General features: G+C 47.0%; 46 protein-coding genes (2 of these 46 only partly in view). 27 read left to right on the plus strand and 19 right to left on the minus strand.

Annotation, left to right across the window (positions count from 1 at the left end; genetic code table 11):
• Positions 1 to 4,119 carry the 3' portion of a LamG domain-containing protein gene (locus BGP75_RS07505; RefSeq protein ID WP_076717204.1) on the plus strand. The gene continues 489 nt to the left of window position 1, outside the view, so only the last 4,119 of its 4,608 coding nucleotides appear in the window; its start codon lies beyond the left edge, outside the window; it ends in the stop codon at positions 4,117 to 4,119.
• A 27-nt stretch (positions 4,120 to 4,146) separates the two neighbouring features.
• Here BGP75_RS07505 and BGP75_RS07510 read toward each other — a convergent pair whose 3' ends face one another.
• Positions 4,147 to 4,551 carry a PA2817 family protein gene (locus tag BGP75_RS07510; protein WP_076717205.1) on the minus strand — a complete coding sequence of 135 codons (405 nt, stop codon included), beginning with the start codon at positions 4,549 to 4,551 and terminating at the stop codon, positions 4,147 to 4,149.
• Between the two features lie 247 nt (positions 4,552 to 4,798).
• On the opposite strand from BGP75_RS07510, the gene BGP75_RS07515 reads away from it, so the two are divergent.
• The 5 genes from BGP75_RS07515 (at position 4,799) to BGP75_RS07535 (ending at position 8,544) form a co-directional block, all read left to right on the plus strand.
• Positions 4,799 to 5,734 carry an ABC transporter ATP-binding protein gene (locus BGP75_RS07515; RefSeq protein WP_076717206.1) on the plus strand — a complete coding sequence of 312 codons (936 nt, stop codon included), beginning with the start codon at positions 4,799 to 4,801 and terminating at the stop codon, positions 5,732 to 5,734.
• A gap of 88 nt (positions 5,735 to 5,822) precedes the next feature.
• Entirely contained in the window at positions 5,823 to 6,596 is a 774-nt protein-coding gene (locus BGP75_RS07520; protein ID WP_076717657.1) for an ABC transporter permease, read from the plus strand.
• 14 nt (positions 6,597 to 6,610) lie between these two features.
• The gene (gene queF / locus BGP75_RS07525) at positions 6,611 to 7,450 is read left to right on the plus strand and encodes an NADPH-dependent 7-cyano-7-deazaguanine reductase QueF (RefSeq protein ID WP_076717209.1); all 840 of its coding nucleotides are present in this window, start codon (positions 6,611 to 6,613) and stop codon (positions 7,448 to 7,450) included.
• Between the two features lie 15 nt (positions 7,451 to 7,465).
• Complete coding sequence (locus tag BGP75_RS07530; RefSeq protein WP_076717212.1) at positions 7,466 to 8,032, plus strand: nitroreductase family protein; 567 nt, start codon at positions 7,466 to 7,468, stop codon at positions 8,030 to 8,032.
• Positions 8,029 to 8,544 carry a YiiD C-terminal domain-containing protein gene (locus BGP75_RS07535; protein WP_233152870.1) on the plus strand — a complete coding sequence of 172 codons (516 nt, stop codon included), beginning with the start codon at positions 8,029 to 8,031 and terminating at the stop codon, positions 8,542 to 8,544. Before BGP75_RS07530 ends, BGP75_RS07535 begins: the two co-directional genes overlap by 4 nt.
• A 148-nt stretch (positions 8,545 to 8,692) precedes the next feature.
• On the opposite strand, the gene BGP75_RS07540 is transcribed toward BGP75_RS07535, so the two are convergent.
• The 4 genes from BGP75_RS07540 to BGP75_RS07555 form a co-directional block, all read right to left on the minus strand.
• Positions 8,693 to 10,822: a bifunctional diguanylate cyclase/phosphodiesterase gene (locus tag BGP75_RS07540; RefSeq protein ID WP_076717214.1), complete on the minus strand. Its 2,130-nt coding sequence runs from the start codon at positions 10,820 to 10,822 to the stop codon at positions 8,693 to 8,695.
• A gap of 236 nt (positions 10,823 to 11,058) precedes the next feature.
• Positions 11,059 to 11,901 (minus strand): mechanosensitive ion channel family protein, encoded by an 843-nt coding sequence (locus tag BGP75_RS07545; RefSeq protein ID WP_083704680.1) that lies wholly within the window; start codon positions 11,899 to 11,901, stop codon positions 11,059 to 11,061.
• 102 nt (positions 11,902 to 12,003) lie between these two features.
• On the minus strand, positions 12,004 to 12,768 hold the full coding sequence (locus tag BGP75_RS07550; RefSeq protein WP_076717216.1) for a DUF4197 domain-containing protein: 765 nt from the start codon (positions 12,766 to 12,768) through the stop codon (positions 12,004 to 12,006).
• Between the two features lie 220 nt (positions 12,769 to 12,988).
• A complete protein-coding gene (locus BGP75_RS07555; protein ID WP_076717218.1) occupies positions 12,989 to 14,692 on the minus strand; it encodes a hypothetical protein in 1,704 nt (567 codons plus the stop codon).
• Positions 14,693 to 15,150: 458 nt separating this feature from the next.
• Here BGP75_RS07555 and BGP75_RS07560 point away from each other — a divergent pair, with 458 nt between their 5' ends.
• Together BGP75_RS07560 and BGP75_RS07565 are read left to right on the plus strand one after the other, a co-directional pair.
• The gene (locus BGP75_RS07560) at positions 15,151 to 16,209 is read left to right on the plus strand and encodes an ethylbenzene dehydrogenase-related protein (protein WP_076717220.1); all 1,059 of its coding nucleotides are present in this window, start codon (positions 15,151 to 15,153) and stop codon (positions 16,207 to 16,209) included.
• Between the two features lie 48 nt (positions 16,210 to 16,257).
• Entirely contained in the window at positions 16,258 to 17,961 is a 1,704-nt protein-coding gene (locus tag BGP75_RS07565; protein ID WP_158070072.1) for an NADPH oxidase family protein, read from the plus strand.
• A 188-nt stretch (positions 17,962 to 18,149) separates the two neighbouring features.
• Here BGP75_RS07565 and gcvP read toward each other — a convergent pair whose 3' ends face one another.
• The 5 genes from gcvP to BGP75_RS07595 all read right to left on the minus strand — a co-directional run bounded on the left by gcvP (position 18,150) and on the right by BGP75_RS07595 (position 25,825).
• Positions 18,150 to 21,038 carry an aminomethyl-transferring glycine dehydrogenase gene (gene gcvP, locus BGP75_RS07570; protein WP_076717224.1) on the minus strand — a complete coding sequence of 963 codons (2,889 nt, stop codon included), beginning with the start codon at positions 21,036 to 21,038 and terminating at the stop codon, positions 18,150 to 18,152.
• 490 nt (positions 21,039 to 21,528) lie between these two features.
• Positions 21,529 to 22,059 (minus strand): disulfide bond formation protein B, encoded by a 531-nt coding sequence (locus tag BGP75_RS07580; protein ID WP_076717229.1) that lies wholly within the window; start codon positions 22,057 to 22,059, stop codon positions 21,529 to 21,531.
• A 233-nt stretch (positions 22,060 to 22,292) separates the two neighbouring features.
• Complete coding sequence (locus BGP75_RS07585; protein WP_233152871.1) at positions 22,293 to 22,670, minus strand: YdbL family protein; 378 nt, start codon at positions 22,668 to 22,670, stop codon at positions 22,293 to 22,295.
• A gap of 14 nt (positions 22,671 to 22,684) precedes the next feature.
• Positions 22,685 to 22,876: a YnbE family lipoprotein gene (locus BGP75_RS07590; RefSeq protein WP_076717666.1), complete on the minus strand. Its 192-nt coding sequence runs from the start codon at positions 22,874 to 22,876 to the stop codon at positions 22,685 to 22,687.
• Positions 22,877 to 22,891: 15 nt separating this feature from the next.
• On the minus strand, positions 22,892 to 25,825 hold the full coding sequence (locus tag BGP75_RS07595) for a YdbH domain-containing protein (protein ID WP_076717232.1): 2,934 nt from the start codon (positions 25,823 to 25,825) through the stop codon (positions 22,892 to 22,894).
• Between the two features lie 281 nt (positions 25,826 to 26,106).
• On the opposite strand from BGP75_RS07595, the gene BGP75_RS07600 reads away from it, so the two are divergent.
• Both BGP75_RS07600 and rmuC read left to right on the plus strand, forming a co-directional pair.
• Positions 26,107 to 26,415 (plus strand): hypothetical protein, encoded by a 309-nt coding sequence (locus BGP75_RS07600; protein ID WP_076717234.1) that lies wholly within the window; start codon positions 26,107 to 26,109, stop codon positions 26,413 to 26,415.
• A gap of 42 nt (positions 26,416 to 26,457) precedes the next feature.
• Positions 26,458 to 27,942 carry a DNA recombination protein RmuC gene (rmuC, locus tag BGP75_RS07605; protein ID WP_076717237.1) on the plus strand — a complete coding sequence of 495 codons (1,485 nt, stop codon included), beginning with the start codon at positions 26,458 to 26,460 and terminating at the stop codon, positions 27,940 to 27,942.
• A 123-nt stretch (positions 27,943 to 28,065) separates the two neighbouring features.
• Here the strand turns inward: rmuC and BGP75_RS07610 are convergent, their stop codons facing one another.
• A complete protein-coding gene (locus BGP75_RS07610; protein WP_076717239.1) occupies positions 28,066 to 28,953 on the minus strand; it encodes a LysR family transcriptional regulator in 888 nt (295 codons plus the stop codon).
• Positions 28,954 to 29,085: 132 nt separating this feature from the next.
• Here BGP75_RS07610 and BGP75_RS07615 point away from each other — a divergent pair, with 132 nt between their 5' ends.
• The 7 genes from BGP75_RS07615 (at position 29,086) to ftsZ (ending at position 35,745) form a co-directional block, all read left to right on the plus strand.
• Complete coding sequence (locus BGP75_RS07615; RefSeq protein ID WP_076717241.1) at positions 29,086 to 29,670, plus strand: YceI family protein; 585 nt, start codon at positions 29,086 to 29,088, stop codon at positions 29,668 to 29,670.
• Between the two features lie 78 nt (positions 29,671 to 29,748).
• Entirely contained in the window at positions 29,749 to 30,630 is an 882-nt protein-coding gene (locus BGP75_RS07620; RefSeq protein ID WP_076717243.1) for a hypothetical protein, read from the plus strand.
• A gap of 41 nt (positions 30,631 to 30,671) precedes the next feature.
• The gene (locus BGP75_RS07625; RefSeq protein WP_076717245.1) at positions 30,672 to 31,436 is read left to right on the plus strand and encodes a class III extradiol ring-cleavage dioxygenase; all 765 of its coding nucleotides are present in this window, start codon (positions 30,672 to 30,674) and stop codon (positions 31,434 to 31,436) included.
• Positions 31,437 to 31,635: 199 nt separating this feature from the next.
• Positions 31,636 to 31,854 (plus strand): DUF3820 family protein, encoded by a 219-nt coding sequence (locus BGP75_RS07630; protein ID WP_076717247.1) that lies wholly within the window; start codon positions 31,636 to 31,638, stop codon positions 31,852 to 31,854.
• Positions 31,855 to 32,208: 354 nt separating this feature from the next.
• On the plus strand, positions 32,209 to 32,751 hold the full coding sequence (locus tag BGP75_RS07635) for a cupin domain-containing protein (protein WP_076717668.1): 543 nt from the start codon (positions 32,209 to 32,211) through the stop codon (positions 32,749 to 32,751).
• Between the two features lie 315 nt (positions 32,752 to 33,066).
• A complete protein-coding gene (gene ftsA, locus BGP75_RS07640) occupies positions 33,067 to 34,284 on the plus strand; it encodes a cell division protein FtsA (protein ID WP_076717670.1) in 1,218 nt (405 codons plus the stop codon).
• Between the two features lie 231 nt (positions 34,285 to 34,515).
• Positions 34,516 to 35,745, plus strand: a complete 1,230-nt coding sequence (gene ftsZ, locus BGP75_RS07645; protein WP_076717250.1) for a cell division protein FtsZ — start codon at positions 34,516 to 34,518, stop codon at positions 35,743 to 35,745.
• A 187-nt stretch (positions 35,746 to 35,932) separates the two neighbouring features.
• On the opposite strand, the gene BGP75_RS07650 is transcribed toward ftsZ, so the two are convergent.
• Positions 35,933 to 36,223, minus strand: a complete 291-nt coding sequence (locus tag BGP75_RS07650) for a hypothetical protein (protein WP_076717252.1) — start codon at positions 36,221 to 36,223, stop codon at positions 35,933 to 35,935.
• 576 nt (positions 36,224 to 36,799) lie between these two features.
• Between BGP75_RS07650 and sbcB the strand changes: the two genes are divergently transcribed.
• On the plus strand, positions 36,800 to 38,272 hold the full coding sequence (sbcB, locus tag BGP75_RS07655; protein WP_076717254.1) for an exodeoxyribonuclease I: 1,473 nt from the start codon (positions 36,800 to 36,802) through the stop codon (positions 38,270 to 38,272).
• A gap of 121 nt (positions 38,273 to 38,393) precedes the next feature.
• Positions 38,394 to 39,062, plus strand: a complete 669-nt coding sequence (locus BGP75_RS07660; protein ID WP_076717256.1) for a hypothetical protein — start codon at positions 38,394 to 38,396, stop codon at positions 39,060 to 39,062.
• A 15-nt stretch (positions 39,063 to 39,077) separates the two neighbouring features.
• Here BGP75_RS07660 and BGP75_RS07665 read toward each other — a convergent pair whose 3' ends face one another.
• Positions 39,078 to 41,915, minus strand: a complete 2,838-nt coding sequence (locus BGP75_RS07665) for an insulinase family protein (RefSeq protein WP_083704682.1) — start codon at positions 41,913 to 41,915, stop codon at positions 39,078 to 39,080.
• Between the two features lie 246 nt (positions 41,916 to 42,161).
• Entirely contained in the window at positions 42,162 to 42,509 is a 348-nt protein-coding gene (locus BGP75_RS07670) for a hypothetical protein (protein WP_083704683.1), read from the minus strand.
• Positions 42,510 to 42,755: 246 nt separating this feature from the next.
• On the opposite strand from BGP75_RS07670, the gene BGP75_RS07675 reads away from it, so the two are divergent.
• Genes BGP75_RS07675 through BGP75_RS07685 form a run of 3 tightly spaced genes read left to right on the plus strand, consistent with a single transcriptional unit; the run spans position 42,756 to position 45,549 of the window.
• Positions 42,756 to 43,139 carry a DUF6394 family protein gene (locus BGP75_RS07675; protein WP_076717259.1) on the plus strand — a complete coding sequence of 128 codons (384 nt, stop codon included), beginning with the start codon at positions 42,756 to 42,758 and terminating at the stop codon, positions 43,137 to 43,139.
• Between the two features lie 13 nt (positions 43,140 to 43,152).
• The gene (locus tag BGP75_RS07680; RefSeq protein WP_076717261.1) at positions 43,153 to 44,898 is read left to right on the plus strand and encodes a TrkA family potassium uptake protein; all 1,746 of its coding nucleotides are present in this window, start codon (positions 43,153 to 43,155) and stop codon (positions 44,896 to 44,898) included.
• Between the two features lie 48 nt (positions 44,899 to 44,946).
• Positions 44,947 to 45,549: a class I SAM-dependent methyltransferase gene (locus tag BGP75_RS07685; protein WP_076717263.1), complete on the plus strand. Its 603-nt coding sequence runs from the start codon at positions 44,947 to 44,949 to the stop codon at positions 45,547 to 45,549.
• 21 nt (positions 45,550 to 45,570) lie between these two features.
• Here BGP75_RS07685 and BGP75_RS07690 read toward each other — a convergent pair whose 3' ends face one another.
• The 4 genes from BGP75_RS07690 to senB form a co-directional block, all read right to left on the minus strand.
• Positions 45,571 to 47,076 (minus strand): ABC transporter permease, encoded by a 1,506-nt coding sequence (locus tag BGP75_RS07690; protein WP_076717676.1) that lies wholly within the window; start codon positions 47,074 to 47,076, stop codon positions 45,571 to 45,573.
• 7 nt (positions 47,077 to 47,083) lie between these two features.
• Complete coding sequence (locus BGP75_RS07695) at positions 47,084 to 47,734, minus strand: ATP-binding cassette domain-containing protein (RefSeq protein WP_076717265.1); 651 nt, start codon at positions 47,732 to 47,734, stop codon at positions 47,084 to 47,086.
• A 20-nt stretch (positions 47,735 to 47,754) separates the two neighbouring features.
• A complete protein-coding gene (locus tag BGP75_RS07700; protein WP_076717267.1) occupies positions 47,755 to 48,636 on the minus strand; it encodes a putative selenate ABC transporter substrate-binding protein in 882 nt (293 codons plus the stop codon).
• 130 nt (positions 48,637 to 48,766) lie between these two features.
• Positions 48,767 to 49,714: a selenoneine biosynthesis selenosugar synthase SenB gene (gene senB / locus BGP75_RS07705; protein WP_076717269.1), complete on the minus strand. Its 948-nt coding sequence runs from the start codon at positions 49,712 to 49,714 to the stop codon at positions 48,767 to 48,769.
• Positions 49,715 to 49,964: 250 nt separating this feature from the next.
• Here senB and senA point away from each other — a divergent pair, with 250 nt between their 5' ends.
• The 5 genes from senA (at position 49,965) to BGP75_RS07730 (ending at position 56,827) form a co-directional block, all read left to right on the plus strand.
• Entirely contained in the window at positions 49,965 to 51,275 is a 1,311-nt protein-coding gene (gene senA / locus BGP75_RS07710) for a selenoneine synthase SenA (protein WP_076717271.1), read from the plus strand.
• A gap of 161 nt (positions 51,276 to 51,436) precedes the next feature.
• Positions 51,437 to 52,423, plus strand: a complete 987-nt coding sequence (egtD, locus tag BGP75_RS07715; protein ID WP_076717678.1) for an L-histidine N(alpha)-methyltransferase — start codon at positions 51,437 to 51,439, stop codon at positions 52,421 to 52,423.
• 165 nt (positions 52,424 to 52,588) lie between these two features.
• Positions 52,589 to 54,850: a selenide, water dikinase SelD gene (gene selD, locus BGP75_RS07720; RefSeq protein WP_076717273.1), complete on the plus strand. Its 2,262-nt coding sequence runs from the start codon at positions 52,589 to 52,591 to the stop codon at positions 54,848 to 54,850.
• 187 nt (positions 54,851 to 55,037) lie between these two features.
• Positions 55,038 to 55,946 carry a DMT family transporter gene (locus BGP75_RS07725; RefSeq protein ID WP_076717275.1) on the plus strand — a complete coding sequence of 303 codons (909 nt, stop codon included), beginning with the start codon at positions 55,038 to 55,040 and terminating at the stop codon, positions 55,944 to 55,946.
• On the plus strand, positions 55,943 to 56,827 hold the full coding sequence (locus tag BGP75_RS07730; protein WP_076717278.1) for a Tim44 domain-containing protein: 885 nt from the start codon (positions 55,943 to 55,945) through the stop codon (positions 56,825 to 56,827). Before BGP75_RS07725 ends, BGP75_RS07730 begins: the two co-directional genes overlap by 4 nt.
• Before the next feature lie 184 nt (positions 56,828 to 57,011).
• Here BGP75_RS07730 and yaaA read toward each other — a convergent pair whose 3' ends face one another.
• Positions 57,012 to 57,671 carry the 3' portion of a peroxide stress protein YaaA gene (yaaA, locus tag BGP75_RS07735; RefSeq protein WP_076717280.1) on the minus strand. 117 nt of this gene lie beyond the right edge of the window, so 660 of the gene's 777 nt are visible here — the last part of the coding sequence; the start codon falls outside the window, past its right edge — the gene reads right to left on this strand; it ends in the stop codon at positions 57,012 to 57,014.

The following is a 57,671-nucleotide window of genomic DNA, read 5'->3' on the forward strand; positions in this document are numbered from 1 at the left end:
AGCTGGAACGGTACAGCCGATGAAGTGGTTGATTCAGCAGGAGTGTTTCATGGCACTGCGTTAGCAACCTCGCCAACTGACGGGCAGGTCTGTAACGCTGCAGACTTATCGGCGCCCGGTACTTCAGATTATCTCTCCCTGAATCGAGGGGCATTGAATGGCGTTACTGATTTTACAATTTCTGTTTGGGCTAAGACTTCTAATACTGGCAGTCAGGCGCTGTTCTCCGGTTCCAGTGGTTCGCAGCATAATGAGCTGATTATGTGGTTTCCCAATGCTACTACGTTCACCCCTTATCTGAAGGGTCAGGGCAACGGAAGTATTTCTATTAGCAGTATTGCCGATAATCAATGGCACCATCTTGTCTGGACACGCAACGGCACCCAGAACTGTATCTACATCGACAATAACCTGCAGGGATGCTCAACTAAAGATGATTCTGCGTTAAGTATTGCCACCGGTGGGCTTCTTATTGGTCAGGAACAGGACAGTCTGGGGGGTAACTTTGATGCCGGTCAGGATTGGGAAGGGCTGGTCGATGAGCCGATCATTTTTCACAGTGCATTGAGTGCTTCTGCTATTGGTGACATTTACAGTAATCAGTCAGCTGGTAATGGTTGGGATGGTACCGCGAGATCCTGTGATATGTTGTTGGCGGAGTGGCGCATGGACGAAGCCTCTTGGACAGGCTCCAGTGATGAAGTGACTGATAACAGTGGTCATGGCTATCACGGAACCGCCGTTAATGGTGCTGACACCGCCGGAATATCTCCAGTTGTCAGTGGTAACCCCGGTACCTGTCGATATGGAAGTTTCGACGATGCTGGTGGCAATAATGCAGATTACCTGGTAGTTCCAGGCTTTCCTGATGTTACCCAGAATTTCAGTATAACTGGTTGGATTCGCTCAGAGGATATTAGCCGAAGAGGCCAAAGAGTCTTCGCGGATGATCAATCAAATAGCGGAGGCTATGCGCTTAGTCTGGGTGATGGCGGTAGTGGGCGATTACGTTTCTATTCCCGCGCAGGCAGCCCGGTCAGCTTGGACTCTAATGCGGTTATCACCAATAACAGCTGGTATTTTGTTGCTGGTGTGGCGGACATTACTAATAACACAAAAACAATCTATATCTATAGCAGGGCAGGGGTGCTGTTAGATACGGTATCTTCTTCCTACAGCGGGAGTTGGGGGACCGACTCAGGTCCTGTCTCGATCGGTGGTGAAACCAACAATGGTGAGCAGGCTAACCGATTTTTCGGTAATTTGGATGAGGTGAGATTTTACAACGGTTTACTTTCACCAGCTAAATTGACCAGCATTCTTAATGAAACTCATCCTTGTCCTGGGCAGCCTGTGAGTCATTGGCGATTGGATGAAATCAGTTGGAGTGGAGCGGCTAATGAAGTAGTCGATAGTATTGGCAGTAACCACGGACAGGCAATCAGCACTTCACCAGATGCTGGTTTGTTGTGCAACGCTGCAGATTTCAGTGTCGATAGTACCAGCGACTATATTTCTCTGAATCGGGATGCGCTAAATGGTGCTGGTGACTTCACTATTTCAGTCTGGGCAAAAACCAACAACTCCAACAATCAGGCGCTGTTGTCCGGCTCTAGTGGATCACAGCATAACGAATTGATTATGTGGTTTCCCAGCAACACCACATTTATTCCCTACCTGAAGGGGTCTGGTAGCGGCAGTATTACCATTAATAATATTGCTGACAATCAATGGCATCATCTGGTCTGGACACGCAGTGGCACTCAGAATTGCTTGTATATTGATGCCAGCCTGCAGGGGTGTTCGACAAGAAGCAGTAACACATTAAGCATTGCATCCAATGGTTTGATATTGGGCCAGGAGCAGGATAGCCTGGGCGGTAGCTTCGATATTAACCAGGACTGGCAGGGAACGGCCGATGAACTGTTGATTTTTGCTGAAGCTATCAGTCCAAGCTTTATTTCCAGTATCTATAACAACACGCTGGCGGGTAGAAACTGGGACGGGGCTGATCGCAATTGTATTGCTGGTAGTTGCCGTCTGGGGGGCTTCCAGCTGTCGCCAGCGTCTACGGCGTTGGCCTGCCCTTCGACCCGAGCAGAGATCGGTGTTCGTGCGCTCTGTGCTGATATGAGCACAACAAAAGATGATTATGAGGGCACTATTCAACTTAGCAGCAGCGCCTCCAGTGGCAGTGAGTTTTACGCGACAGCTAGTGGAGGTAGTTCTATTTCCAGCTATACCTTTAGCAGCAACGAAAATGGCGTGGCCAGCGTATATCTCTATCATAATAATGAGGAAGGTGTTGCTGTGACGGTGACTGATCAGGATGAGAGTCCGGTGGTCGGTGAAACCGGCTCACTAACAAACTTTCACGCTTTTGGATTGATTGCCGATACGATTTCAAACATCAATGCATGTGAAACAACACAAGACTACAACTTGAAAGCTTTCGGGCAATTACCTGGTGATACCGATTGCGATGTGATCACGGGTTTTAGTGGTGCTAAAAATGTAACACTCTGGTCGAGCTATGTTTCACCGGCCAGTAATTCCAGTGACACACAATTATTAGTAAACGGTGCACCCGTCAGCGCAAAAGAGCTCAATGCTGGTTCGCAACCTATGGAATTTATTGATGGTGTCGCAAAATTTACGGTTAGCTACCCGGATGCAGGCCAAGTAAAACTACTGTTCAAACATGATGAGACTCCCTATAACAGTAACCCCCTTCAACCGATGCTGGGGGAGACCAATATATTTGCTGTGATTCCTGTTTTATTCGGTATTAGTGCAAGTACAGCTTCAGGATCGCTACATGGCAGTGATCATAATGCTACAGAAAAAGGGGTGTCGGGCTCTCCGTTCAATTTGTCTATCCAGGCGCAATGTGCGGACGGTACACCAACACCTAATTATCAACCTGCAAAAGCTTTTATGACTCTTACTCAACGCTGGCCTGCAAACGGGGCTAGTGGCGCACTTACGCTGAAAAATACCCCCTATGTGCCAGGGACCGTTGCTTCTAATATTTCCGCTCTGTTTTCAGGGGGAGCTGTTTCGGATGCTGCCAGTCGTTACAGTGAAGTAGGAGTTTTTCGGCTGGCTGTCGAGGATACTGGTTATTTTGGCAGAACTATAGGAATTACTAGTGTTGATATAGGGCGCTTCTACCCGGATCACTTTTCTTTGGAGGCCCCGGTGCTAACTAATCGCAGTGATTTAAGTTCCTGTATGGATACTTTCAGTTATATGGGTGAAACTTTTAATGTCAGCTATTTTTTGAAGGCTCAGAACAGCGGTGGTGGCATAACTCAAAATTATACCGGTAGTTTTGCCAGGCTGGATGGTTATAACAGTCTTCAGATGGGAGCGGTAAATGATGTGGCAAATGGCGGTGTAAACCTTACTTCTCGACTCGCTGGTGGCACAACCCTTATCACCTGGCCTGCTGTAGGAGATGCCAGCGCGGGTATCGCCAGTATTTCTGTAGATTTACAACTGAATCGAAGTTCTTCTCCAGAAGAGCCGTTCGAGAGTCTTGATATCGGTACTGCTCCCCTTGATGGGGATTTAGTGACGCTGGATAATTTTGATCTGGATGTTGATGTTAATGGGGTTGAAGAGAGTGCAACGCTGGGGAGGACTCTGGTTTATTACGGTCGTCTGATGGTGAAAAATGCCTTTGGTCCGGAAACTGAAGACCTTCCTGTGGTCGCGCGGACCGAATATTACAAAAATGGCACCTTTGTTATAAATGACCGAGATAACTGCTCGCCAATTGCAGTTGATATTCTTGATCCAATACTAGGTCGTGTTGTTTCTGGGGCGACGGTTAGTGTCGGAGGTGGTAACAGTGCGGTCAGTTACATTGAACCAAGTCTGCTGAGCGGTAATTTGGGCTTGAGGTTTGGTGCGCCGGGTGCGGGTCATGCCGGTAATATTCGCTTCCAATTGTCTGATACGGCTAGTACCGGCATCAGCTCAATCCCATGGTTGCTTTACGACTGGGATGGTGATGGCTCTTATAACGACGACCCAGGCAGTCGAACAGCCACTTTTGGCCGCTACCGCGGCCATGACAAGGTTATATTCTGGAAAGAAGCGTTTAGCGACTGATCTTGTCAGCAGCAATGATTGTCCTGCTCAATGCAGCTTAAACAGCCTTGCTCGGGTTTCTTCCAGATTAAATATTTCGCCCTTTGATTCTGATACATAGCGCAGTTCATCCAGCTGCTGAAACAGTTCAATTTCTTCATCTGGCATATGATGCAGGCAGTCGCCACCAAAGAACCAAAAAAGGTCGCGATCAATCAAAGGGACAAGGTGAGGATATCCTCGAATCAGTCTGGCGATCATTTCCTGACCCACATACAAAGCATCATCTTCACCGTTTTCCAGTGCCTTTACCAGAACAACCAGTTCGGCGAGAAAATCCTGATCGTCCTGCAACATTTCCTTACCGTTAAAAGGGGGTTGCTTTAGTAAACGGTTGAAGCTGGATTTCAGTAGATTAATATGAAATTCAAAGTGGTTTAAATGATCTACCATGGTGGAGATTTCCGTGCGCAATTAATTTAAAGTACAAAAGACCTGAAAGGCCAGGTTAGATCTTGAATTCGATACAATTCAACCCAACATAGCAATGTTACCTCTGAACAATAGCTCGTTTCAGCATCTGCTTTCAAAATTTCGGAACAATTGTATTCTGTTCAGAAACAATTAATCCTTGGGGAAAGATTAAAAAGCCCCAGAGGCCTCTTGTTTGCAGAGGCTTTACTCACCAACAGGTATCTTAATGACAAAGGCAGGCTCAACCAAGGCGTTGTCCATCCAGGGTCTGAAAAAGACCTATGATAATGGTTTTACCGCCCTGAAGGGGATTGACATGAGTGTCGAGCAAGGTGATTTTTTCGCTTTGCTGGGTCCTAATGGCGCTGGCAAATCTACCACGCTGGGCATTGTTTCTTCGCTGGTTAACAAAACAGCAGGAAACGTTGAGATATTTGGTCATGATATCGTGAAAGATCCCGTCAACGCCAAAAAACTGATGGGGGTCGTGCCGCAGGAGTTTAATTTTAACATGTTCGAAAAAGTTCGAGACATCGTTATCACTCAGGCGGGGTACTATGGGATGCGTGCGGCTGATGCGCAAGATCGTTGTGACCACTATCTGCAAGCGTTGGGGCTTTGGGATAAGCGTAATGATGTGTCGCGAATGCTTTCCGGCGGAATGAAGCGTCGTCTGATGATTGCCCGGGCATTAATTCATGAGCCTAAATTATTGATACTTGATGAGCCCACGGCTGGCGTTGACATTGAGTTAAGACGTTCTATGTGGGAATTTCTTACAGAGATAAATGGTCAGGGAACAACCATTATTCTGACAACCCATTATCTGGAAGAAGCGGAAAGCCTCTGTCGCAACATTGCAATTATTGATCGAGGTGAGATCCGTGCCAATACCAGCAAGCGGGAATTGCTGGCCCGATTGAATTCAGAGACCTTTGTTCTGGATGTGGTTCCCCCGTTGTTGGAGGTCCCTGTTATTGAAGGCTATTCTGTCGAGCTTGAGGGGGATCATACGCTCATTGTCGAGGTTGAAAAGGAGCAAGGGCTTAATGGGGTGTTCAGCCAGTTAGAGGCTTTGGGCATAAAAGTGATCAGTATGCGGAACAAGACTAACCGGTTAGAAGAGCTGTTTGTCAGGTTGGTTGAGAACACTCTTAATTAAGCGTGGGGAATGGAAAACGCAAAGTGGTCATGAGGGAATCAGTAGCAGGCCAGTGAGTATCACCGATAGAGATGCGAGTAATCAAAGTATGAGAGTTCAGGAAACCTATATAGCGTTTTCCACCATTGTTCGTCGAGAAATTCACCGGTTCTTGCGTATCTGGTTGCAAACGCTGTTGCCGCCAGCAATTACCATGACATTGTATTTTGTGATCTTTGGTAATCTTATTGGTCCTCGCATCGGCGAAATGGGCGGATTTGGCTACATGGAATTTATTGTTCCCGGTCTGATTATGATGTCGGTGATAACTAATTCATATGGCAATGTGGTTTCTTCTTTCTATGGCACTAAATTTCAGCGTCATATCGAGGAGTTGTTGGTGTCCCCTGTTCCCATCAGCGTTGTATTGATTGGTTATGTGGCCGGTGGCGTTGCTCGGGGTCTGGCGGTGGGGTTGATCGTCACTTGTTTATCATTGTTTTTTACCGATCTGCACATTCACAACATGGGGGTGACGCTTTTAGTGGTTCTGATGACGGCAGTGCTGTTTTCTTTGGGGGGGATCATTAACGCTATCTTTGCCAATAGTTTTGATGACATAAGTATCATTCCAACCTTCGTGTTGACTCCGTTGACCTACTTAGGAGGGGTTTTCTATTCGATCAGCCTGTTACCGGAGTTCTGGCAGACGGTTTCGCAAATAAATCCCATTCTCTATATGGTGAATACATTTAGATATGGCATTCTGGGAGTATCGGATATCGATGTTGGTACAGCCTTTATCATTATCAGCGCTTTTATAGTTGGACTCTATAGCTATGCCTATTATCTGCTTCGTATTGGTAAAGGTATTCGTCACTAATTGAGGGTTTGCTCATGACACATGACACTAACAAAACTGACGAAGATCGGCTGAAGCACACCCCTCTTGGTCAGGAAACAAACTATGTAGTGCACTACGATCCAAAGCAGCTTTGTCCTATTCCCAGGGCTAATAACTGGCATCACCGAGATTACCAGAAGGCACCTTTTTCTGGCTGTGATATCTGGAACGCCTATGAGATTTCCTGGCTTAATCCCAAAGGCCTGCCACAAGTGGCTATAGCGGAGTTTCGTTTTCCCTGTGACTCACCTCATATCGTCGAATCCAAATCCTTTAAGCTCTACTTAAATTCCTTTAACCTTACCCGTTTTGAAACGGCTGATGAGGTGCAATCCCTAATGGCTGGTGATCTCAGCCAGTGTGCGGGAGCGGATGTTAAAGTTGTATTGTTACCCGTAGACATAGGATCAGAGATATCTACACTGCAAGGGCATTGTATTGATCATCAGGATATTGAGATCGAGCACTATCAACCCGTGCCAGAGGTCCTAAGGTCTGTTGCAGGTACTGAGGTTCAGGAGCAGTTGTACAGTCATTTACTTAAGTCCAACTGCCCGGTAACCGGTCAGCCGGATTGGGCAAGTATTCAAATAGAATACCTTGGACCTGCAATTGATCAGGCAACTCTGTTGAAATATCTGGTTTCTTATCGAGAACACGGCGACTTTCATGAACAGTGTGTCGAACAGATTTTTATGGATCTGCTGGAACAGTGCAAACCTAAAGAGTTGAGTGTTTTCGCCCGTTATGTCCGTCGAGGGGGGCTGGATATCAACCCATATCGCAGTACCGAACCCCAACCGACTGTTAACAATCGATTAATCCGTCAGTAGATCTGAGAGAGAACTATGGAAGCACTTGAGCTGCTGTTGAACCGAGTATCAACACCTGTATTGGCTGATCCAGCTCCTAATGATCAGCAACTGGATGTTATTTATCGAGCGGCGTTACGCGCCCCAGACCACGGTGCATTGAGGCCCTGGCGATTTCTAACAGTAAAAGGAGCAGCCAGAGAACAGCTTGGGCAAGTATTTCAGCAGGCAGGGATTAAGGATAATCCTGACCTGGAAGAGGCGAAGTTTAATAAACTGGGGAAAATGGCAATGCGCGCGCCATTGGTGGTGGTTGTTATTGCCCGTCTGAGTGAACACCCTAAGGTGCCGGCGCTTGAACAGCAGGTATCAGCTGGAGCGGCTGCGCAGAACATGATTCTGGCTGCTTTTGCTCAAGGCATCGGTGCCATGTGGCGAACCGGCGATATGGCTTATCATCCCCACGTCCACAACAGGCTAGGGTTGTCGGATAATGAACAGATTATTGGCTATCTTTACCTTGGCGCAATGCCTGAACGTTTGAAAAAAGTACCTGATTTGGACCCCGCGGATTTCGTTTCCGACTGGAGTCTGGTGGAATGAACACCGAAAATATGGAAATCGATAGTATGAATAACGGTGGACCTGACTCAGGAGCACAGCAATTAGAACTGTTCAAAACCCGGGTGCTGGCAGAGATACCGTTAACTTCTCACATGGGATTTCAGCAATTTCGATACGATAAGGAATCTCTTTGTATCGATGCTATCCTCGAACCGAACCATAATGATAAGGGGACTGCATTTGCTGGTTCTCTCAGTGCCACGGCTAATCTGTGTGGCTGGGGGCTGGTCACGTTGTTGTTGGAGGAGTTGGACGACGATTATGATGTGGTCATCCGCGACAGTCGTTTGGAGTACTTTTTGCCAGTCACTCAAGACTTTACAGTACGGGCTGAATTTTCCGATACGAACAGCATCAACCCTTTCATCGAAAAAATACGGACAAAAGGAAAGGGGCGAATGGACGTGGTCGTTAAGGTAGAAGAGAGCGGGGAGCTTTGCTTTCGTCTTACTGGAGCCTATGTAGCCCTTAAGAAAAAGAAGTGGCTGTAATAGCTCGGGATATTCTTGTCACAGCAATTATAGGGCAGTTTTGGGGGCTGCGAAGGGCTGAGTCAGCGGTTTGTAGTATTCAGCAGACTGTTTCATCGTCTGATTGAAGACTGACACAGTAGACTTAATGGGATCTACGCTGATTGATTCAGGTCGTTTGAAGTCGGTCTGTTTTACTGTTGGCTTTGTCTGTTGATTTGTCACTGCTATAGCGAGGTATCAGGTCTTCCAATTCTTGTACTGGTAGCGGTTGGGCTACACTCAATCCCTGGATGTGGTCGCATCCCAGACTTTGCAGATAATTGCGAGCCTTGCTGGAATCAACCCCTGCTGTGGTGACAGGAAGTGATAACTGATGCGCCAGAGTAATCGCCCCTTGTACGATGATAGCATCAGTTCCGTTGCGCGCTTTCGCCGTTTCACTGGTTGTGGGTTTACCTAAGGACTTATCGGTCAGGACACTGTTAATGAGTACGCAGTTACGAATGCTATCCTCTCCGATGCTGAGCTGGTTCAGGGGAAGCTGGCGTAAGTAATTGGGACTAAACTCAGTTGCATCTAAAGATATTCGAACGCCAAGAGCGCTTAATTGTTGCACTACCGGGATCGCTGATTGAGGGTCCTGTATCAGCAGGCACTGAGTAAGCTCAAGCTCCAGCTGATCAGGTGGGAGGCCTGAGCTTATAAGTACTTCGTTTACCTGTTGTTCCAGTTCTTGAAACTGAAACAGGTTCGGTGGCAGATGGATAGTAACAGGACCACTAAGTGTTCGCCTTTTGTTCCAGCGGGCTTTTTGAACACATGCATTTCTAAGCATCCATTGGCCAACCGCCAAAGCAGGGCTGTTTTTTGTATTGGTTGGTAAGAATTTTTCTGCCGGGCACATGCCAAAGCTGGGGTGCATCCAGAATAGTGAAGCTGTTACAGCATTGATCTGATTACTTTTCAGCTCAATCCGAGGCTGATAAAGAAGCCTGAACTCTTGTCGTTGAAGCGCTTTATTCAGGTCACTTTTCAGGTTGGTGGGAGGTGACATCGCTCCCTTGGGTTTAAAGCTGAAAAACTGTATGTTGTTTCGCCCCTGTTCCTTGGCCTGGTACATGGCACTATCGGCGTTTTCAAGTAAGGTTTCAGCATCGTCTCCGTCATCCGGATAGCTGCTGACTCCAATGCTGCAACCTAACTGAACATCTCGGCCTTTTAGCTTCATCGGTGCCGTTATGCTCTCTAATATACGTTTTGCCACTTCCTGGACCTGTTCAGAATAACGACTGTCAAACAGCGGAAGAACCAGAATAAACTCATCACCGCCCAGGCGTGATACGGTGTCTCCCTCTCGGATACAGACTCCCAATCGTCTGGCTATCGCTTTTAGCAGCAGATCACCTATCTGATGACCGAGGCTATCGTTCACTGCTTTAAAACCGTCTAAATCAAGAAACATAATGACAACAGTGCGCCGATGGCGTTTGGCTTGCTCAAGCGCCTGATTCAGCCTGTCATTCAGCAGCGTTCGATTGGGAAGCCCGGTCAGAGGATCATGAGTAGCCTTGCGGGTGGAGGCCGTGTCTTTTGCCTTTTGCTTATCGACTACTCTTTTTCCTGTTCTGATTGTTTGCGCAAAGCAGATGTTTAATAACAGCAGGCTGGCGAATATCAGTGTCGCCAAAATAATCTGGGTTAATAATATGCCGGTAGTCAAACCCGAAACGTCTGAGGTTACCCTCACCACTGCCACGACTTCAGTTCCGGTTTTTGATAGTAATGGCTGATAGCTCACATGTAAGTGCCTGTTATGATCCTTGTCATCAAGGCGGATCAGGTCATCTGGAAAAAATAGCCAATCCAATAACAGCTGGTTGTTCGAAAATACTAACAGAGAAGCGCTTTTACCTTGTTGGGCTTGTTCAAAAGCTCTTTGCCGTCTTGGATCCTTAATTTTAAATGCTGAGCCTAAAGAGAGTAAGTTATTGTCTTCCAGATCAAACACGCTCATCGATACAATTTTCAGCTCTTTAGCACTCTGTTCCAGTTTTTGCGTGTACCCATTCAATACTGCTTGGCCAACCAGTGTTTGAAATCCTGCAGGTGAATCCGGGTCTGCTGGGAGGCGTTTGAAAATCGCATCGGGCAAGCTCTTGCTGATGGCAATATCGGTCTGAAGCCGACTTTCTCGGAGTTCGTTGATAGCGCTATAGCGGTAAACGAAGGACAGGGCCAGAGCAACAATGATACTGAAGATCATCGCCATGGTCAGAAAGCGTGTCGGGCTAATCATTTGGTTTTTAGACTGTCCTTATCATACTTCCTTCTTTCTTAAGCAGAGTGCTGTGGTCAGCAAGAAGGGTAAATACTGAACTGATATTCATTAACGATTACCCATTGACAATCGCCAAGTATCAGCATCATAGCTGATTTTAGTCGCAGTTCCAGCGATTACCAGTCATCGATTGAAAGGTTTTTCGCTGACGAGAGGCTGGATGCTTTCGTCAGCGGTTTTTACGTGCTTGCCAATCAGTCTGATTTTTCCATCTTATGGATGTGGACATCCTGCTGTGGGTAAGGAATAGATATGCCTTCGGCATCAAAAGTCAATTTGACATTTTCCTGCATATCGAAAAATACTCCCCAGTAATCGGCTGAATTGACAAAGGCACGAACGGTAAAGTTTACTGAACTGTCGGCTAACTCTGACAACAGGACCTGATTGTCTTGATCTTTAAGAATGCGCTCATCTGCCTCAATGAGCTTCTGTAGCAAGTTTTTGGCTTTCTTCAGGTCGTCTCCATATCCGATCCCAAATACCATATCTACACGGCGAATAGGGCTTAAAGAGTAATTTACGATACTGCTGTTAGATATTGGGCCATTGGGGATGATAATTGTTTTTCTGTCTCCGGTATGGAGTATGGTGTTAAAAATCTGTATCTGTTTCACACTTCCTGAATAGCCTTGGGTTTCGATAAAGTCTCCAACCTTAAAAGGTTTAAATAATAGTATCAGCACTCCGCCAGCAAAGTTTGACAAGCTCCCTTGTAGTGCCAGACCGACGGCCAGCCCAGCTGCACCAAAGATCGCAATAAAGGACGTTGTCTCGATCCCGACCATTGAAGCAACGCTGATAAAAAGCAGAACTTTGAGGATGGTTGCTGATAACTTTTCGAGAAATATTGCTAAGGTTTCTTCAACTTTTGAGGCTCTTAAGCCCCTATCAAATCCCGCAATGATCCACCGGATAATCCAGAGTCCGATAACTAATGTAAGGAGAGCAAGTATCAATTTACCGCCATAAAGAGCTGCGTATTCTATTACTTGTTGCTGGTACTCCTCCAGCACAGAGAGGTCGAAATTTTCCATAGAAGTTCCTTGTTTTAGTGCGGTTATCAACGGTAAAAGCGGCTCGTTCCAGGGGGCAGAGCCGCTTACCATGCGTTGTGGGGGGAGTGGTTATCGCCGCAGTTAATTACCAAAGACTTGCTTTAACAGGTCAGTAGATCGGGCAACGGGATCTTTACGAATGCGTTTTTCTTCTTCAGCCAGCATTAAAAACAGCCCATCCATTGCTTTGTCGGTCACATGATTTTCCAGATCCAGGTCCATGTCTCCGACCAGCGGATACTGACTGGCTTCATTGACCAGCTGTTTGTAATAGCGGGTAACACCGACTTGTTCCATCGATTGGCGAATAACAGGCTTGAAGGCTTTCTCAATATCGTCTGAGGTTTTGTCTCGAAAATAAAGGGTTGCCGCATCATCACTGCCTTCATAGATTTTTTTTGCATCTTCGATGGTCATTGCTTTTAATGCATTCAAAAAATACTCTGTGGCCTGGGGGGCTGCTTTTTCGGCAGCGCGATTCATGCTTAGCTCGAAGTCATCCACAAGCGACTCCATTCCAAACTTGCGAAGCAGTTGGGTTGCGGTATTCACAGTCTCTGGCATTGGAACTTTTATCTTCGGGTTGCCAAAATATCCATCTGTTTTTGAGACTTCATCGACGGCTCGTTGAGTGCCTACTTCCAGGGCTTGTTTGAGACCTTCTATCAGGGTTTGAGTGTCCAGGTTACCGATAGACATAGCTTCCTTGTTGTCTGAACTATTCAGAACTTCGGGGGCTTTCTCCTCCAGTTTCTTGAGTACATCCCCCCAGTCTGCGAAGGCTGGCGAGCAGAGAAAAAATAGTAAAAACACAGAAGAGGGGAGCAGGTGAGTGGCTCTTTTCATGACGTATCCTAGGATCTATGGGCGGTTATCAGCTGATGGTTTAGCGAAAATATCGGTCGCTAGACTGTATCGGCAGGAATGATTTGATATTTATCAGAAAAGACCGATTTAGTCACTTCTTTACTGACCATAGTCTTCTTACTCTCCAGGCTTACAGGTTGAGTGATGATCCTGTTATGACGCTAGAGTCAAAAAGGTTTGTTTAGAAAGTGTCGAAAGATTACTGGGTTAGCTCAGAAAATATCTGTGCCAAGGTTTTGTCGGTCAGGAGTTTGTCAAAAAGATTCTTGTTCAGTACTTGAAAGTTTCCTGATTCAGTAGATGCATATATCTCGTGGGATGTCTCATCTTCAAAATTAACCACCGGTATCTTCTGGATACATTGCTTTAGGAATCCGATGTTATTCGCTATCGATAACACCGAGGCTTCGGGATAGACCTGCTCGGGAGTTTTGGCTTTGATGTTTATTTTCTGGTAGCGCTCAATATTGATAAAAGCCAGCGGATTTATGATATTTATTTTCTTCTGAGTACCGTAAGCGATGGTTTTTGGGCAGGTCCCTTTGGGGACACTGTTGTCCAGGAACACGTACTTGAATAGCGGTTGGTTATACACTAACCATTTAAACAGTAGCTTCGGAATCCCCACATAAGCTTCAACACTATGACCCAGAAAGTCTTCAACGGTTTTGTAACGCCCGCGCGCCAAGCCTCTTTCCCAGCCTCTCTCTACTGTTGCTTCAGGGGGCGTGATAACAAAATACATCCACATGGTATCAACGTATTTGGCATAGGTATCGTGGAGGATACGAGATATTTTTTCACTGGAAAAACTATCGAAGCGAAATCGGTCAACCAGTAAATGAGGGATTGAACAATGCCGTTTGGCTTTACTGCGAATATAACGATCCAGCTTACTGTCGATAATGTTGACCTCATTGCTGGTTAGACGTCCGGCATATTTGTAGGCGTTGCCCAGCGCCTCATAGTCGAGCAATAAGCGTCGCCAGATGTCCGGACTTATGGTCCCATAACTATCTGGCTCGATCCCTTGTTCCTTCATCATCTGTTTCAGCATTGGTCGTAACGAGCTCTTACCAGCGGCAGAAGCTCCTTTTAAACTGATAAGCATCGGCGTCTTTGTATAAGGAATAAGGGTAAAGCCTTCCTGTCGGATTGCCGATTCAATATAGGGAGTGATGGCTCGGCCAATGACCCGGCTACCGTATCCGTTGCAAACGTATCCTGTTATTAGCTCAGTTAACATATCCAGGTCTGAACCAACGTAACCATGAGTGCTGGCAATAGATCCGAGTACCTGATACAGGCTTTTATAGATAGCAATATCCAACGGTTTTTCGGCTGCTAATCCTTTGTCTTTGTAGGAGGCAATAATCCGGTATTCTCGTTCCTGGATTGATTCCTGGACAGCTGTGGTTTTAGCTTTCTTCTTTTTTTTGAATAAACCGAAAAAACTGAAACCATGGGCAGTTTCATGAACGGGTTGCACGAAAAGAGTGGTGGATAGTTCTTGCTGAACCCTGTTGTAAACTTGGTTATGGAGATTGTCGTAAAGGCTTTGAATTTCAGCCATATGAGGGGAGATATAGCTGGCCAGAATAGTATTAGCTATCTGGCGAAAGTGCAGACCCAAGGCCTCCTCTTCCTCTTCTTCCCTGATGGCGATATCAGCAGTTATTCGGACGATCAGCTCATGCATCGCAAGCCGTTCTGGCCTGAAAACAACAAGCTCTTCGGCGCTTAAGCCTGTACGTTTGGCTAGCTCGTTGATAGCGGCCAGTCGAGTGATGACATTTTCCGAGCGATAGATGGTTTCCAGCTCTCGATACTCAGCTGGAATATCCTGCTCCAACCCAGGATTCCAGGCAGAGAACTCAGTTGGCTTTATCTGCGCGTTGACCATGGCTACCCAGGTTTGTTGTTTGAAGGTATCGGTTTATGCTGTGTCGTTTACCAGGCTGGTGGTTGAATCCCTGGCGCCGGTACTTGACCTTACTTCATTATGAACAGCTTCTTAACCTACTGATTACTTTATGTGGTCTTCGTCAGATATTCTAGGCTTTACACCTAAACTGGCGTATCCAGCAAACTGGGTGTCGTGGCTGTCGGTAGCGATCAAAGAGTAATCAGATCGACACTGTCGCCTGTACAGGAAGTATTGGGCACCGATATATCCCACCATTCCTTTATAGATCATCCGCTTTCTGCTGTTTTTTAATATCAATAGTGGTTGATATTCATAGGCTCCTAAGTGTCTATAAGTTATAAAAAGTAATAAGTATAGATAAATTAGTATTGAAAATGATAAGGATTCGCAATAAGATTCTCAAAAAATTTATCGATGGATGGAAATTGGAAATTATGAAGAAATTCGTGTTGTTAGGAGCTGTTGCTGCAACTGGAATGCTCTCTCCATTAAGTTATGCGGTCAACGGGGTTCTGACTTCTATCCCAATTGACCAGCCGGTTAGTATCGATGGTAAAGCTGACTCGATCTGGGCGAAGGCTTCCCCAGTTATCGTAAAGTTGAATGAACTTCCCTATAAGCCGGACAACGGTTATGAAGGTATGGAAGAAACAGAAGTTGAAATGCGTTCAGTATATGACGATGAGAATGTCTATTTCCTTCTACGCTGGGATGATCCCACTCATAGTCTGGAGCGCTTTCCCTGGGTCAAGCAGAAGGATGGCAGCTGGAAGCGCAGCCTCAATAAAGATCACACCAAGCACGAGAACACCTATTACGAAGATAAGCTTTCCCTGTTCTGGAATATCAGTTCCAAAGGTTTCAAGAAAAAAGGTTGTGATAAGTCCTGCCATATGCCTGAAGATGATGGATTGTTAGAGGGTGTTAAAGATACCTCCGCTGGTCGCCACTACACATCTAATGCGGGAGAGACCGTTGATATGTGGCACTGGAAGGCAGCTCGCACTAACCCCAACAATCAGATGGACGATCAATATGTCGACCACGCCCGCAGTGAAAGTGCTGAGTGGGGGCGTCATAGCGATGATAAGAGCGGCGGCGGTTATTACTACAATCTGGAAGAAGGGCGCGACACGCCTGTTTGGATGAATAAACAAGCAAGTGTTGAAAATACCTACTGGGTTCGCGAATCAGATAAGGTGCCCTTTACCGATGCCGGTTTTAAACCGGGTGATATCATTGGTGGTCATGTCACCGGACCTATCGAGGGAGCTCGTGCAGATATCAGCGCAACCGGTATCTGGCATAAGGATGGCTACTGGACTTTGGAGTTAAAACGCAAGTTAGTTACCAAGCACGACAACAGCAATACGCAGGACGTTCAGTTCGGTGATCTTAGCAAGCCTTACTACTTCGGTGTAGCGGTCTTCGACAACAGCCAGATCAATCATATTCAGCATACCAAGTCCTACAAAATGGTTTTTAAGCAGTAAGTTTTTATGCGGCCCTACAGGGCCGCTGTTGTTTTCCGGGGCAAGGATATGAACAATAGGAGCAACACCCAATCCCGCGACGGTAGCAGTCTGCTGTCGACAACCGGCCTTTGGTTGTCCGGACGTCGACTCTGGTTCAAAAACTTACCATGGCTCCTGTTAATTATGGGGTTGGCGGTCTATCAGTTCTGGGTTGGCTTTAACTATGAATCAAATGATACGACCAATTTCTACCTCCGGTTGTCCCGGGCCGGCTCATATGTGCTTTTACTGATACTGGTCGTGCTCTGGTTACCGGTGATGCGTAACAGTTTGTCAATATTACGTCGCTCCTGGATCGGAGAATGGTTACCCATCGAGAATGCCAACGCTTTGCATCGGTGGCTGGGTCACATCTGTATAGTCTTTACGCTGCTTCATGGTAGCCAGTACCTGCTTTATCTGGGTACACTCAGTGAACCTTTCACCAAGTTATTGTTTGCTGAAGAACCGGACCTGGTGCGATCAATGCGTACAACCATGTACGAATTTGTCAGTGAGGATGAATCCATTGATGTGGTGGCACACTGGATTGCCAACGGCAGGACCGAGCAGGGTTATCAGGATTTGGTCCGTCCTATCCTTAAGGAAGATTGCACCAAATGTCACAGTACTAATTCCACTCAAACCTATGCGATTCCTGAAATGCCGCTGACCAGGTATCAGCATGCGCTATCTCTCAGTGATGAAGGCATTCTGTCTCGGCAGTTCAGGATCAATATCAGTGGTCTTGTTATGGCTGGATTGTTTTTGATAGTCTGGGTCAGTTCTTTAGCCTGGATGCGAAATCGCTTTCACCATCATTTTCAGCAACTGCACTTATTGGGCTATCTGCTGGCTTTATTAGCGCTGCTGCATATACCGAGTATTGAATGGATTGTTGCTCCTGTGGTGGTGCTGTTGGTGGAGTTTTACCTATCCAAACGGAGTCGCACTTATCGGAGCCAACCTGCCAGTTTAAGTGCAATTTCCGACGATCTGATGCGGTTGGATATCAAGCGGCCTCTGCCGATGACTATTCGTGCCGGTCATTTTGTTGATCTACGGATTCCGGGTCTTTTTGCTGCAAAGGAATCTGGCAAAAGCAGCACTGTTCTCTGCCGGGAGTGGCATCCTTTTTCTCTGACGGGGTCTCGTAATAACCCGGATCAGCTTGTATTGAAAATTCGTGCTCAGGGTGATTGGACCAACGCTTTACGGAACAAGCTGAAAGGACGGCAGAAATGCCTGTTGGATATCGACGTTCGTGGCCCCTACGCAAGCCCGATCACCCATGCCACACGACGTAAGGACTGGTTGATGGTCGCAGGGGGGATCGGAATAACACCTTTTTTAAGCCTGCTGCGAGAACTAAAACGACAGCCATCACAACCTTTTCATCTGCACCTGGTCTGGGTTCTGCGCGAACCGGCACTTATGCTATGGATTCGACCCTTATTGGAAAAACTCTGTGAACAGGAAAATTTACGCTGCAGCTGGCATTTCTATTTCACCGGAGAAGAAAAGCTTGCACCTTCAGAGCAAGCAAAATTGCAGGCGATTGGAGATTTGCATTTGCATCAGGGGCGACCGGACTGGCCACAATTGATAACCGCAATCGCTGCCAGCGGGATTCGTCCAAATTGCTATGTTTGTGGGCCGGAAGCTCTGGCAGGACAAGTGAAGAAAGCCTGCCGAAAAGAAGGCTGGATAGTTCACAAAGAAGAGTTTTAAGTACAGGAGGCCAGGTTTGTTAACTTGGCTGTATATAGCCATTAAGTTGAAGCCTAATGGGGTTTGTAAACAGATAATTCTATTCGTCGGGGTCTGACAGTTATTGAATGTAAGACCCCGGTTTAGTGTGCTATTGAGTTGTTATGTAACCCTTATACAGCTGTGCATTTATATAAGGGTAGATTGGTTTATCGATAGCTGTCAGTGGTAGGACAGCTGCAGAACAGATTTCTGTCGCCATAGACGTTATCGATACGGTTGACGGTGGGCCAGAACTTATTCGCCTTCAGCGATTTGACCGGGAAGACAGCCTGTTCACGGCTGTAAGGTCGATCCCAAGGGCCTTCGGTTATATCGTTAAGAGTATGGGGGGCATTCTTTAACGGGTTGTTTTCCGCGTCAATGCTTCCGTTTTCAATTTGCTCTATTTCCTCTCTGATGGTCACCATCGCTTCAATAAAACGGTCCAGTTCCACCTTGGATTCGGATTCGGTTGGTTCGATCATCAGCGTACCGGGTACCGGGAAGGACATGGTTGGTGCATGGAAGCCAAAATCCATTAAGCGCTTGGCGATGTCTTCTTCACTGATACCGCATGATTCCTTGATTGGACGAATATCAACAATACACTCATGAGCAACCCGGTTGTTTCGTCCTCGATAGAGGACAGGGTAGTGGGCTGACAACTTTTCTGTCAGATAATTTGCATTTAATATGGCGAACTGAGTCGATTTCTTTAGTCCTTCTGCCCCAAGCATTGCACAGTAAGCCCAGGAAATTGGCAGAATAGAACCGGAACCAAAGGGGGTGGCAGAAACGGCTCCCATTTCTTCTTTCGGACCCTCAATCGGACTGACTTTGTGGTTAGGGAGAAAGGGGGTCAGGTGACTTTTAACACCGATCGGACCCATGCCCGGACCACCTCCACCATGGGGAATAGCAAAGGTTTTGTGTAAATTAAGGTGTGACACGTCGGAACCGATAAGCCCGGGCTTGGATAGTCCTACCTGGGCATTCATGTTGGCTCCATCCATGTATACCTGACCGCCATTATCATGAATGATTTGGCAGATATCCTTGATACCGTCTTCGAACACACCGTGGGTCGATGGGTAGGTAATCATCAAGCAGGACAGATTGGCTGAATGCTGCTCCGCTTTTGCTTTTAGATCATCAATATTAACGTTACCCCGTTCGTCGCATTCGACCACCACAACCTTGAGTGCGGCCATCGCTGCTGAAGCGGGGTTGGTGCCATGGGCAGAGCTGGGAATCAAGCAAATATCCCTGTGCTGCTGGCCAAGACTTTGTTGATACTTTCGAATGGCCAATAGACCTGCGTATTCACCTTGAGCCCCTGAGTTAGGTTGCATGGATACATTGTCGTAACCCGTGATTTCGACCAGCATCGCTTCCAGTTCATCAATCAGCTGCATATATCCCTGGACCTGATCGCGAGGGGCGAAGGGGTGCACATTAGCAAACTCCGGCCAGGTTACAGGAATCATTTCAGCGGTCGCGTTGAGCTTCATGGTGCAGGAACCCAGGGGAATCATGCCGTGGGTGAGGCTGAAGTCCCGGTTTTCCAGCCGTTTCAGATAGCGCAGCATTTCAGTTTCGGACTGATAGCTGTTAAATACCGGATGTGTTAAGAATTCAGAGGTACGGCGCAGACCTGCAGGAATCCCTTCGTCTTCTGGCAATGAGGACTCAATGGTTTCTATGTCCAGGCCATGATCCGAATTGTTGCTGAATAGCGACCAGAGTTGCAGAAGGTCCTCGCGGCGGGTTGTTTCGTCCAGGCTGATGGCCAGTTGTTGATCACCCTCCAAGCGGAGGTTGACACCCTGGTTCAATGCTCGTTGATAGATAGCCTGTTGTTGGTCGGATACATCAAGCGTTAAAGTATCGAAATAGCTTTGATTGACTGATCGCATCCCCAGTTGATTGAAACCAGCTGCAAGAATTGCCGTCATTTTTTGGACGCGCCGGGCTATCCGTTTAAGCCCTTCTGGACCGTGATAAACCGCATAAAAGGCGGACATATTGGCCAGAAGTGCTTGGGCGGTGCAGATGTTTGATGTGGCTTTCTCACGACGAATATGCTGCTCTCGAGTCTGCATTGCCATGCGCAACGCTTGCTGGCCTCTGGTGTCGATTGAAACACCAATAATGCGCCCGGGGGCTGAACGTTTGTGCTTTTCCTGCGTTGCAAAGAAGGCGGCGTGAGGACCTCCGAACCCCATGGGTACGCCAAAGCGCTGAGCGCTTCCCAGAACCACATCAGCACCCATTTCACCGGGAGGCTTCAGGTGAACGAGACTGAGTAAGTCGGTTGCGACACAGGTCAGTGCTTTTTGTTGTTGTGCTTTCTCGATAACGGTGGCCAGGTTATTGATTTCTCCGCTCAGACCCGGGTATTGCAGCAGTACGCCGAAGCAATCATGTTTTTCCAGTTCAGTGTTCGGGTCGCCAACAACCAGATCAAATCCGAAATATTCGGCTCGGGTTCTAACGACATCCAGGGTTTGTGGGAAGATGTCCTCAGCTACAAAAAACAGGTTACTCTTCTTACGATTGGAGCGCTTGCACAGAGTCATGGCTTCAGCTGCAGCGGTTGCTTCATCCAGCAGGGAGGCATTGGCCATTTCCATCCCGGTCAGATCGATGATCATTTGCTGGAAGTTTAACAGTGCTTCTAATCGACCTTGAGCAATCTCTGGTTGGTAGGGGGTGTATGCGGTATACCAGCCTGGATTCTCCAGTACGTTTCGCAGAATGACATTCGGTGTCAGGGTGTCATAGTAGCCGAGTCCAAGGTAAGATTTGTTGACTTTATTCTGTCGTGCAATTTTTTTTAGCCGAGCCAGTATATCGATTTCGCTGCAGGGTTTATCAACAGTTAACGAGGTTGTCAGCTGTATCGACGCAGGCAGAGTCGAATCTGTAAGTTCATCCAGGGTTGATAAACCGAGACTCTCCAGCATCTCTTCTGCTTGCTGTTGGTTCGGTCCGATATGCCGGTGAATAAAGTCATCGTGTTGTTCAAGCTGGTAGAGAGATGGCGTGGTGCTCATTCCTGACTCCGAATTCTGACTGTGCGAATACTGTCTGTATTGGTATCAACTGCTTATTTAGCGCTGACGATAAACTAATGATCAGGCTGAAAACAGCAGGCTTTTAATGGCCAATGGTTACGAAACCTGCGACTAAGTCTATACAATTTGCTACAGACCCAAGGACTGGTTCGTCAGTTTACTATCAAAAAAGGTCGTCATTTTAGCTTGTTTACAGATAATTCAGTAGCAAATATTTCTGAAATGCTACAAAGGTTTCACAATCGGTTCTTTAGGAAATATAGCGAAGACGGTGCTGAATTCGTAACCTCGGTCTGTTGAATCCATATCTTCTGTCTGAGGTAGTGTAGCAGCTGAAATAGATACACAAAGCCGCTGTCGTTGGTTCATGATGGACAGCACCGGTGGTTTTCGAAAACTCAGTCGATCAAATGATCGATAAACCTGCCAGCTGATGCTGGGCAGAGCATTGAAAAGCACAGGGCTCGTCTCAGGAAAAATAACTACGCGTGGTCTTTTTCCTGAATTGAGTAAATAAGATGACTATCAGCAATGCAAAAAGAACCAGAGATATCTGTGGAATGCTGATCCCCAGTATTTGCCATTGCTCACTGGCGCAATTTCCAGATGTATTGAGTATTTGTTTCACTGCTTCCTGTAGTGGATACGACTCAAGCAATTGTTCCAGTCCGGGGCCGCATTCCTGAGCATTATCTGTCGGTATATACTGCAACCAAATGTGCCGTATGCTGACCAGAACTCCAGCCAGTGTTGTTATAAGTCCCAGTGCGGCGTAGGCCCTTTGACCCAGTTGGTTGGGGTTGTGTAAGAAGGCTAGCAGAAAGAGTGCTGACTGAATAAGGATAATGAAGCGAACAGTAGAGCAAAGCAGGCAAGACTCCAGTCCCAGTTCACGTTGTAAATAGAGAACGGCAAAGGCTACTGATGTGCAACAGATCAAAAAACCGAGGAAATTGAGTGGCCGATAAACTGGCGCAGTACGCTGAGTAGTGTAATTCAATGCAGGACCCCTCCTATTTTGAGGTTGCCGCAAAAAATGGTACTCGTTAGCGAGGACTCAAAGCCGAAATATTCAAGCTCGTTGTTTTGCGAAACCTTCTTATTATGATTTTCCGGTTTGTCTGGCCGGATTTGGGCAGTGCATCCAAGACGTTAACAGGCTGATTGATAAAAATCAGCCATTCCCTGTGTATCTAACCGCAAGCATTTTGGCTGCCCACATAATAACGGAGTTTATTTTTTTTGCCAGTGACCGGAAGGAGTCTTGAAATATTGGCCGGAAGGAGTGCGTTGAATCAGGCGCTGACCAACTCTTTTCTCCATAATATCAAGGGTGACGCCTGCGTCTTTTGCGCTATTGGAGTAGGCAGAGCGGCGTTTTTGATTGATCGAATTGATCAGGTTTGTCAGTTCGGCACTGGGGTTGCTGTGGACACTTCCCAGATATCCATTAGGCAGTTCTCCTGCCAGTCCGGCACTTTTGGCCTCACTCAGAGTTAAGGCTGACGCGGGTAAACTTGTCGTCAGACCCACTAATAACCCAAAGATCATGATCAGTTTACTTATTCTTCGGAACATAGGAGTTCGGTTTTCGGTGTGAAGAATGGTCATTTATTTTTCCTTAATTAGAACAGTTCACTATTTTCGTCGAAGAGTTCATCAATCTCCTTGTCGACTTTTACCAGTATTTCGTGCTCAATTTTTACGTTCAGGTTGATGGTAATCGGTTCCTGGGGAACTGCTACCTCTACTCGTGGTGAGCATCCGGTAATAGCTAACACTAATGGGATCAGCGGTAGGTAAAGGCGAAAAGCCATTTTGTTCATCCTCTTTTATTCCATCCCTTGTTGGATTCGTTTTTCAAGATCTTCACTTAGATTACTTGAGAACTGTATGGCCTTAAGCAACTTTAGAAGATTCTGCTCGATTCGAATATTAAAGTCGATAGGCTGGCCATTCTGCCAACCCGGGTTATGACCTTTTAGAGCGGTATCTAAAATCAAGGTTCCGTCTGGCTGGTAATTCACGGTCAGCCCCAGTGTCTGGTAATGAAAAGCTTCCAGTACTTTCATAGCTATTTTCAGGCCATAATTACCGCTGGCGAGAGCATCAGCCCCCGCGGGTCGGTAGGCAAGCATTCCTCCGGGGGATTGGGCTTCAATATGGCCATCATTGATCGATAGGCCTTTAGGAGTGAGACTAAGTGGTAATGCGCCATTCAAGCGTCCACTGCCACTGATATCGGCCTTTGGCTGGAGGGCCAGTATTTGTGACAGATCCAATCCGCTGAGATGTAAAGTGGTAGAGGCCTGAGGACGCCCTTTCAGGTTGTTCCCGGTTGATCCACTCTGGATGGCTTTTTCCGCAAGTGGGAGTGAGAAGGCGTCGGTGTAGATGGATCCATCAAACAAATTCATTCGTGCCTGATGAATCTGGATAGTTTTATCAGGGGAGGGAGGGAGGCTAAATGCACTGGTAATATTATCAATGGATAAGGCCCCTTCAATACGATCAACTCCGATTACTCCGTTGCCGCTGAGTTCTGTTTTGCTTCCAGCGCTTAATTGAAAAGCTCCTCTTGCGTTAGAGATGTACCAGTTCGGGATCCTCAGGTTTAATCCGGTAATACCGATATCTGCATCCGATTGCCAGTGAAGCGTTTTTTTCACCCTGTTGCTGTTTAGTTTGGCTACGCCACTGATCTGACCTCCTTCTGTTGTCCACTCCGGCATTTGAGAAATAATGGCAGAGGGTAACAGGGTCATGACCTGCGCAATATCCACCGGTGGTAATAACCATTCTGACTTGAGTGCCAGGTTGTCAAGGTCTACCTGGCCTTTGCCGGTAAATCGAAGGTTTTTACCGGGATCCAGATTCTCGACCGACTGGCTGCTGTTACCGGGAAAAGAGCCCGTTAGATTAAATCTCAGTGATGGGTACCTTAACCGATAAGGTAGTGAGATCTCTATCTGGGGAGTGTTCCAGTTTTCCAGGCTCAGATGATGCAGGTCCAGGTCTAACTGTCCCGAGAGTTCCGTACTATTTTGTGGAAGCTTCATCGACAATTGCCCAGACATTGCTTCGCTGGATATCGGTGATTCAGTATCTGAGTTTAAAGCAATGCCCCCGCTGGCAAAATTAAGTTTTATGGGACTTAAAAGCCAACTGGTTTGCCCGAAGTTTGTGCGTAGCTGTAAAGGTGTGTTGGTTACCAGTTTTAGCTGTTCTATAACTGATACCGGTGGAGCAACCTGCTTTTCGGAAGAGGATATCTTTTTTCTGGAGATAGTGCCGGATGAAGAGCTGCTGATCTGTAGTTCTTCAGTGGTAAGGTAGCTGCCGGCGTCCAAATTCATGCTAATCAAGGAGTCAGCAATAGCTAAGGTGCCCTGACCGTGGGCCTCCAGTTGACGGGATGCAACAGAGCCTGTTAGCAATAGCTGTCGATCTAATTTTGTATCGTAATGGGCATAGGCACTTTTTGGCTGCCAACGAAAATGGCTGAAATAAGTCTCTGTTTTGAGTTCTTGTTTTCCTGTCGACTGAACGAGCAGCTTTCCGTTGCTACTGCGCAGGCTGATTTCCGGATCAAATGTAAGCTTGCCGCTTAAATCATTTTCTGGCATCAACTGCCATTGATTAGCTAATGCAGGGTGGGGCAACAGCCCGGGGGTTATACTGATATCGAGTTGAGTTCCTTCCAGTAACTTCCAGTCAATTTTGTCTGGTTGCCAGTTTAACAGGGCTTTGAGGGAGCCACTGACTTTCTGTATCTCTTGATTGTTGAGACTGAGATCTAATTCGGCTTCCAGTTGCTGAGTGACATTAAAGGCTTTCCAGCCAACGTTTAGATCATCACTAAGCGCGATGGAAATTTGCCAATGGTTGCGACTTTCACCCAGCAGTTTAACAGCTGATGACTGGCTCTTATCTGGAATACTCGAAGCGGTTGATGCGGAATTTGGCGGTGGTGGAGCAAATTCTTGAGGATCAGACCGCAAGATTGCGGGCGTGAGGGAGGCTTGATTAAGATAAGATAATGCTGCTGAGAGATTAAGCTTATCCTTAATATCGGCCGTCAAATTTGTGGTAAACCTACCCTTCTTGTCCGCTTCTTCTATCGATAATGCGGCATCCAGATTGTAGATCTCTGTTGTTCGGTCCGATAGCGCTAAATGTATTTGATTTTGTTGATTAGCTTCGACTTCAATTGCTAATGCAGGGTAGTGATCAAGCTCCAGGACAGCTTTTGATTTTAATCGCTGAGGAGTCGCGTCCAAGTGACCTGTAAACTCTATTTGGTGTTCAGAAACAGTTGCTTTGAGTTGTTTTACCTCGACCGCAATTTGATCGACAGGAAGTTGTCTGAAAAGCTCTTCCAAGGCCATTGCAGGCAAGGAGGCTGCGAGCATAGAAGGTGTTGAATCTGGAGAGCTATCTTCTTCAGAGGGCGAAAGAGATATATCTGCCTGAAGAGCTTTTAGTTCCAGTAAATCGAGTTGCTGTTCCAAAAGCAGGCGCTTGGGGCTGAACCCCAAAAACACCTTTGAAACCGAAAGTTGATTGATAGACAGCTCTGGGCAATCCCTGAGTGAAAGCTTTCTGATGATGAGGCTGTTCCAGCGAGGGGACTCAAACAGAGCCTGGCTTTGCTGGCAGCCTAGCTGTTGTAACATGGTACGGGCCTTCCAACTCAAAACTTTGGGGGCTGCAAGGTAGCAAACCACCAACGTCAAAATAATCACCACTACTATTCGAAGCTTCATAAACGGGTCCTTCAAACACTATTGACGATTCTTCCTGTATACAGGCTGAACGACAAGAGCTTTGTTTCAATGATTGAAGCTCTTGAGCTAACGGTATGCGGATTGTTTATCCTGAGCGTGAAAGCCGGATCTTTATCCTGGTCGTTATCTTGAACTAATGGCGGCTTTCTCAGAGTGAATACCTGTAATAAATTCCGTACAATGGCTGCGTCCAACAATCTTCAAGGGGGAATATTTCTTTGGACTCTATTCTAGTGTTCTTAATAACGGGGGCTTTTGCAATGAGTGCCTCCTTGTTTGCCAGTAAATTAGTAAAACAACCTGTTGAGGAGCAGCCTCGCTGGACTCAGGGGCAAAGTGGCAATGCCCGGGTTCTGATTGGGGGAAACGTGCTGGTTCTGGTTCTTATTGCTTCGATGGTATACGGAATCTATCACATGGATTGGTGGATACCAGTGGCTTGTTTGTTTGTATCTTTTCCCGTACTGCACGTTGTAGTTCTTGAACGCATATTTGCACCCGCTAAAGGTTTTTTGTTTAGTGGAGCTATTGCTTTGGGGTCTGCACCACTGATCTGGTTTTTTTGGTAGGCATATTTGGCTGACTCAACTGCTTCTGTCACGGCACCGCTTATGACTGCCCCGTCCATCGAAACCTGGATTTGGTTGTTGACGGGATTGTTGGTCATCACCTTGATCCTGCTGATGATTCAGGGGATAAATCATCGATCGCAAAAGCTGCGCTGGCAAGCTGACGGTGATGATCTGCAGAATCGGCACACTGCTATTGAATTAAAGCTGGAACAGTTACAGCAAGAGAATCTGTCTTTGCAGGTGGAGCTTTCCGGAGCTAAAGAACGGTTGATTAGTATGGACCGTGTTGAAGAAGAACTGTTTCAACGCGAGGATACTCTGGCAGGGTTGCAACGTGAAAACAGCAGCTTACAGGCTGAACTGCGGGAAAGAGACACGCGCTTGGAGCTGCTAAGGGAAGGTCACAATGAAAAGCTGGACGCATTAGAACAGGCGAGGGTGCGGATGCAACAGGAATTCCGGGATCTTGCCCAGCGTATTTTTGATGATAACAGTCATAAATTTGGTGCTCATCAACAGGAAAAGTTGCAGGGACTTTTAGTTCCTTTGCGGGAACAGCTAGGGGATTTCAGGCGTCGCGTTGATGATGTTTATGATCGGGAAGCCAAAGATCGTCGCGGACTTCAAGAACAGATAGAGCATCTTAAACAGCTGAATCTTCAGATGAGTCAGGATGCTCTTAACCTGACCAACGCCTTGAAGTCTGAAACCAAAACTCAGGGTAACTGGGGGGAGTTGATTCTTGAGCGGGTACTGGAAAAATCCGGTCTCCGTTCAGGATACGAATATGAAGTTCAATTCAGTACTCATGATCGTGAAGGGCGACGTTTTCAGCCAGACGTGGTCATTCACCTACCAGATGGCAAAGATATAGTTGCTGACGCCAAAGTTTCACTGGTTGCTTACGAGCGTTACTGTTCGGCTGAGACATTAGAACAGCGTAAACAGGCATTGAGTGAGCACTTGTTATCTGTTCGTCGCCATATCAAGTCGCTAAGTGACAAGAGCTATGAATCCTTACCTGAAATACGAACGCTGGACTTTGTCCTGCTTTTTGTTCCTATTGAAGCTGCTTTTATGGCAGCTGTAGAGGAGGATTCAGAACTTTTTGTCGGCGCATTTGAACGCAACATACTGTTGGTCAGCCCATCAACTCTACTGGTTACATTGCGTACCATTAATAACATATGGCGTTATGAAAAACAGAATCTCAACGCGCTGGAAATTGCTCGAAGAGGTGGGGAGTTGCATGACAAGTTTGTTGGTTTTGTTGAATCGCTGGAAGAGGTTGGTCGCCATCTGCAGTTGGCTCAAAATGCTTATGATACTGCTCACAAGCGTTTGTCGAGTGGTAAGGGTAACCTGATTAATCGAGTCTCTGAGCTGAAAAAACTAGGTGTACGAGGTAAGAAACAAATTCCGGCAGCGTTGGAGGAACGGGCTGAGTTGCACGAGAAGGAAGCTGAAGACCGACCTCAGCAGGTCTCTATACTGGCCGCTAGCAGTGAAGGGGCAGATAACTGATCAATCCGGTTCGATCTTTAACCTGTCGATACCAGGCCATTGAGCTGCAGAGAATCGGGGCAAGGGCCTGGTTTCAGGAAAGGGATTAGCCACAGCGTTAGAAAATGAGTCTGAGTGATGGCGCTAACTTTCTGAAAAATACTCTTTTAGAAAGGCGATGAATGAGCTGATCTTTGCCGGCATAAACTGGCGATGTGGGTAGACTGCATAGACGTTGGAGGCAGAAACCTTATACTCCGGGAACAGTTGTACCAGTTTCTGATTATCCAAATATTCTCTTACCATGAATTCCGGCTTCAGAATAATACCGACTCCGAGAATTGCAGCGGCTACCGAGGCGCGACCATTATTACTGTTTAGCCGGCCACTCACTTTGATCGAATATCTCTCCTTATTATTGTGGAACTGCCATTCGTTATTGGTTGAGGAATAGGCATAAGTCAGGCAGTTGTGCCCTTTAAGCTGATCGGGTGTTTCCAGGGCTGGGTGACTTTGCAGATATGCCGGAGCGGCACAACAAACCACTTCGCTTGGCATTATGCGTTGGGCTATCAAACTTGAGTCTTCCAGTTTTCCGATTCTGATAGCCATATCAAAACCCTCTTCTACAAGGCTGACTTTACGGTCCTGGTAGTCGATATCAATTTTTACTTCAGGGTAGCGATTCAGGTAGATTGCAATCGCCGGGGCCAGGCAGAGAACCCCGAAATCTATCGGGCAACTCAGCTTCAGCAGGCCGCTTGGTTTTGATCCCATTTCATACAGGGACGCTTCTGCTTCTTCCAGGTCGCTTAATAGATTAAGGCAGTGCTGGTGATATCGTTTTCCCGCTTCAGTGGTGCTGACTCGGCGTGTGGTTCGATTGAGTAAGCGAATGCCCAGATCTTTTTCCAGAAAAGAAATATGTTTGGTGATCATCGCGGGAGAAAGACGAAGATCACGCGCTGCCTGGGAGAAGTTCTCGCGAACGACGACTCTGCAAAACACTTTCATGCTGGTCAGCTTATCCATATCACGACACCTGAATGTTGGAATGATTATTTACTATTAGTTAATAAACATTTTGAAATATACCTTATTAACTAATTAACGGTTAATGGTTAATCTGCTTTTAATCTTTGATCAATCACGAGGACAATAACAATGATTTCATTTAAACAGGCTGTGCTGGCTTCTGCTTTTACTCTTTCTTCTGCTGTGATACCTCAAGCCTATGCAGTTGAGGAGAGTTACAGCATCGACCCTGCACACTCGTTTGTTCAGTTTACTATTGGCCATTTGGGCGTGAGTAAAACGGTAGGGCGCTTTAACAAATTTGAAGGAAACTTTCAGTTTGATAAAGATAACAGTGCCAGCAATGGCATTGAGCTGACTATCGAGACGGCGAGTATCGATACTAACCATCAAAAACGTGACGATCATCTCCGCAGTCCAGACTTTCTTGATGTCAAACAGTATCCTGAAATGACTTTTAAAAGCACCGGCTTTGAAGGCTCGCTTTCCAGTGGAACGCTTAAAGGGGAGCTGACAATGCATGGAGTGACCCAGCCCGTTGAATTTAAACTTAATCAGGTAGGTGAAGGAAAAGATCCCTGGGGTGGTTACCGTGCTGGTTTTACTGCTAGTACCACAGTTAAGCGAAGTGACTTTGGTGTGACCTATTTTATTCCCGGCGTGTCGGACCAAACTGAGATAGCAGTATTTATTGAAGGAATTCGTAAGAAGTAGTGCCACGTTCCTGGATTAACGCACATTAAGGGCCGATAGAGGCCCTTTTTCTATAGACACCACCAAAGGTACCTGTCTATGTATGCTGAACCTTCTTCCAGCGCAAACTTAATCATGATAATGCAAAGCCTGGTTCTCCCCCTGGCTGTCGCATTATTCGGGCTTCTTGTCTGGTGGTTGAATCGTCGCAATATACCTCGTGCAACTCTGGTCATCGTGCCTTTTATCGCTATAGGCTTTTGGGCGTCCTTTAGTTGGATTCAAGATCGATTGGGGCTTCCGCCACAACAGGCTATGGATATTCTGATTCCTCTATTGCTGGTGTCGGTTATTTTTGAGCTAGCAAGTCATTGGGTCAATCTGTCTGGCTTATGGAAAGTCGTTCTCTCGCTGGTGGCTTTTATGGGATTTATCATCTGGATGCTATATCCAATCCTGTCCAGAGCCGATGCTGTTGAAATTGTCCTGATCCTGGTTTCTGCCGCCATCCTTTACCTGGTGCTTCAAATAAGTTTTTCGAATCCAGCTAACAGCTCTGTATCTAATGGGGTAGGACTTTATTTGGCGGCGGTTGCTGCTCCACTGTTTGCGCTCGATGGTACCCTGAAACTAGCTCAGATCAGCGGTGCTCTGGCAGCCGGGCTGGGGGTTATATGGTTAGCGGGCTTGTTATTTTCCAGGAAAATTTCTGCTGTTCAGCAGTACACAGAAGGGATGTTTGCTGTTCGGTTTGTAACTCCGATGATGGTGACTGCTCTTTATGTCGCCGCTCATCAGTACGCTGATGTGAATCCCTATGCCCTGTTGCTGGTCTGCCTGGGAATTGTCATTGTGACCCTGATAAGGCGCTGGTGGCCTATTGCTTCCATCTGGGGCGATAATATCCGAGTCATGGTGCTGGGGTTGTTACCCTTTGCGGCTGCTTTATGGTTGATCTGGCCAGAAGAATCACTGTATTAACGATACTCCCCAGGATTTTTTAATTATTGAGGTGGTACGAGATGATTCCTGTTTTATTTCTATCCCATGGGGCACCCTCCATGATAATCGAGGATGAACCTGCTAAAGCTCCATTACTGGAGCTTGCGGCGACATTTCCTACTCCCAAAGCAATACTTTGTATTTCCCCTCATTGGCAAACAGCAGGTCTCTCTTTATCGTCATCTCTGAGGCCGGAAACTATTCATGATTTCTATGGTTTTCCTAAGGCGCTTTACCGATTGCAATATCCTGTTAACGGTGATCCACAGCTGGCTGAAGACGTTGCGGAGCATCTGCTCAGCCAGGGTATCCACGCGAGCCGAGTTGACAGGGGGTTAGATCATGGTGCCTGGACACCCTTGATGTTGCTGTATCCTGAGGCTGAAATCCCTGTTTTGGGGATGAGTTTACCCGCCCATCAGACTGTGGAGCAGCTTTTTAATTTAGGTGAGACGTTGTCCTATTTAAGAAAGCAGGGGGTTCTGATACTGACTTCAGGTTCCGGTACGCATAATCTCAGAGAAATAGTCGCTGAGGGCGCAGGTACTGCGTGTTGGGCACGAGAATTTCAGCATTGGTTAATAAAGAATGTTTGCGACTATGCGATGGACAAGCTGCAAAGTTGGGAAAGTCATGCTCCACAGGCCCGATTTGCACATCCGACAACCGAACACCTGGATCCGTTGTGGATTGCGATGGGGGCTGCTGGCGAGACTACACCAGAAGTAATCTATCAGGGGTTTAGTCATGGTAATCTCGGATTGGTGCATTTTCGTTTTAATTAGAGCTTCCTCAGGTTCTCTTGAAAGTTTCTTTATAGACCTTTGACCCGTCCACACATAATTCCTTTCCGCCGCTGAATGGCCTTGGTTGCACTATTTTTGACGGGAACACTTTAACCCGACATGCTGTCAGTACTGGTAATCGAAATAGTTGGGGTTTATTCTGCCCGGGTTCCTGAATTTTCCATTATTGAGTAGAAGTATGCCCTCACCAGATCCGCAAATACTAATTAAACTGGCTACCATGAAGATGCCGTTTGGAAAATACGGTGGCCGAGTGCTGATGGATTTGCCAGAGCCTTATCTTGTTTGGTTTGCCGGTAAAGGGTTTCCTGAGGGAGAGCTGGGGATACTGTTATCGGTACTGCATGAAATTAAGGTCAATGGCCTTGAACACTTACTTGAACCTCTACGTAAATGAACACACCTTGGTCCTGAGAGGTCAGCTTTTGTCGGGATATTCACTTCCTGATTGGACCGAGGGCTAATGCGCTGATCCCTATAGCCATGTATACTATCTGCCAGAAGATACCGGTTTCTGGTTGATATTAATCAGAAAATTTACCGGTAATACCATGTATCTACTGATGGTTTATCAGTGCATATGCTGTCTCAGCAGTCAGAGGTGGGTGCTGCCTGACAAAGTATGCACTGTAGCAACAATGCCTTGGTTGAAAGAATAGTCAGTCGAAACGACGGCTTTTAGGAAGTATTCATACTGACGCGTATAATAGCCTGCTGAATGCTGGCGTAGTATTTAGGTGGTTTAATGAGTATTGATGTTGGATCCAGGTTGAAAGAAGTTCGCCTGCAAAAAAATCTGTCGCAACGTGAACTGGCGAAGAGGGCTGGCGTCACCAACAGCACGATATCCTTGATAGAACAAAACCGGGTGAGTCCGTCGGTGAGCTCTTTAATCAAAGTTCTGGATGGACTGCCGATGTTACTTCAGGAATTTTTCTCCCTGAATGTTCCCGAAAAGAAGCAGGTGTTTTATCCTGCTGATGAACATCCTGATTTAGGAACTGCTGACGTGAATATTCGCCTTGTCGGCCATAATCATCCTAATCGAACCCTGTCAGTGCTGCATGAAACCTACCCACCGGGTTCTGACTCCGGGCCTGAAATGTTATCTCATGATGGACAGGAAGGAGGGATGGTTATAAAAGGGGAGCTGGAACTTACCGTTGACGGTGAAACAAAAACTCTTTCCCCTGGAGATGGTTATTTCTTTGATAGTTCTTTACCCCATCGATTTCGAAATGTAGGGGAAGAAGAGTGTGAAATAGTCAGTGCCAACAATCCCCCATCTCTTTAAATGTTGATTATTATTTGATCTATATTAAGCAGACTAGGGTCTGCTTTTTTTATTTTCTTGATATTCCTAAAAAAATCATTTATTGCCGTTAAGTGCGGCAACAGTTTGCCGATATAGCTTTTAATGGCTCCTGTCTGATTTTTAGCTGCCAAAAAAAACGGCTAAATCAGTGGGTTAAAATTGATTATATTGTTTTATTAAAGTGGACCGTAATTTGCTATATTCAGCTCCAGAGCTATTAAAAAATTTAGAGCCAGGAGATTTAAAGCGTTGGAAGTGAGTAAACGTTTTAATACGAATGAATCAGATAACAATATGATCGTCGGATTAGATATCGGCACCTCCAAAATAGTCGCTTTGGTCGGTGAAATCGGTCCAGATGGCCGTATCGATGTGATTGGTATTGGTTCTCACCCATCTCGTGGTTTGAAGCGGGGTGTGGTGGTGAACATCGAATCCACAGTGCACTCGATTCAACGAGCGGTGGAAGAGGCCGAGTTGATGTCCGGCTGCAAGATTCATTCGGTGACTGCAGGAATTGCCGGTAGTCATATCAGCTCGATGAACTCCCATGGTATTGTTGCGATTCGTGATCGGGAAGTCATTGATTTTGATCTGGATAGAGTGATTGACGCAGCCCGGGCCGTAGCGATACCAGCCGATCAAAAAATTCTCCATATCCTTCCTCAGGAATATGTCATTGATAGCCTTGAAGGAATCAAAGAGCCTTTGGGAATGTCCGGGGTGCGCCTTGAAGCAAAGGTTCATCTGGTTACAGGGGCACTTAATGCCGCACAGAACATTGAGAAGTGCATTCGCCGCTGTGGTCTGGACGTTGATGGTATTGTTCTTGAACAATTAGCCTCCAGCTATTCCGTGCTGACCGAGGATGAAAAAGAGTTAGGTGTTTGCATGGTTGATATCGGTGGCGGGACCACAGATATCGCCATATTCACTGGTGGTTCCATTCGGCATACGGCGGTTATTCCAATTGCCGGGGATCAAGTGACTAATGATATTGCAATGGCCCTGCGAACCCCTTCATTACACGCTGAAGAGATCAAAATAAAATACGCATGTGCGTTGGCTCAGCTGGCCAGTATTGACGAAATAGTCAAGGTGCCCAGTGTTGGAGACCGGCCTTCACGAAACCTGAGCTGCCAGGCTTTGGCTGAAGTTGTAGAGCCGCGCTATGACGAGTTATTTACCCTGGTACAGTCCGAGTTGCGCCGCAGTGGTTTCGAAGGACTGGTGGCCGCGGGAATCGTGCTGACCGGAGGGACTTCAAAAATGGAAGGGGCGGTTGAACTGGCAGAGGAAATCTTTCACATGCCAGTGCGTTTGGCCAAACCTGTCGGTGTCCAGGGGATTAACGATATTGTTGGGGATCCGGTTTATGCCACGAGTGTTGGCTTATTACTCTATGCCAGGCAACACTGCCAGCATCAACCGCAACAATTGCCAGCAGACGTAATAAATGTGCAGCCGGGTATGCTGAATCGAATGAAACACTGGTTTCAGAACAATTTTTGAGGTCGGAGTGTTTATTTGAGGTCAGGGTATTAAAGAGCTGTTGGTGATTAAACGCTTAATCAAGTGTGGTTAAGAATTCACCTGCAGTTGCGAAAGAAATACTCATTGGTATGTAAGGTAATTAGATCATAGTTCGAAGTAACAGCTTGAAGTGCCGATTTAAAGCAACCAACGAAGTTGCTGAACAAGAATAGAAGCTGCTAAGCAAGATAATTTAAGGGGAGAAGGGTTATGTTTGAACTGGTCGATAACGCACCTCAGAGTGCGGTGATCAAAGTTGTAGGTGTAGGTGGTGGCGGTGGCAACGCTGTTAAGCATATGCTTAGCAGCGATGTCGATGGTGTCGAGTTTATCTGTGCCAACACAGATGCCCAGGCTTTGAAAGGAGATGTTGATTGCAATCTGCTTCAGATCGGTGGAGAGCTCACTAAAGGCTTGGGAGCAGGAGCTAATCCTGACATAGGCCGTCAAGCGGCAGTGGAAGATCGCGAAATCATTGCCGAAATGCTTGGCGGTGCTGATATGGTCTTTATTACTGCCGGCATGGGCGGTGGCACCGGAACAGGGGCTGCGCCGATTGTTGCGGAAGTAGCCAAAGAGCTTGGCATTCTGACAGTTGCTGTTGTAACTAAGCCTTTTCCATTTGAGGGGCGCCGTCGAGGCAAAATCGCTGATGAGGGTATTAAAGAACTGTCTCAGAATGTCGATTCATTAATCACTATTCCTAACGAGAAGCTGCTGTCGGTACTAGGAAAAAATACCTCTCTGATAGACGCATTTAAAGAAGCGAACAACGTGTTGCAGGGGGCCGTACAGGGAATCGCTGATCTGATCGTGCGCCCTGGCATGATCAATGTTGACTTTGCTGACGTCAAAACAGTTATGTCTGAAATGGGAATGGCAATGATGGGAACAGGTGTTGCCAGCGGAGAAGACCGTGCCCGTTTGGCGGCAGAAGCTGCTGTTCGCTGTCCGCTTCTGGAAGATATTGATCTGCAAGGTGCACGCGGAATTCTGGTCAATATAACCGCTGGACTTGACCTTGGATTGGGGGAATTTGCAGAAGTCGGGGATACGATTGAGGAATTTGCCTCAGAAAACGCAACGGTGGTTGTTGGAACAGTTATTGATCCTGAAATGAGTAACGAATTGAAAGTAACCGTGGTTGCTACAGGGTTGGGTAATCGTGAGCAGGCTTCGGTTAAGGTCGTCAGTAATAACTTCGGTCAATCAATGGATCAGAAAAGCGCAGGGCAGCGAAATACCAGCCTTCGAAGAAAAGATGGGGCCCTGGACTTTGATCAGTTGGAATTGCCAACGGTATTACGCCAACAGTGTGAACCTGTTAGTAAACCAAAATCTGCCGAAGAGCCGATGGCGATGCCTCTTGCCAAAACCGGGACCGACGATGACATGGAGTTTTTGGACATTCCTGCTTTCTTAAGGCGTCAGGCAGATTAACAATCTGCTTTGAGCAGCATAAAAAAACCCGAAGACGTTCTTCCCCGTTTTCGGGTTTTTTTATAGTGCATATTTGGAAAGGAAGTGTTTAAAAAGAATGGAGTAATGAATCAAAATACTGCATTCCATATAACCCGGTATCCCAATCATAACCATGTAACAAAAGTCCTGGGCTGATACTTTGGATTCAGGCAACCTCTTTGACCGTGTAATGGCTGTCCTCTGATGAACGGTTACCCATTCTGTGCAGTCGTGCTCTGAGACGGGCCAGGTCCAGACTACGCAGTGGTTGGCCTTTTGCACGCATCAAGGCTACTTTTTCAACAAACTGCTGGTGGCGTTCTTTCTGCTCATCAGTTGAATGTTCACGATATTTTTCAAGCAACTGTTCTCGATCAGCAAGCTGACGATAAGCTGTGATTTCAGACTCAGGCTGAGCACTGTTAAGAAACGGAAACAGCTTGTTAAGCATCTCCATTTTATTCTCCTTACAAAAGCGAGCTATTTATCGATTCCGTGTTCTTTTAATCGATAGTGATTATAGGGGGTCGCGTTGTTCTACATATCAGTGGGCTTGCAAATCAAGTGCCAGACTTTATGAAAATCAGCAGATATGGCTAGCGGGCTGCTTTTTAAGGGAGCTTGGTAGGCTTTTTTAGGGATAAGTTGCTGCGTTTTTGAAGGATAGTATGCCGCCAATGTGTACCAGCTGATGATGGTATTGGGAATATCGTTGCCGTTATGGGGAAAAATGACGCCGCTGTTGCTAAGGAGCCTGGCGATACGCTGTCTGATTGTCTCTAAACCTGAGTGATCTTGAATTTCACTGAAGCTGGTTTTAACAGTGCTAATGGTTGTCGGGCTTTAAATACTGTTTAGTCCAGTGCCTGCCATTTGGGCAGGAGCTTGTTATTATTAGGCTTAAGATGCACATCATGAGCAGTTGCCTGATGAAACCTGCAAGACCGGTCTGTTGTTTGCAGGTCCGAAGAGGTTCGTCCCAGGCCATTAGACATAAAACATAAAACCCGGCACCGATAAGGAAACGCCATCAATGAGCAAACCCCCAAAAACTTTTTACTGGCACGATTATGAGACTTTCGGGGCCAATCCGATGGTCGATCGACCAGTACAGTTTGCCGGTATCCGTACGGATGAAGAATTGAATATTATTGGCGAGCCTTTGGTGGTGTTCTGTAAGCCAGCAGATGATTTTCTGCCTCACCCAGAGGCCTGTCTTATTACGGGTATAACCCCGCAACAAGCATTGAGTGAAGGAGTCCCAGAGGCGCATTTCAGTGCACTGATTCATGAGCAGCTGGCCCAGCCCGGAACCTGTGGTGTGGGATACAACAGCATACGCTTTGATGATGAAATTACTCGATTTACCTTTTATCGAAACTTTATTGATGCCTATGGGCGGGAATGGCAAAACGGCAACTCCCGCTGGGATATTATTGATGTGTTGCGTCTGGCCAGGGCGTTGCGACCTGAGGGTATTAACTGGCCCGTTCATGAAGATGGGCGACCGAGTTTGCGGCTGGAAGATCTGACAGTGGCTAATGGTATTGAACATGGTAACGCTCATGATGCGTTATCCGATGTTTATGCCACCATTGCTGTAGCCAAGCTGTTGAAAACCAAACAACCCAAGCTCTATCACTATGCGCTACAGCTGAGAGACAAGCGTAAGGTCGCTGACATGCTGGACGTTCATGGTCATAAACCAGTATTGCATATATCGTCCAAGTATCCTGCAGAACTTGGAAATGCTGCGGTGGTTGCGCCTTTAGCTACCCATCCGATAAACAAAAACGGTGTTATTGTTTATGATCTTCGGATTGATCCGACTCCTCTGTTGGAGCTGGATGCCGATAGTATCAGGCAACGCCTTTACACGCCTGTATCTGAGTTGGCGGAAGGAGAGGTCCGGATACCGTTAAAAGTCGTTCATGTCAATCGCAGTCCAATTATCGCACCTGCTTCTATGCTTAATGCGGAAGAAGCTGAACGATTACAGATTTCCGGAGCCCAATGTCGTACACATCTGGCAATGTTACGCGGTCATCCGGAACTGAAAGCCAAACTGCAAGCGGTATTTTCCGAGTCTGGATTTGAGCCTTCTTCAGATCCTGATCAGATGCTCTACAGCGGTGGATTTTTTGGTCAAACTGATAAGGCCGCTATGGAGCAGATACGTACTTGTCCGGTAGACGAGCTGGCCAATCTGGATCCTTGTTTCCAGGATGGTCGTCTCGAAGAAATGTTTTTCCGTTATCGGGCTCGAAACTATCTGGAAACACTGAGTGATGAAGAGCAGCTGCGATGGGAAGAGTTTCGCCGGGAACGGTTACTTGGTGTTTGCTCCAGCGATAGTGCAGAAACTTTCAGGAGTGAGAAAACCCTTGGGTTTGAAGACTTTTATAAACGCCTCAATGAACTGGGGCTCTCAGCGGATATTACTGAAGAAAAAATGCATATCCTCCAGGAGCTGGCTACCTATGCTGAGTCCATATACCCGATGTAATTGTGCTCGTTCAGATGGGGCTCATTCAGAGAAGGACTGGTCGGTTCTTTCCACGAAGGGAAGAAGGCGCCGCCGGTGTGCTTTCGGTTGGCTTCAGGTATCTCGATGTACTGGATATTTGGTGAGTATTTCGGTGCTGAGCGCCGGTCTGCTCTCTGGAGTTATCTTGTCGGTACCTGCTTTAGCGCAGACACAAAGTGGAAATCAGGCGACGGAAAATCAACCGGCTACCGGTTCAAGGAAGGTTCCGGTTGTCGACGATCAGGGTGAAGTTGATGACAGCAGTCGGGACCCTGTGGCGGAATTCTGGGATCGTAGGCAGCGTTCGGATGATGCAGACTGGGTTACTGATCAGAGTGGCTATACTGAAATACCTGTGGATCGGATTGATGGGGATATTCCCGAAGACCAATACCCTGAAATCGTGCCTGACCGCTTTAGCGGAGGAACTCAGGATGCCCGTACCGTCTATCGAGATATGGCTGATGGATTTGATTCTGAACCCATGATTGAGACCTTGCCAGGCGATGACCCTGAATTAGCCTTGCCGGAGCCAACCGTTGTTCCTGTGGATCAATACGGAGGAATGGAATCGGTTGTTATTCCGGCAGGAGTCATTGAGAAACCGAAACTGACCCGCGAAGATATCATTTTTGAATACCTGAATAGTGCTGCAGAAGTTTCAGATACTGACGACACTAAAGCGCCAGTAACTGGCTCACGCATCCGTGAGCGAGTCACTGTGCCGATTAACGACAAGGAGTCTGCTGTTGAGGTCATCGTCGAATAAAGAGCATATTCATCACTAAGACTGAGGGGCGGGTAGTTGCTTCAAACCGCTGGAAAGTGACTGCCCGGCAGATCGGACGATCAGTTGCCTGTCACTTAAAGACTGATAGGCGCTGACCAGATCTGTGATAGAGACCTCCCGTATAGCATCGGCCAATTGCTCACGGCTATTAAATTGAAGATAACCCCTGTCAATCTCACGCCAGTACCGGTTGGTGCGATCACTGAGTTTCTGATCTTTTTTAAGCAGTTCTACTAACAAGCTTTGTTTGTAGTCTTCCAGTTGTTGCTCACTGACAGAACTGATAAGTGTCAGACTGTTGTCCATAAAGTCGCCAATATGCTGTTGAAGCTGGTTGGGGGTAGCCGAAGGTGACTGCACTACCAGGGCCAGCCCCGGGTGTTCCAGAATAGGCATTGATGTTGCAAAGACGATATAACCGAGCTGCTTTTCAGTTCGAAGCTGATTGTAGAAAGGAGGCGAAAGGATCTTAGCGAGAAGCGCATACTGGGCTCGGGATTTTAGTGTTTTGTCCGCGGATTGGATGTAAGTACTTATTGCCGAATCGTTATGTTCTATATCAAGGTCTACAACATCAACCCGCTCAGGCAATAAGATGACCTGCCCTTCTTCTACCTTCGCGTTTTCTACCCCTTTCAATAAGTGACTTTCCAGCGTATCAGACAATGCCAGCGCATCTTCCGGGAGTAAGTCTCCATGTGCCAGGGCCTCTACCTCGCCGGCACTTAGCAGCTCAGAGGCAAAGCGCTGAAGCTCTTGCGCGGTTATTGTTTTTAGCTCCTGTAGCTGCTCGTCTGGTGACCATTGTGGTTTTAGTACCTTACGGTAGATTTTATCCAGTGCCAGGGTGTAGGGTTTTTCCTTGCGACTGTTTTCCAACTGTCGAATTAAATCTGTCTGGAATATTGCCAGTCGCTGTGGGTCTACCTGGAGGCTTTTCAAGGTTTCTGCGATCCGTATCAGCAATAGTGACTGCTTATCACGATAGCCAGAAAGGCGTACGCTGAACCCCCGGATATGATCGTAGATATGAGTCTTGAATCCGGCAACATTAGCTGGATATGTGAAGCTGTTCAGGCGGTCATTGACCAAGCGCACAAAAAGACTGGTTAATACGTGATGTCTGGCCGTATCGTTGGCGACGGGAGAACGGAATGAAAAGTAAAAATCCGCTTTTGGCGTTTGAAATTGCTGTTCTTGCTTAAACCAGAGTCGATAGCCGGGGCGTGACTTAAGCACCTCTGGCATTGGGCTGGGAATAGCTTTGCGCAGCTCAAAATCACTGGCAAGGAATGGATTCGGTTCTGGTATTCTGAGACCTGGATCTATTTCGCTGCGTTTCCAGCTTTTGACTAGGTTTTGATCAAGAGACTCAAAACTGTAGGGGGTTTGATACCAGGGATCTGTCTTATTTGTTGGTATACCCTTGGCGGTTAATTCGATCAGAAGATTTTCCGGAGTCAGATAATCCAGATAGCTGTTAATTAACTGAGGGTCATAGGTTTTGTATAGGTAGTCTCCCCGAATGACCTCTTCAAGGGGGTAGCGTTTGAGATTGGAGGCCAGGTGGGTAACATAATAGATCTTTCGACCGTTCTCCTTAAAGCGGAAGGCCGTGTCACTGATTAACTTTTCCTCGTCAAAAATCCAGGACTGTACACCGGATTTTCTTATCAGTCGAAGATACTGAAAAGTCATATCGACGACTTCCTGATAACGTTGGAAACCCTCGGGAGTCAGTCCGATCTGAACTGCCAGGGTCGCGCCATGTTGATTGCTCAAACCGGCTCCGGCGCTCAAGCTTTTTGCCAGGCCTTGCTGTTTTAGTTGTTCAAGGAGGCTTCCGGGTCCTTCATGGCCCAGCAAGGCACTGATATAACGTAGCGGCTTCTTCTCATAATGAGGGCGAATAGCAGGGACCGGAAAGGTCAGGCTCAGTTGGTGTAGCTCTTTAATACTGTCTATCTTGAGGACTGCTGGTAACTTTCCGGGTTCGAACAGAGGGGCCGCTTTTTTCTCTGGCTGGTTTGATTGTCTGGGGATGGCGCTGAATTTGGTTTCTACCAGCTGTTTGAGTTCTTCCGGCGATTGAGAACCGAGTACTACCAGTGACATGTTGTCTGCGGAATAGTGTTGCTTATAAAACTGGATTAATTCATCACGAATATTGGAACCAGGGCGATCCTCAAGGGTTTCCAGGCTGCCAACGGAGAAACCGGCCATAGGGTGCTCAGGATTAATGATTTGCTTGAATGCAGCGAATCCCCGTCTTCCATCTTCTTTTAGTTTTGACTGATATTCTGAATGGACAGCATGTTTTTCCCGCTGGACGTATTCTGGTGTAAATAATGGTTCGATAAAAAACCTGGAAAACCGATCCAGGGTGGGCTCCAGATAAGTGCTGTCTATATCAAAGAAGTAATTGGTACGATCCATTGCAGTAAATGCGTTATGGGTCCCGCTGTGTTCACTGACATAAGATTGGTATTCCCCTGCTTTGGGGTATTTTTGAGTGCCTAAAAAGAGCATGTGTTCCAAAAAGTGGGCAAGGCCCTGGCGACCTTCCGGATCATCGCCGCTACCAACACCAACATCCATACTGGCGGCGGAGCGATCGGTATCAGGGTCTGAAATAACCAGTGCTTTGAGTCCATTCTCCAGTTCAAAAGCAAGATAGGAGCGCTTGTCATTAGGGCTCTTGATGATTTTACTGACAACCGAATCGGAAGCAGCTGCACCGACGCTGACTAACAATGTGGTAACACAGAATAATACCAGTGTTACAGCACGGTTGACTGAGCTTTTAAAAAGAAGAATTCCTGCTGCGGCCATTCAACGTTTCCTCGCCAGGTGTTTGTTTCAAGGGAGTTTCTATATTCCCAGCTTAGACAGGGATTAAGGCATTGGTTCCACTTAAGTCCGTTTTTACCATTATTGAATTCTTGACGGTGGGCTTATAACAGGGCTCTGCAAAAATAACACCTCTATATCCCCATCAAGTTCAACCATGGCTCAAATTCGTGCGGTACATTTTTATAGCAATGACCTCAGATATAGAAATAATCCCGGAACTGTGGGTCAGTGGTGTTTCGGCAAAACACCATTGGCCAGGTTGATCGCTCGGTTAAGGTCGTCCTTGCTTGCGTCCATCTGAGCAATCTCTCTTAAAGCGGCATAGGCAATCGCCAAGTCTTGCTCCTGCTTTTTGTACAGATCGGCAATGGCTTTATCGATAGCCTGATAGACTTCTTGAATCTGTTGGCTGCGATCTGCCGCCGGGTTAACGTTATTAAGAACCTGCAGACAGGCACGCGCTACCTGCATGTAACGTTCATCGAGTTGTTTTTTCATGGTTCTGGCTTCTGTTGATGGGACTTTAGATAATTCAATCATGCTAAGGGCGACGATGATACTGGATACTGACATGACTGGCCACGCTCTCAGCTTAACGAGAGACTTTATACCGGTTGCAACAGCGATTTTAGTCCGTCGCAGAAGGATTCATGATCTACGAATTTGATGAATTCAGGGTAAGATCGGCATCCTCTGCATCAGAGCATGGCTTTTGAAGGGGTCGATCGGATAAAATTCTTTGCAGATATGCAGTGGAGTAACCTATTGTCTATTAATGAACTTTTGTACTGAAAATAAAGATTCTGTAAGGAAATTTCAATGAATCGAGAAAAGGTTGTTTTTGCATTTTTTATTGTTTTGGCGTTAACCATTAACTTCGGTTTCTTTATTGGTGACATTGGAAATCCAGATCATCACAATGTTTACGAACTCTTTGCTGCAATCGTCGTCAGTCTGATTGCCACAGTACTGAAGTTTGGTGATCGAACACATATTGGTGCGGTCCTGCTGGCAACGAGCCTGGTGGCGGATCTGCAGTTGGTAGCAGCGGCTGTGGTCTGGGGGTATGGTGCGCAGATTAGTGCCGTCGGTTTGGATGAGGCGGCTATGGCCAGTGTGGTTTCACTGTCCGCAGGGGCGCTGTTGGCAAACATTACTTCGGTAATCTTGCTGATGGTCGAAACTATAATGATTCGACGTTAGCAATGACTGAGTGATGAACCATATACTTTTTGTTCTTTTAAGGCGTCTGCGTACTCCTCTGATTACGGTGATCATTGTCTATGCCGTATCGGTTCTGGGGTTTGTCATCATTCCCGGCGTTGATGACACCGGTGCTCCCTGGCGAATGAGTTTTTTTCATGCTTTCTATTTTGTCAGCTTTATGGGGTCAACTATTGGTTTTGGCGAAATACCCTACGAGTTTACTGATGGTCAGCGGATGTGGACCCTGGTCACTATCTACGGCACGGTTATTTCCTGGTTATATAGCATCGGTAAGATGTTGGCCGTGTTTCAGGATCAGGCATTTATCCGACTGATGAATCGATTTGCCTTTATTCGTGAAGTTAATCGCATTGGGGAGCCTTTCTATCTGGTCTGTGGTTACGGTATGACGGGAAGTCGAGTGGTCAGTCAGTTAACCCGACGGGGCATACATGTTGTTGTGGTCGATATTGAGCAGGCTCGAATAGACGCCCTGGAAACGGACAGTCTTGAGCATAATGTGCCTGGACTTTGTGCTGACGCCTCTGAACCTGATGTACTCAATGATGCTGGACTTAAAAGTCCATTCTGTGTGGGTGTTTTGCCATTAACGGATCAGGATCCGGCTAATTTGGCTATATCTATCGCCAGTAAACTATTGGTACCGAAGCTGCCGGTAATTTGCCGTACAGAGTCAGATGTGACCACCGCTAATCTGGCTTCCTTCGGTACCGATCACATTATTGACCCCTTTGTCACTTATGCTGACTATCTGGCCTTGGCGATACATTCACCATACAAGCATCTGGTCTATGACTGGCTGACTAATCCTGAGCATCGCTCGGTTGCCAGTGCCTATCAGGAGACCAATGGACACTGGGTTATCTGTGGTTATGGACGGTTTGGAAAGGCATTGCAGCGAAGCTTTAAAGGTAAACCGGTTAATCTGACAATAATTGATATCAAACCGATGGATATCAGCGCGAACGTTTCATTTGTTGAAGGCCCTGGTACCGAAGCAGATACACTGGAAGAAGCCAATATCCGTGAGGCAGTAGGGTTGATTGCGGGCACTGATAATGACGCTAACAACCTATCGATCATAATGACTGCACTGGAGTTAAATCCTAAGTTGCTAACCGTCGTGCGTCAAAATCTGAGCACAAACGATCCGGTCTTTTCTGCTGCCAAAACTGATCTTGTGATGGAGCCGAGTCAAATAATTGCCAACAATATCCTGTCGCTGATCAAAAGTACGTTGATAGGAGAGTTCCTGCACGAAATGATGACTCATCAGGATGATGTATGGGCTCATACATTGGTTAATCGAATGAGTTCAGTTGCTGGCGATGCTGAATTGGACAGTTGGGCCTTTACCGTCAACGCGGCAGAAACACCTGCACTGGAAAAAGCCATGACAGAAGGAAAAACTCTGACCCTTAATCTTTTTCTAAAAGATCCGGGAGGACTTCGACAAAATCTACCGGCATTTCCCCTTATGCTAAAGCGTGCGCAGGTATGTAAGCTATTACCGGGCGAATTGACTGAACTGGAAGAAGGTGACGAAATACTGTTTTGCGGGTTAAGTGATGCTTACTATCAGATGCAATGGATCGTCTCTAACTTTAACGTTTTCCGCCATGTTATTGGTGATGCTGATGCCTTAGGGGGTTGGTTGGGTCGCTGGTATCGAAGTCGAAAAGCTAAAATGCAGGTTGAGAAAACCGTTCCGGAAAGCGACTACTCAGAACTCTAAGAACTGCAAAATGTATAAAACGTGTAAGCGATATAGAAGGAATACTCGATGAGTAATGACTACTTCAAACATAAAGCCGGAAGTTATGAAGAAATTAATCATAGAGTTGAAAATGTTGAAAACATTGCGAATTCGATACTGGCAACTACTCAACTCGAAAAAACTATGAATATTATGGACTTTGGTTCAGGGACGGGACTGTTATTAGAGCGAGTGGCACCATACGTTGGCAAAATTACGGCGGTAGATATATCAACGGCAATGAATGAGCAGCTTGATAAAAAAAGAGCTGATTTAAACTGTGATCTTGAAATATTGGAAATGGACTTATCCAAATCATTTTTGGATAGAAAATTTGATGGGATCATTTCTTCGATGACGTTGCATCACGTTGATGATATTAGATCAATGTTCTCGAGGTTTTATGCAATGCTCAGGGACGGCGGTATTTTGGCTCTGGCTGATTTAGATCTTGAAGATGGAAGTTTTCATACTGAAGATACCGGCGTATTCCATTTCGGATTTGATCGGGAGCTATTGTTGGATATTGCTAAAGAAGCAGGATTCAAGAGTGCTGAAATAACCTCTGCAAGTACAGTTTGCAAGCCCCAAGGGGACTATTCAGTCTTTCTGTTGACTGGACATCGGTGATTTCTGTAGAACTCTTTTTGTTCAGCGCCTGGATTCAGCTGATATTTGTTGCGAGCCGATAGAAAGCCTCAGTTTTGAGCGGATATAGTGTGACAGGGAGTCTATGCAGACGTTTAGGGCAGCAGTAATGGCAATCAATACCATCGCACGATCCAGCCGAATGTCCTGTATGGCGCTGTCGATGTAAAAACCCAGAGTTGTGATACCCAGGATTCCCAGAATTGCTGTTTCCCGTTGGATTATTTCCCAGCGATAAAACAGAAAAGCCAGAAACTGATTGTAGATTCTTGGCACTACCTCGTAGGCATATCGGTTCATGCCTGCTGTCGCATCTACCCGAAGCGACAGGGTGTTGCTGTAACGCCCCATAAGGTGGGCGATAATTGCTCCGTTATGCAATGCGAGTGCAATAACGGCGGGGAGCATTGATGGGCCCCACAGGGTCAGCAGGATAAAGGCGAGAATGTACTCCGGTGTTGAGCGCATGATGACTAAAAAGAGATGGCCAAGCAAACGGCCAAATCGCTCAAAGAATAATCTTGATATCAGTGGAAACCAGATCAGAGCAATTAAGCCGGTCAGTACCAGTGCTATCTGTGTCAGCAGCAGGGTGTTGATTATGCCGGGCAATGCCTCAGTCAGAAACAGTTCTGTAAACCATTGCCATAGTCCACTCAAGCCTTCTGAATTACGCAGCGGTAAAGGCACTATATCCTGAGTAAAGAACCGACTGATATTATCCACAGAGATTTCACTGTCGTTAGCGATAATGAAAGGGGCGATCAGTATATACAGCGGTAACAACTTCGGACGTAGCCAGTAGCGCAGGCTGGCGATTACCAGATAAAAAAGAATGAGCAGCGCCCAGACTTCAGCGTAGGCTCCTTCGAGAAATGCAGTACTTAAATAGTAACCGAGAGTGGGAAGGCCGACAAAACCCAGAACCGCACTTGAGCGTAAACCACACTCCAGACGGTAGCCGGTATAGGTAACAAAGTGCTGCCATAAATCAGGTAGTCGAGCATAGAAGAACGCGGATGTCGGCCCGGCACTCTGGCGAATTGTATCGTAGGCCCGACGATCACCTTCCTCAAGTATCTCAGCATAAACCTTGGCGAAAGTGGCAGCGTAAGGGAGGCCAAGCGCCAGAAGCCCCGTCAGGGGGTGGAGGCCAAATATCTGTAAAAATATCAGCGCCCAAAATAATTCATGGATGGCTCTTACCGAGGCGCAGACGATCCTTACTAACCGCAGATGAAACAGCTGCGCAAGACCGAAACCGATCAGGCTGCCTGAGCTGACGCCCAGTATGGCAAAGGCGAGGGTTTGTAAAAGGGCTTCAAAGGGTTTTTCGATCGCGACCAGTGAAGGCTGTAATAATCCTCCGAACAGTCGGCCTAATTCTGCCCAGGGGTCATAGGTGCTAATGCTCAAATCAGCGAAGGGCAGGCATGCCAAAGCCACAAAGACGAATAACCAGCTGACTTTCCAGCGGGGTGAGCGGCGAAAACGGAGGCCTTTACTCACCGTGAGCTTATTCACCGTAAATATCAAGCAAGTCTTTGCGTACAAGACTGCCTGTCGGTTCGTCGATTGTAATCCGTCCGTTATCCAATCCGACTATGCGATCACAGTACTTGAGTGCGAGATCTATGTCGTGCATGGCTAGCACGAGGGTTTCAAAACGTTGGCAGAGAACCTTCATGACCAGATTGGACTGCTGCTCATCCAGCGAGGATACCGGCTCGTCGGCAAATAATATATCTCCGTTTTGCATTATTGCCCTGGCAATGGCGGCCCGCTGTTGTTGTCCTCCCGATAATTGTCCGATGGGTTCGAATAATTTGTCGCTGAGCTGTACCACGCTGAGAATACTTTGTACTTCTCCAACCGGTTTTTTTAGCGGCTTTATTAAGTTCAGCAGGTTATACCAGAGAGGGTGACGTCCCAGTTGCCCCATATAGACATTATGGAATAGCGATAAACTGGTGACCAGACCATAGTCCTGAGGTACCAGTGCGATATCTGTGGGTCTCTGATCGTAGAGTAATTTCAGTAAGGTTGATTTGCCTGCTCCACTTCGACCAATCAACGCCAGTTTTTGCCCTACAGGTATATGAAGCGTTATGTCTGTAAGAGCAATGCTGTCCTCATAGGAGGCGTTGGCAGAAACGAGGTGGAGCATAGCAACGGGGTTACCTGTAATTAGTCGATAAGCCCGATTTCTTTGGCAGTATCGAGAATAGGTTGATAGTCATCATTACTGGCACTGACAAAAGCACTTCTTGGAAAGGCGTCCAATAATGCTGGATCTTTCATATCCAGCAGCGCTTGCTTGATGCGAGCTTTAAATCCATCCCCCCAGACACTGTCGACATCCCCCCGAACCGTCCACTGATAATCGGGATAGGTAGGAGTTTTCCAGATAACAGATACTTTGTCAGTATCAATCTTTCCAGCCGCCAGTTCCTTTTCCCAAACCTTATAGTTTGTTGCGCCGACCTGGTAGGCACCTGACTGGACTAAGGCAATGGTGCGGGAGTGGTTGCCACTAAAACCCACCAGGTTAAATGCTTCGTCAGGGGCTTTGCCAAGATGTTCACGGATATAGAACTCCGGCATCAGGCGACCTGAAGTGGAACCTTTTGACCCAAATGTGAAGGACTTTCCGGCGATACTCTCTGGGAAGTTATCCGAGGGCTTTAGGCCGGTACTGTGATGCGCTATAAAGTAGGTTTCAAACTGAGTGTCTTCAAAACCCTGAGCAATCGCTTCAGAATCCGGGACCAGCAGGCGTGCTCTTACGCCGGAAAGTCCGCCAAACCATGCCAGCTGCACCTGATTGTTGCGAAATGCTGTAATAGCAGCCGCGTATGAATTTACCGGTACATACTTCACCGGCACTCCCAATGTTTTTGTCAGGTAATCGGCGACCTTGCCAAAACGCTGGACAAGCTGAGATTGATTCTGGTCAGGGATTGCCGAGAAGACCAGGGTTTTTGGCGCGCTGAAAACGCTGGTCGAAACACTGATAAGAGATAGGGATATCAGAAGCGAGATACCCAGACGGCGTAATAAAGTAGTCATCGTTTTTCCTTATAGTCTACAGTTGTAAATATCCAATAAGTGTAGAATTCCAAATAAGCTCAGTAATTCAACAGAATTCAATTCTTAAACAAAATTGAGTGAGCCAATAAAACCGCTCTTACCGATAAGCCTACAGCTGGCATAGAAGATCCTTCCATGCACGAGTTTCGGCTGCTTGTGTAAACAAAGATTGTCTGTTCAGGCAAGCTTGCAGCAGGTTCTGATATAACGAGGGATCAGATTCTACGCGCAGTAGAAGTTTGCTCAAAGCGTTTTCATCGCCTACCGGGTAGTAACCGGGATAATTTTCACCCAGCAGGCCTATTGACCCTTCTATATCTGAGGCTATAACCGGAACACCCGCGATAACTGCCTCAGAAATGACATTGGCCCCACCTTCCATAAGTGAGGGTAGAACAAGTAAATTAGTGCGTTGATAGACTTTCCTGATTTGGTGGTGAGCGACTTCACCATGCCATCTATAGCGCGGATTAGTATTCATTTCAGCCTGTGCTTTCTCGCTCCACTCAGCAGAGCAGGCCTTGCCATATTGATGGATCCTGATACGGCTGCTATCGGGTAAGTATCGGGCGGCAAGTGCCGGACGCATTGGGTCTTTTTCTTCCCTGAGGTGACCTGAAACAGAGACATGGAAATAACGCTTATAAGGATTACGTTTGCCAATCGGCATAGCTGACTGATAAATAACGTGCATTTTACTGCGCTGGTCTTCGGGTAACCTGTTACCGACCAGGTCGTGAAGGCCAACCAAATAGTCTGCCTGGCGAATTGACTGCAGAGTGGTATCGGGGTGGCTGTGAATAAACTGGTAAGCATCGGTGCCGGTAATGGCAAGAATCAGCGGTCGGCTTGGATAGCTTTCGGCAAATCGCTTTATTGCTTCTGCACTGCGCCAGGCATGCAGAGCAATCATCAGATCCGCTTCTTTTCCATCATAATCAGTTGCAATATCCACCCTATGGCCTAAAGACCTGAGAATGAACGCCCAGCGAGTCGCGGTAGTCCTATTACCTGCCAAGGAGTTGGCAGGGGCGGGCGTAATCAGAATGATTTGCATATTTTATTCATTCATTTTCGCTGTTGGTTACAGGGTTTGGAGACGAGCGGGGGTAAGTCTCAATCTCCTTTAATTAACCAGATCGCTCTACCTTAGACATTTTGTTATTTCTGAAATGACATAATAGATTATGCATGGGAGACTATCCTGTAATTGGTCTATCTTCAATTAACCTGATATTTGTCATTTGCTGGTATTGTCGTTGGTTTCGTTATTTATTACCTGCAGCTCTCGCAAACAAGGACATCACATGTGCAAATCTAATCCCGAAGTGATTGCCAGCCAGGCGCAGGATGCACATAACAGAACTGTTGCGCTAATAGAGGGATTGACGGCAGAGCAACTGATAGGGCCTTTGTTGCCCACGGTGAATCCATTACGCTGGGAAGTGGGTCATGCGGCTTACTTTTATGAGTATTGGGTGCTGCGTCAACATCTTAAGCAGGCCCCGATCCGCTCGGGTTCAGATACCCTTTATGACTCTATAACCATTGCTCATGATGATCGCTGGCATTTGCCCCTGCCGACCATGGATGAGACCTGCCGATACATGCAACGGGTGTTGGAAAAAATCAAACAGTGTCTGTCCGAGGGAGATGATCCCTACCGTGATTATCTGGCTCAGTATGCTGTTTTCCATCAGGATATGCATAACGAAGCCTATACCTATACCCGTCAGACGTTAAGCTATCCGACGCCTGTTATGGGTAAGAAAGATTGTCGACAGGAAGATTACCCGGTAACTGATAAGGAGGGGCGTAGCGTTGATGCCAGGATACCTGGTGGCCAATTCATGTTAGGTGCTAGTGATCAGGATGGTTTCGTTTTTGATAATGAAAAGTGGAGCCACCCGGTAACCGTACAACCCTTCAGTATTTCAAAGACCGCTGTCAACAATGAAGAATTTTTGGCATTTGTGGAGGCCGACGGCTATAACAAACAAGAATATTGGGATGAGAAAGGTTGGCGATGGCGGCAGAAAGTAAATCGTGCACATCCTGTCTACTGGCGTCGGGGGAAAACTCAATGGCAGCAGAGGCAATTTGATCAATGGCTGGACTTACCTCTGAATAAGGCGCTTATCCATGTCTGCTGGTATGAAGCTCAAGCTTACTGTCGTTGGGCTGGCAGACGCTTGCCAACGGAAGTGGAATGGGAAGTTGCAGCATCAGCTGAGCCTTCGGCTGATGGTTTGTCCCTGTCTTCCGTTAAGCGTCATTTTCCCTGGGGGAGTACGCCTCCTCGGGGTGATCAGGCAAACCTGGATGGTTTTGCGATGGGGACGATTGACGTTAGCGCCCTTGGGGCGGGGGACAGTGCTTTTGGTTGTCGGCAAATGATCGGTAATGTTTGGGAGTGGACTGAGGATACATTCGGTCCTTACCCTGGGTTTGTTGCGGATATGTATCAGGATTATTCTCAACCCTTATTTGGTAACACCAAAGTGCTTAGGGGTGGGGCATGGACTACCCGTGCACGAATGATTCGTAATACCTGGAGAACCTATTATGGGCCGGATCGTAATGACGTTTTTGCAGGCTTTCGTACCTGCGCTCTGTGAAACAGCATCCCCCGACTCCTTTTCTGAACGTTACAGGCAGCGTTGGAGATGGGGGGGAGTCGAAGGTAGATATGGTTGAAGACAGAGATTGCTGAAAGTCAATGACCATCAGCACCTTGGAGTTTAATCGTTCGTGGATTACGGATCAAAAGGATCACTTGGTGAACACTCAAAAAATTCAATTCTATGATCTACATACCACTCGAAATGAGTTTGAGAGTGACATTTTGAAAGGTCTGGCTCAACGGCCAGCAGCCATTCCACCAAAGTATTTTTATGATTCCAAAGGCTCTGAGTTATTTGATGCAATAACAGAACTGCCTGAATACTATCCTACACGCACTGAAATTGGGATTTTGACTGCTAATGCGGCTGATATTGCAAAGCGTATTGGGACCGGAAGTCTGCTGGTAGAGCCTGGCGGAGGCAGCTGTGCCAAGGTGCATATTCTTTTGGAAGGTTTGAAACCCCAGGCTTATGTGCCGATGGATATATCCAAAGATCATTTACGGCTAGCGGCCGAAGATTTAGCAATTGCTTTTCCCTGGCTGGAAATCCATGCGGCCTGCACTGATTATTCTCGTGAAATGCGTCTTCCTCCGAATGCACCCAAAGGGACACATGTTGCGTTTTTTCCCGGTTCCAGTATTGGTAATTTTAATCCTGAAGATGCCGTGGTTTTTTTAACCTCGATCGCTGAGCTGGTAGGCTCTGAGGGGTATTTGTTGATAGGGGTTGATTTGAAGAAAGATAAATCCATTCTTGAGGCGGCCTATGATGATGCTCAGGGAGTTACCGCCGAGTTTAATTTGAACCTGTTGACCCGTATTAATCGCGAACTGAAGGGAGATTTTGACCTGACTGCCTGGCAGCATAAAGCCCTGTATGATGAGCAGCGGGGCCGTATAGAAATGCATTTGATCAGCAGCGCTGAACAAACAGTCACTCTGAACAGAGGTTCCTTAAATCGAGCATCATTTTGCTTCCGGCAGGGAGAAAGTATTCACACCGAGAACTCCTACAAATACAGCACAGAGGAGTTTATTTCTTTAGCTGCTCAGGCGGGCTTCGAATCTGATGCACTCTGGTGTGACGATGAACAGTTGTTCAGCGTGCATTTATTTCGTCAGTGCCTGTCTGAAACCTAAGGAATCTATGAACAAGTCTATTCGACATCTGACCGTTCCAGTGCCCTCAGAGAACACACTGGACTTGTTCACCGGTTCCCTCATGAGTTTATTGGCAGATTCTCTAAAACCCGCGACTGAAAAAAGTAAGCGATTGAAACCCCACCAACGGTAAAGCCAACTTTGATGAAAAATAACAGTGTACCGGTAGTAAAAGATCTGGTTCTGATTGGTGGTGGGCATGCCCATGTCACCGTATTAAAAAAATTGGGAATGAAGCCTGTCCCGGGCTTAAGAATCACCTTGATCACCCGTGATATCCATACGCCTTATTCCGGTATGCTCCCGGGGTTTGTCGCCGGTCATTATGACTATGATGATTGTCATATAGACTTGGGACCCTTGGCTCGTTTTGCAGGAGCCCGTCTCTATCATTCAGAGGTACAGGGGCTGGACACGGCGAATAATCAGGTTTTTGCCAAAGGGCGGCCGTCGATAGGCTATGATTTGCTTTCCATTAATACTGGTTCAAGGCCCAATAGCATTGATATTCCGGGGGTGGATGAGTTTGCCTTGGCTGCCAAACCTATTGACCAGTTCCTGAACAAATGGGAGGCACTGGTTGAACGGGTTCGAGCCAGTGAAGGGGAGTTCAGAATTGTCGTCGTTGGGGGTGGTGCTGGTGGTGTCGAGTTAGCCTTATCGACCCAACATCGATTGCAGCAGGTACTTCGTCAGTCTGGATTAGACTCCAAGCGGCTGAGGTACCGGTTGCTGACGGAAAGCGATGGCATTATGTATATGCATAACCCTGGTGTGCGTCAACGCTTTGAACGAATACTGACTGAGCGTGATATCAGAGTGGAAACCCGAAGACGGGTCAGTGAAGTCAGATCAGATCAGGTTATATTGGATGATGGGTCAGCTGTGGCGGCGGATGCCACTATTTGGGTGACCACTGCTGCTGCTCCCAGCTGGCTTGCAGAAGCAGGTTTAACGGTCGATGACTCTGGATTCGTGCGGGTGGGGGCTGATTTACAATCCGTATCCCATGAGAATATCTTCGCTGCCGGAGATATCGCTTCGTTGCTGGAGCCGAGGCCTAAATCGGGAGTGTTTGCTGTTCGTCAAGGCCCTGTATTGGCTGATAATCTCCGTGCTGCTGCGATTGGCAAGTCTTTACGGCCCTATCGAGCACAAAAAAACTTTTTGGGGCTAGTCAGCACCGGAAACAAGTACGCAATCGCTTCTCATGGCCGGTGGTCCTATGAATCTGCCTGGTTGTGGCGAGTTAAGGACTGGATTGACGTACGCTTCATGAAGAAGTTTAACGTGCTTCCTGATATGGATGCTAAGGAGGGGCCCGAACTGGCATCAGGTATTGCCGATTCAGCTGCGATTAAAGAGCTTTCTACTTTGGCTATGCGTTGCGGTGGTTGCGGCGCGAAGGTGGGGGCTACGGTTTTATCACGGGTAATGCAACGTCTTCCTGATGAGCGCCGGGATGATGTCTTAATCGGCCGAAATGCTGCGGATGACTGTGCCATGCTGGCGATACCTGATGGTAAGGTGATGGTGCAGAGTGTCGACTATTTCCGGGCCTTCATTGATGACACCTATACCTTTGGGGCCATTGCTGCCAATCACGCGTTAGGTGATCTCTTCGCCATGGGGGCGGAACCACAGTCTGTTTTGGCCATTGCGACCGTGCCTTATGGTCGTGAACGGGTGGTAGAGGAATCACTCTACGATCTACTGACGGGAGCTTTGCATGTCTTGAAACCTACCGGGGCTGTTCTTGCTGGTGGGCATTCAAGTGAAGGGGCTGAGCTGGCTTTTGGGTTAACCGTGAATGGCCTGATAGATCCGGCTAAGGTTTTGCGTAAGAGCGGGTTAAAACCGGGTGATGTACTTATTCTGACGAAAGCCGTGGGTACCGGTACTCTGTTTGCGGCAGACATGAGAGGTAAGGCCAAAGGCCGCTGGGTGGATTCTGCGATACAGTCCATGCTGGTTTCCAACCAGAAGGCAGCCGAGTGTTTGCAACGTTTTGGCGCTTCGGCCTGCACAGATCTGACTGGATTTGGAATTGTTGGGCATCTGATTGAAATGACCAAAGCCTCACAGGTTGATGCTGTTCTGCATGTGGATGCATTACCTTTATTGGATGGCGCTCTGGAAACCGTTAAAGCTGGCATTTTATCTTCGCTTCAACCTCAGAATTTACGTCTGCGTCGGGCTATCAATGATATTGAAAGGGTTTCAAAACACCCTGCCTTTCCGTTGTTGTTTGATCCACAAACAGCGGGCGGACTATTGGCTGGAGTTCCGCTGCACCAGTCGGAAAGCTGCTTGGAGCAGCTCAAGCTGTTAGGGTATGGGGATAGCTGTATTATCGGTCAGATAGAAGAATTATCAGATCAACAAGCTCCGATAAAAATACTTTGATGTCACTGATTATCTTGGCTGTCACCAAGCTCGTGGCTGAAGTGGATTGTTGCCAGTGCTAGCACTGATGTCGAGCTGAGTCGGTGCAAGGGTAAAGATCAGAGAAAGTTTTTGACTGTGATAGGTGAGGTAAACATTTGATTAATCGGTCCCGGGTAACTGGCCAAAAGGTAACAGGTTAATTTGGATGGCCTATCTTTTACTGGTTTTGACTACGTTATTCTGGTCGGGAAATTTTGTGCTGGCCAGAGCTATGCATCTGGATATGCCACCAATCTCCATGGCGTTCTGGCGCTGGTTAATCGCCATGTTGATTTTGTTGCCCTGGGTGATGCCGAAAATTTGGGCAGAACGAACTGTTATTCGCCAGCACGGGGGCATTCTGGTACTGCTTTCAGTGCTGGGAGTGGTTAATTTCAACACTTTTATTTACCTGGGTTTGCAGAATACAACAGCGGTTAATGCGACTCTCTTGCAATCTGCTGTGCCGGTGGTCATTTTGCTGCTGTCCCGGTTTGTGTTAAAGCTCCAGATATCGCGTAATCAGTACCTGGGGATCTGTGTCTCTCTTGTTGGTGTTCTGATGATAATCAGTAAGGGGGAATTTTCGATTCTGTCTTCTATGCAGATTAACCGGGGAGATGTCTGGGTGCTGGGCGCCGTCTTTAGCTGGGCGTTTTACACTATCGCTCTCAGATGGAGACCTCAGGCGCTGAGTGGTTTAGCGCTACTTGGCTGTAATGTAATTGTTGGGGTTATCCTGTTATTGCCTCTGTATCTATGGGAAACTCAAACAGGTCGGTTAATTGAGTGGCATCAGGCCAATCTTGCCGTGGTAGCCTACATGGCAATATTCCCTTCGATCCTGGCTTATATTTTCTGGAATCGTGGGGTACAGGAACTGGGCGCTGCCAAAGCTGGATTATTTGTGCACCTGATGCCGGTATTCGGGCTGTTGCTTTCAGTTGTTTTTCTCGGTGAACATGTTCGGGGTTTCCATCTACTCGGAATCTCTTTAATATTCGCTGGCATATATCTGTCGACCTTTCTCGTCAGATCTTCGCCGGTATACAAAAACAGGAATACAAATCTATGATGCGACTGCTCTCCTTCTGCTGTGCTCTACTAATTGGTATGACATTTACCCTTGACCATGCGGAAGCAAAACGCTTCGGAGGCGGGGGTAGTTTCGGAAAAATGTTCTCCACTCCAAAAAAGGTAGCGCCAGCTCCAAAATCAACGACACCGAATGCAGGTAAGTCCGCAACCCAAACTCCAAATGCAGCGACAAAACCTCGATCTGGGCTGATGGGGGGAATGCTGGGTGGTTTGCTGGCGGGAGGATTGCTGGGAGCTCTGTTCTTTGGTGGTGCATTTGATGGTATTCAGATGATGGATATTCTGATTATCGGAGTCATCTGCTTTGTGCTTTTCCGGCTCTTTGCACGGATGAAGCAATCCCAACAACAACCTCAGTATGCCGGAGGTTACCGGCCTGAAGATACTCAACAAGCTCGTGAGCAGGCGCCGGAAACTCAACGACCACAGGCATTCGAACCGACTCCGTTAATGTCCAATGGCTTGGCAAATGAAGAGCTTGAATTGCCGTCATGGTTTAATAAGGAGGCATTTTTGAGTGGTGCCCGTCAGCATTTTGAAAGCCTGCAAACAGCCTGGAATCGCAATGATCTGGAAGAAATTCGCACTTATTGTGATGCTGAGTTGTTTGCAAACCTCGAATCTGAACGCAAAAAGCTAGGCGAAGGGACACTCGACAATGAGGTTGTATCCGTGATGGCTGAACTGCTCGGTTTTAAACAGCGTGAAGACACCGCTGAGCTGAGCGTAAACTTCTATGGTTGGATGAGAGAAGGAACCGAGGCGCAAACTACCGAGTTCAGTGAGATCTGGCATCTTACCCGGGACCTCAGCACTGAAGGTTCAGACTGGTTTATCGTTGGTATTGAGCAGCCGTAATTAAATTTCAACGGCCTTGAATGGTCAGTAATAACAAAAAAGAGGAGCCCAAAAGCCCTCTTTTTTTTTTGGCACAGGGATGTGCTTATGCCGTGGGAGCCAGGGATGGCGGGAACGGCGCAGCAGCAATTGTGCTCAGGCGTGGCGGTATTGAAAGGATTCAGCTGGAATCCCCACTACTGCTCTATTCTGCATGATCGCGATAGAAAACCCATTCTTTCTCGTTGGACTCACTGGGCACAAAATAGTAGCCTTCGGAGTCAAAATCCTTAATTGAATTAGGCTCTTCAAGGCGATGCTCGATAATGTACCGAGTCATCAGGCCACGGGCTTTCTTTGCATAAAAGCTGATGATTTTATACTTGCCGTTTTTATAGTCTTTAAAGACAGGAGTGATAACTTTAGCGCTCAATTGTTTTGTATTGATCGACTTAAAGTACTCGTTAGATGCAAGATTGATCAGTGTCTGGTTGTGTTGATCCTTAAACTCATTGTTGAGGCGTTGAGTGAGGATATCATTCCAGAACTCATAAAGGTTTTTTCCGCGAGAGTTCGTAAGCTTTATCCCCATCTCCAGTCGGTACGGCTGAATAAGGTCAAGAGGACGTAACAACCCGTAGAGACCTGACAGTATCCGCAGATGCTGTTGAGCAAATTGCAGATCCCTGGTGTCCAGAGACGAAGCGTCCAGACCTGTATAAACATCGCCTTTAAACGCTAAGACTGCCGGCTTAGCATTCTGGCTGCTAAAGGGGCGCGTCCATTGCTCATAACGGGCGGCATTGAGTGAGGCCAGCTTGTCACTGAGTTTCATTAATGTGGCAATATCCTGAGGGGACAGTTC

Origin of the sequence: Motiliproteus sp. MSK22-1, assembly GCF_001968815.1 — a bacterium.
Lineage (GTDB): Bacteria > Pseudomonadota > Gammaproteobacteria > Pseudomonadales > Balneatricaceae > Motiliproteus.

Coding starts and splice junctions, on each gene's coding strand:
- selD (WP_076717273.1), top strand. CDS start 52,589: ATGAAAAATAACAGTGTACCGGTAGTAAAAGATCTGGTTCTGATTGGT.
- ftsA (WP_076717670.1), top strand. CDS start 33,067: ATGATCGTCGGATTAGATATCGGCACCTCCAAAATAGTCGCTTTGGTC.
- BGP75_RS07700 (WP_076717267.1), bottom strand. CDS start 48,636: ATGACTACTTTATTACGCCGTCTGGGTATCTCGCTTCTGATATCCCTA.
- BGP75_RS07695 (WP_076717265.1), bottom strand. CDS start 47,734: ATGCTCCACCTCGTTTCTGCCAACGCCTCCTATGAGGACAGCATTGCT.
- BGP75_RS07670 (WP_083704683.1), bottom strand. CDS start 42,509: ATGTCAGTATCCAGTATCATCGTCGCCCTTAGCATGATTGAATTATCT.
- BGP75_RS07620 (WP_076717243.1), top strand. CDS start 29,749: ATGTATGCTGAACCTTCTTCCAGCGCAAACTTAATCATGATAATGCAA.
- BGP75_RS07600 (WP_076717234.1), top strand. CDS start 26,107: ATGAGTGCCTCCTTGTTTGCCAGTAAATTAGTAAAACAACCTGTTGAG.
- BGP75_RS07540 (WP_076717214.1), bottom strand. CDS start 10,822: ATGATTAGCCCGACACGCTTTCTGACCATGGCGATGATCTTCAGTATC.
- BGP75_RS07595 (WP_076717232.1), bottom strand. CDS start 25,825: ATGAAGCTTCGAATAGTAGTGGTGATTATTTTGACGTTGGTGGTTTGC.
- BGP75_RS07665 (WP_083704682.1), bottom strand. CDS start 41,915: ATGGCCGCAGCAGGAATTCTTCTTTTTAAAAGCTCAGTCAACCGTGCT.
- BGP75_RS07585 (WP_233152871.1), bottom strand. CDS start 22,670: ATGACCATTCTTCACACCGAAAACCGAACTCCTATGTTCCGAAGAATA.
- BGP75_RS07675 (WP_076717259.1), top strand. CDS start 42,756: ATGAATCGAGAAAAGGTTGTTTTTGCATTTTTTATTGTTTTGGCGTTA.
- queF (WP_076717209.1), top strand. CDS start 6,611: ATGACACATGACACTAACAAAACTGACGAAGATCGGCTGAAGCACACC.
- BGP75_RS07590 (WP_076717666.1), bottom strand. CDS start 22,876: ATGGCTTTTCGCCTTTACCTACCGCTGATCCCATTAGTGTTAGCTATT.
- BGP75_RS07725 (WP_076717275.1), top strand. CDS start 55,038: ATGGCCTATCTTTTACTGGTTTTGACTACGTTATTCTGGTCGGGAAAT.
- BGP75_RS07535 (WP_233152870.1), top strand. CDS start 8,029: ATGAACACCGAAAATATGGAAATCGATAGTATGAATAACGGTGGACCT.
- BGP75_RS07680 (WP_076717261.1), top strand. CDS start 43,153: ATGAACCATATACTTTTTGTTCTTTTAAGGCGTCTGCGTACTCCTCTG.
- BGP75_RS07625 (WP_076717245.1), top strand. CDS start 30,672: ATGATTCCTGTTTTATTTCTATCCCATGGGGCACCCTCCATGATAATC.
- BGP75_RS07615 (WP_076717241.1), top strand. CDS start 29,086: ATGATTTCATTTAAACAGGCTGTGCTGGCTTCTGCTTTTACTCTTTCT.
- BGP75_RS07730 (WP_076717278.1), top strand. CDS start 55,943: ATGATGCGACTGCTCTCCTTCTGCTGTGCTCTACTAATTGGTATGACA.
- BGP75_RS07550 (WP_076717216.1), bottom strand. CDS start 12,768: ATGAAAAGAGCCACTCACCTGCTCCCCTCTTCTGTGTTTTTACTATTT.
- senA (WP_076717271.1), top strand. CDS start 49,965: ATGTGCAAATCTAATCCCGAAGTGATTGCCAGCCAGGCGCAGGATGCA.
- BGP75_RS07555 (WP_076717218.1), bottom strand. CDS start 14,692: ATGGTCAACGCGCAGATAAAGCCAACTGAGTTCTCTGCCTGGAATCCT.
- BGP75_RS07510 (WP_076717205.1), bottom strand. CDS start 4,551: ATGGTAGATCATTTAAACCACTTTGAATTTCATATTAATCTACTGAAA.
- BGP75_RS07630 (WP_076717247.1), top strand. CDS start 31,636: ATGCCCTCACCAGATCCGCAAATACTAATTAAACTGGCTACCATGAAG.
- BGP75_RS07515 (WP_076717206.1), top strand. CDS start 4,799: ATGACAAAGGCAGGCTCAACCAAGGCGTTGTCCATCCAGGGTCTGAAA.
- BGP75_RS07610 (WP_076717239.1), bottom strand. CDS start 28,953: ATGGATAAGCTGACCAGCATGAAAGTGTTTTGCAGAGTCGTCGTTCGC.
- BGP75_RS07565 (WP_158070072.1), top strand. CDS start 16,258: ATGAACAATAGGAGCAACACCCAATCCCGCGACGGTAGCAGTCTGCTG.
- BGP75_RS07685 (WP_076717263.1), top strand. CDS start 44,947: ATGAGTAATGACTACTTCAAACATAAAGCCGGAAGTTATGAAGAAATT.
- gcvP (WP_076717224.1), bottom strand. CDS start 21,038: ATGAGCACCACGCCATCTCTCTACCAGCTTGAACAACACGATGACTTT.
- rmuC (WP_076717237.1), top strand. CDS start 26,458: ATGACTGCCCCGTCCATCGAAACCTGGATTTGGTTGTTGACGGGATTG.
- BGP75_RS07545 (WP_083704680.1), bottom strand. CDS start 11,901: ATGGAAAATTTCGACCTCTCTGTGCTGGAGGAGTACCAGCAACAAGTA.
- BGP75_RS07520 (WP_076717657.1), top strand. CDS start 5,823: ATGAGAGTTCAGGAAACCTATATAGCGTTTTCCACCATTGTTCGTCGA.
- BGP75_RS07650 (WP_076717252.1), bottom strand. CDS start 36,223: ATGGAGATGCTTAACAAGCTGTTTCCGTTTCTTAACAGTGCTCAGCCT.
- sbcB (WP_076717254.1), top strand. CDS start 36,800: ATGAGCAAACCCCCAAAAACTTTTTACTGGCACGATTATGAGACTTTC.
- senB (WP_076717269.1), bottom strand. CDS start 49,714: ATGCAAATCATTCTGATTACGCCCGCCCCTGCCAACTCCTTGGCAGGT.
- BGP75_RS07530 (WP_076717212.1), top strand. CDS start 7,466: ATGGAAGCACTTGAGCTGCTGTTGAACCGAGTATCAACACCTGTATTG.
- ftsZ (WP_076717250.1), top strand. CDS start 34,516: ATGTTTGAACTGGTCGATAACGCACCTCAGAGTGCGGTGATCAAAGTT.
- BGP75_RS07560 (WP_076717220.1), top strand. CDS start 15,151: ATGAAGAAATTCGTGTTGTTAGGAGCTGTTGCTGCAACTGGAATGCTC.